Genomic DNA, 54,896 nt, shown 5'->3' with positions numbered 1-54,896 from the left:
ACGCTCGCGCGATGGCCTTTGGCGGGCTTGTCGGCTTCGCCGACCCCACGAAAGAGGCGGCCGCCGCCCTCTACAAATCGGTCCATGCGACCAGCACCTGGATCATCTGGACCGTCGCACTCGTGCTTTCCGCGTCCGGATTTTACTGGGCCTATTCACGCATCGCCCAGGCCTACCGGGCGCGCCACGTGGTCGAGCGCGTTCTTCGCGCATTCTTGATCGCCTGTTCGGTGGTCGCGATCCTGACGACGATCGGCATCGTCCTGTCGCTTATCTTCGAGTCGCTGCGGTTCTTCCAACAGGTGCCGTTCTACAAGTTCCTGTTCGGCACGCATTGGTCGCCGCAGAGCGCCTTCACCGGCGCGGGAGCCGAGGCCGGGGCGGTCAACGAGGACATTTTCGGCATGGTGCCGCTCTTTGCCGGCACGTTGCTCATCACCTTCATCGCCATGCTGGTGGCCGCGCCTATCGGGCTGATGGCTGCGATTTACCTTTCGGATTACGCCTCCAAAAGCGTCCGCGCGGTCGCAAAGCCGGTTCTGGAAATCCTCGCCGGCATTCCGACCGTCGTCTACGGCTTCTTCGCCGCGCTGACGGTTGCGCCCTACTTCCGCGGTATCGGCGAAAGCCTGGGCCTCAACGTCGCATCTGAATCCGCGCTCGCCGCAGGCGTGGTCATGGGTATCATGATCATTCCCTTCGTTTCCTCGCTTTCCGACGATGTGATCAACGCCGTTCCGCAATCCCTGAGAGACGGTTCTGCCGGCCTCGGCGCGACCAAGTCGGAAACCATCCGCAAGGTGGTCCTTCCCGCTGCCCTTCCGGGCATCGTTTCGGCGATGCTGCTTGCCGTCAGCCGCGCAATCGGCGAAACGATGATCGTGGTCATGGCGGCGGGGCTGGCGGCAAACCTCACGGCAAATCCGCTCGAAGCGGTCACCACCGTGACCGTGCAGATCGTGACGCTGCTGGTGGGCGACCAGGAGTTCGACAGCGCCAAGACGCTTGCAGCCTTCGCACTCGGCCTGGTGCTGTTCTGCATCACGCTTACCCTCAACATCGTCGCTTTGCGCGTCGTCCAGAAATACCGAGAGCAATATGACTGATGCGATCTCGTCATTCGGCGCCGTCGGACGGCCGGTCAGCATTCATACCGACGATGCCGCGAAGGCGCGGCTGAAGGGCCGCTACCGCACGGAAACGTGGTTCAAATGGCTCGGCGCCGCGGCTGTCGCGTTGGCCGGCTTGTTCCTTGTGCTGCTCCTGTCGACGATCGTCACGCAGGCGATTCCGGCGCTGCGGCAGAACTATGTGACGCTGCCGATCGATCTTTCAGCGGCCAAGGTCGACCCGGCGAAACTCGATGAAGTGAACTACGACGCCATCGCTCAGGAAGCGCTTACGGCAAAATTTCCGGATGTGAAGAGCCGCCAGGACAAGCGCCTGCTGCGCGGGCTGATTTCCACCGGCACAGGCGTGTTCCTGCGCAAGGATATTGCGGCTGATCCAGGGATGCTCGGAGGAACGGTGGACTATGCGGTTCCACTTGACGATTTTGCCGACCTCTATCTCAAGGGTTTGCTTGCCGACGTCGGTTCGGACGAAGCGATTTCGACAAGCGTCACGCCTTCGGGAACCAGCGGCGACATCGATCTGACCTTCGGCGACGATGCCATGCTGGCGCTGGCGCGCGGCCATGGTGCGACCGAGGGCGAAAACGGCATGTTTACGCTGACGAGCGGCGCGTCGTCGCTGCTGGTCGCGTTCAATGGCGGCACGGTCAAGCTGACCTCGCTGTCGCCTGCGGCCAACGGCACGGTGATCGCAAAAGGCACGGTGATCGAGGCGCTGGACAGCACGGCGCCCGCCGCGAGCGGCCAGGCATTCCTGCGCGTCATCGAGACGCCGGAAGCATCGCGAAAGATTTCGGACAAGGTGATCGTCTGGCTCGACACGCTGAAGAGCGCCGGCCTGATCGAAAGCCGGTTCAACTCGATCTTCTTCTTCACCGGCGCAAGCCGCGAGCCGGAATTGGCCGGTGTCTGGGGCGCGGTCGTCGGATCGTTCCTGACCATGATCGTAACTCTCGCAATCGCCTTCCCGATCGGCGTTTCAGCGGCGATCTATCTTGAGGAATTTGCGCCCAAGAACCGGCTGACGACGATGATCGAAGTGAATATCAACAATCTGGCGGCGGTGCCTTCGATCGTCTTCGGCCTGCTTGGACTTGCCGTATTCCTGAATTTCTTCGGCATGCCGCGCTCAGCCCCGGTGGTCGGCGGCATGGTGCTGGCGCTAATGACCCTGCCGATCATCATTATCGCCTCGCGCGCTTCGCTGCGCGCCGTGCCGCCTTCGATCCGCGAGGCGGCGCTTGGCATCGGAGCGTCCAAGGTCCAGACCGTATTCCATCACGTCCTGCCGCTGGCGATGCCGGGCATCATGACCGGCACCATCCTCGGAATGGCGCATGCGCTGGGCGAAACCGCGCCGTTGCTGATGATCGGCATGGTCGCCTTCATCGTCGACATTCCCGGCGGCTTCACCGATCCCGCGACGATCCTGCCGGTGCAGATTTTCATGTGGGCGGATTTCCCGGAAGCGGGGTTCCAGCAGAAGACTTCGGCGGCGATTTTGATTTTGCTGGTGTTTTTGGTCATCATGAATGCCATCGCGGTGATACTGCGCAGGCGCTTCGAGCGGCGCTGGTAAGGAGTAGAGGATATGAACATCATGACGGAAGCCGGCGTCGAGCAGAAACTGAGCAGCGCAACCAACGCCCCTTCGATCAAGATGAAGGGCGAAAAGGTCTCTGTTCACTACGGCGAGAAGCGAGCTCTGTTCGACGTCGATCTCGATGTCCGCGAGCATCAGGTGACGGCGTTGATCGGCCCATCGGGCTGCGGCAAGTCGACGTTCCTGCGTTGCCTGAACCGAATGAACGACACCATCGATATCGCGCGGGTGAGCGGCAAGATCACGCTCGACGGCGAGGATGTCTACGACCCCAAAATCGATGTCGTCGAGCTGCGAGCTCGCGTCGGCATGGTATTCCAGAAGCCGAACCCGTTCCCGAAGTCGATCTACGAAAACGTCGCCTACGGTCCGCGCATCCACGGCCTGGCCAGGAGCAAGGCCGAGTTGGACGGCATCGTCGAATCGAGCCTGAAGAAGGCCGGCCTGTTCAACGAGGTCAAGGATCGCCTACTCGAGTCGGGAACCGGTCTGTCCGGCGGACAGCAGCAGCGTCTGTGCATTGCGCGCGCCATCGCCGTGTCGCCGGAAGTGATCCTGATGGACGAGCCCTGTTCGGCGCTCGATCCAATCGCCACCGCCCGCGTCGAGGAACTAATCGACGAACTGCGCCAGAATTATACGATCGTCATCGTCACCCATTCGATGCAGCAGGCGGCGCGCGTGTCGCAACGTACGGCGATGTTCCATCTCGGCTATCTGGTCGAGGAGGGCGCGACCGACAAGATGTTCACCAACCCCGACGACAAGCGCACCCAGGACTATATCACCGGCCGGTTCGGCTGAGCGGTCCGGCGAATTTCGAACACGAGGACAGCACCATGGGTGAACACACCGTCGCATCTTTCGACGAGGAACTGGAGCACATCGACCGGCTGATCCGCGACATGGACGAGCTCGCCGCCGCAATGGTCGCAGCCTCGATCCGCGCGTTGCTTGCGTCGGACAATGCGATGGCGCAGCGCGTCGTCTCGGACGACGCCATCATGGATGCGCGGCAGCGCGAACTCGACGACAGCGCCATCACGCTGATCGCCAAGCGGCAGCCGATGGCGCAGGATCTGCGCGCCGTGGTTGGCGCAATCCGCATGGCGGGCGATCTCGAGCGCATCGGCGACCTTGCCAAGAACATAGCCAAGCGGGTCAGCGCAGTCGGGCAGAGCGCGACGCCGCGGAATCTGTCGCACGGTATCGATGCGATGGCGGATCTCGTTCTTGTGCAGCTGCGCGGCGTGGTCGAGCACTATGTGTCGCGCGATGCCGGCGCGTTGAAGGAACTGCGCGCCGACGACCAGAAGATCGACGTGAAATACACGGCGGTTTTTCGCGAGCTCCTGACCTACATGATGGAGGATCCGCGCAACATCACCGCCTGCACGCACCTTCTGTTCTGCGCCAAGAATCTCGAGCGTATCGGCGATCACGTCACCAACATCGCCGAAAACGCCTACTTTGTCGTGACCGGGCAGCAATTGCCGGCGGATCGCCCGAAGCTCGACGAAACGACGATGTCGGCGCCGGCGACATGACAGGAGTGACCGGCCGATGATCGCGCCGCGCATCATGGTGGTGGAGGATGAAGAGCCGCTGGGCGTCCTCCTCCGTTATAATCTGGAATCCGAAGGCTATCAGGTCGAGGTGGTGACGCGCGGCGACGAGGCCGAAATCCGGCTGCAGGAAAACGTGCCCGATCTTTTGGTGCTCGACTGGATGGTGCCGGCGGTTTCCGGCATCGAGCTTTGCCGGCGCCTTCGGGTGCGCCCCGAAACCGAGCGGCTGCCGATCATCATGCTGACCGCGCGCGGCGAGGAGAGCGACCGGGTGCGCGGCCTTTCGACCGGAGCCGACGACTATCTGGTCAAGCCGTTCTCGACACCGGAATTCATGGCCAGGGTCAAGGCGCTGCTGCGCCGCGCCAAGCCGGAAGTGCTGTCCAGCGTGCTCAAGGTCGGCGACATCATGCTCGATCGTGAATCGCACCGGGTCTATCGCAAGAAGAGCGAGATCCGGCTCGGGCCGACCGAATTCCGGCTGCTCGAATTCATGATGCGCCACCCGGGCCGGGTCTTCTCGCGCAGCCAGTTGCTCGACAATGTCTGGGGCGAGACGATCTACATCGACGAGCGCACGGTGGACGTCCATGTCGGCCGGTTGCGCAAGGCGGTCAACAATGGTCGCATGCCCGATGTCATCCGCACCATCCGCGGCGCGGGCTATGCGATCAGGGAAGACTAGGGGATGTGCTGATATTCAGGTGATGCCGGCCTGCAAACGGCGGCTTCCTGCGCTTACCTACAGCGCCGCGCGCCCTGTTGGGCACGCAAAGGACGCTGTAGAACTTTGATTTTGCGCACGACCTTTCCGAAATCGATCTCGATTTCGGGGTCATGCGCGGGCTCACGTACCCAAAAGTACGCTCCGCTCCGGTTCTCGGAACCCACCATTCTCGACTCGGCCTGACCTGAATCTCAACACACCCCAAGTCACGACCCGGGAATCCCTGCCTTCGGATTCAAGCCACGTTCTTTCCGACCGAGCCGGCTCGTGCCTGGATGCTCGGCGCGAAAATCTCCTGGTCGACGAAGCTTAGCGCCCGCATGGCGCAGCCTTCGCGGATCAGCGGCAGCTCGTTCGGCTCGGTGTCGAAGGAAATCGAACCCGAATGCTGGCCGCCGGCGGTCTGGGCGATGGCCTCGCGCAGCGCCGGTTCGATCAGGTCGAAGGCGGCAGCGCTGGCGCCGACCATGGCCACCGGCGCCGGATCGATCAGCGCGAACAGGCTGCCGAGCCCGAAGCCGAGTGCCTCGCCGGCCTTGCGGTAGGCTTCGCGCTCCGGTCCGTCCGTCTCGCGCGCCCGGGCCGCCAGTGCCCGCATCTCGGCGTCGCTGACATCGGCGACCGGCTCGGCGTTCTCGCTCAATTGCCTTGCACTGCGCCAGATGGCGTAGTTGCCGGCATAAGCCTCGACGCAGCCGCGCCGCCCGCAGCGGCAAAGCGCGCCGCCCGGCCGATGGATCATGTGGCCGAATTCGCCGCCCGAGGAGTGGGTGCCGGTGAACAGCTCGCCCTTCAGCACCAGCCCCATACCGATGCCGTGCGAGAGCAGGATGGCGATGAAATCGTCGCGGTAGCGATCCGGGTGGCGCCAGCGCAGCGCCACGGCCATCATGTTGCAGTCGTTCTCCATGATGGCCGGGATGCCGAACTCGCGTTCCAGAATGTCAGCGAAGGCGATGTTCGTCTGCGGCGTGATCGGCGACCACAACATGGCGCGCGCGTGGGAATCGGTGATGCCCTGGATCGCCAGCGCGATGCGGGCGACGCTTTGGACATCGAGGTCGGGATCTTCGAGCCGGCGCCGGACGATGGCGACACATTCGCCGATCAGCGCGTCGCGCGACATGGTCAGCGTGTCCAGCCGGCGCTGTTCCTCGGCGACCACTTGTCCGGCATAATCAATGACGGCGACCGACAGGAAATTCAGCGACAACACGACGGCCAACACCGCAGCGGCTTGCGGATTGAGGCTGAGGCCGACCTGCGGCCGGCCGCGTTTCAGCGAAACCGTCTCGCTCGCCTTGCTCTCGGCCAGGATGCCTTCCTGGATCAAGTCGGCAGAGATCGCCGATATGGTCGAATGGCTGAGGCCGGTGGTCGCGGCGATCTCGGTCCGCGACGGCTGGCCCGCCCGGCGCACGGCCGAAATCACCATCGCCCGGTTGCGCCGGCGCAGATCGTCATGACGGATTCCCACCGACATTTTTGTTTCCTCCTCATCGCCGCGGCCGCTCATGAATCGGAAGCCGTCGGTAATGTGCGACAAATACTGGCAGAAGCAGAAGGGGCTGTCATTATTTATTCCGAGCCTCGAAAAAAAGTCCGACAGGACGTCAAAATCCATCAGAATCGGTGTTGACAGTGCTTCGGCGTTGGACCAGTATTTTTTCGAGGCTCGAAAAAATAGGAGCCTTTGTGCCGGCCTTCGGGCCAGTTGGTCGCGCCCTACGCGGCGCAGGGAGGAATATCATGAAGAGATTCGCAGCCGCCATTCTGGCGGGGGTCGCCATGTCGCTGACGCTCGCGTCGGCCGCGCAGGCCAAGGACAAGGTCATTGGCGTTTCGTGGTCGAACTTCCAGGAAGAGCGTTGGAAGACCGACGAAGCCGCCATGAAGGCGGCGATCGAGGCCGCCGGCGACAAATATATCTCCGCTGACGCACAGGCCAATCCCGGCAAGCAGCTGACCGACGTCGAAAGCCTGATCTCGCAGGGCGCCAACGCGCTGATCATCCTTGCGCAGGATGCCTCGGCCATCGGTCCGGCGGTGCAGAAGGCGCTGGACGAAGGCATTCCGGTCGTCGGCTATGACCGGCTGATCGAGAACAAGGACGTCTTCTATCTGACCTTCGACAACCAGGAAGTCGGCCGCATGCAGGCCCGCGAAGTGTTCAAGGTGGCGCCGGAAGGCAATTACGTCTTCATCAAGGGCTCGGGCGCCGACCCTAATGCCGATTTCCTGTTCGCCGGCTCCATGGAAGTGCTCAAGGATGTCATCGACAGCGGCAAGATCAAGAATGTCGGCGAGGCTTATACGGACGGCTGGCTTCCCGCCAACGCCCAGAAGAACATGGAACAGTTCCTGACCGCCAACGACAACAAGGTCGATGCGGTGGTTGCCGCCAATGACGGCACCGCCGGTGGCGTCGTCGCGGCGCTGACGGCGCAAGGCCTGGCCGGATCCGTCCCGGTTTCGGGCCAGGACGGCGACCATGCCGCGCTGAACCGTATCGCGCTCGGCACACAGACCGTATCGGTGTGGAAAGACGCGCGCGAGCTCGGCAAGAACGCCGCCGAGATCGCCTCGCAGCTGGCCGACGGCAAGCCGATGACAGACATTGTCGGCGTCAAGGATTTCACCACGCCGGGCGGCAATGTCGTCAAGTCACTGTTCCTGACGCCGATTGCCATCACCAGGGACAATCTCAACGTCGTCATCGACGCCGGCTGGATCAAGCAGGAAGAGGTCTGCGCCGGCGTGGCGGCGGGCACCGTCTCGGTCTGCAACTGATCCGCCTTCGCTAAAAAACCTGAAACGCCGCGGCTTCACGCCGCGGCGTTTTTTTCAAAAGAGTTGTTTTTCCGCGTCTCGCGGGTAATTTCTAAGCTGCTTCCGGCATCCGCGGCAGACGGCAACGGTGGGAGGACATCATGACCGACACGACTTCCAACACGCCGGCTGCCGATCGGGCGCGTGAATCCGAGCTTAGCCCGTTCGGCCGCTTCCTCAAGGCAACCGAGCTCGACATACGCATGCTCGGCATGGTCGGCGCGCTGCTGATCATCTGGGTTGGAATCCACATCCTGTCGGGTGGGCTTTTCCTCACGCCGCGCAATCTCTGGAACCTGTCGGTGCAAACTTCCTCGGTCGCGATCATGGCGACCGGCATGGTGCTGGTCATCGTGATGCGCAACATCGATCTTTCGGTCGGCTCCGTCGAAGGCGTGATCGGCATGGTGATGGGCGTTGCGCAGGCAGAATTCCTCATCCGCGTCATGGGATTCCAGCTTGGAAATCCCTGGATATGGGTCATCGCACTGGCTGCCGGCGTGGCGCTCGGCCTCATGATCGGCGCGCTTCAGGGCTTCATTATCGCCTATCTCGAGGTTCCGGCCTTCATCGTGACGCTGGGCGGCCTGCTGATCTGGCGCGGCATGGCGTGGCTGATGACGAGCGGGCGCACCGTCGCGCCGCTCGATGCCACGTTCCAGCTGATGGGTGGCGGGCCGCGTGGCTCGATCGGGGCGACCGCGAGCTGGATTGTCGGCATTCTCGCCTGTGTGGCCGTCGCCTTGATGCTGCTCAACGGCCGGTCGCAGCGCAAGCGCTTCAAGTTTCCGTTGCGCCCGGTCTGGGCGGAGAGCCTGCTTGGTGTTGTCGCCTGCGCTGCCATCCTCGGCGCCGTCTGGATCGCCAATTCCTATCCCTGGCCGATCGGCATCGTGCGCCAATACGCCCAGCGGAACGGCATCACCATCCCCGAAGGCGGGCTGTTCATCGCCCATGGCATCGCCATACCGGTGCTGATCGCGGTCGCAGTCGGCATCGTCATGACCTTCATCACCCGGCGCACCCGTTTCGGCCGCTACGTCTTTGCCATCGGCGGCAACCCGGAAGCGGCGGAACTCGCCGGCATCAACACGCGCTGGGTGACCATGAAAGTGTTCATGATCATGGGCGTTCTGGCCGCGATCAGCGCGGCAATTGCTTCGGCCCGCCTCAATGCGGCGACCAATGCGCTGGGCACGCTGGACGAACTCTTGGTCATCGCAGCAGCCGTCATCGGCGGCACGTCGCTGGCCGGCGGCTCCGGCACGGTGCTCGGCGCCATGCTGGGCGCGCTTCTGATGCAGTCGCTGCAGTCCGGCATGGTGTTGCTCGGCATCGATTCGCCGCTTCAGAGCGTCGTCGTCGGCGCCGTGCTGGTCGTCGCCGTCTGGCTCGACACAGTCTACCGCAAGCGGGTCTGAGCATGATCCCGAGCCGAAGGTCCGCGTCAGCGAAAAGTGGACATCCGTTTCGGTCCAGCATCATGCTCGGCAAAACCATGGAAAGGAACGATCATGGCTGACACGACTGCTCCCACGCCACTGATCGATATGCGCAACATCTCGATTGCCTTCGGCGGCATTCGCGCCGTCGACGATGCGTCGATCGACCTTTTCCCGGGCGAGGTCGTGGCGCTGCTCGGCCACAACGGTGCGGGAAAGTCGACGCTGATCAAGATCCTGTCCGGTGCCTACAAGCGCGATTCGGGCCAGATCTTCGTCAATGGCGAGGAGGCTTCGATCGCCAATCCGCGCGACGCCAAGAAATACGGCATCGAGACGATCTACCAGACGCTGGCGCTCGCCGACAATGTCGACGCCGCCGCCAACCTGTTCCTCGGCCGCGAGCTGATGACCGGCTGGGGCACGCTCGACGATGGCGCCATGGAGGCCGAGGCGCGCAAGGTGATGGGCAGGCTCAATCCCCGCTTCCAGCGATTCAAGGAGCCGGTGGTCAAGCTTTCGGGCGGCCAGCGGCAGTCGGTGGCGATCGCGCGCGCCATCCTGTTCAACGCCCGCATCCTGATCATGGATGAGCCGACGGCGGCGCTGGGACCGCAGGAAACGGCGCAGGTCGGCGAACTGGTCATGCAGCTCAAGGCCGACGGCATCGGCATCTTCCTGATCAGCCATGACATCCACGATGTGTTCGAGCTTGCCGACCGCGTCTGCGTCATGAAGAATGGTCGGGTCGTTGGCACGGCGCGCACCGGCGACGTGACCCAGGACGAGGTGCTCGGCATGATCATTCTGGGCAAGTGTCCGCCAGGCGCCATACCGGGGCCAGGCGCGCTGAAGATCGCCGCCTGAAGCGTCAAATACCTGTCACGTGATATGCCAGCCGTCATGATGGTTTGGCCGCGCCATTGTGTTGCCACGGGGACTTGCCCATAAGATGGGGAACCATGGGTCGCAGCCGCAGCTTGAAGAAGTTCTTCCCGATCGTCGCTTTCATCGCCGTCGCGCTGATCAGCCTGACAATGGCGGGATTCGCCTATTTCGCCACGCAGGAAGCGGCGCGCATCAAATTCGAGGCGACGGCGGACGACGCCCTCAACCGGATCGATAGCCGCATCGACCTGCATCTGTCGATGCTGCGATCGACACACGCACTGTTCGAGGCTCGCAATGGTGACATTTCGCGGAGCGAGTTCAAGGCGTTCTTCGATGCGCTGGGTATCAACGACAATTTCGCCGGCCTGCGCGGCATCGGCTTTCTCCGGCTGGTGAGAGCCGGCGACGAGGCAGCGGTCGAGCGTGCCATCCAGCACGACTATGGCGTCAGCGATGCGATCTATCCGGCCACGACAACGCTGCCATGGCGTGCGCCCATCACGCTGTTCGAGCCACTGGATCCTTCCAATCAATCCGGCATCGGCTACGACATGTTCACCGAACCGGTGCGGCGCGAGGCGATCGAAAGGGCGATGGCCGACAATCAGCAGCACGCAAGCGGGCGCGTGCAGCTGGGCCAGGAAACAGGTGCTGCGCAGACCTTCACCGGCTTCCTGGTTTTCGTGCGGCTCAACATCGAAACCGCGGCGGACGGCATCGATGCGTCGAGATCGTCGACAACAGGCTTTCTCTATGCGGCGTTCCGCGCCCGCGACCTGTTCCAGACCGCGCTCAGCCGGACGCCGCTGCTGCCGGTCAACATCGAAATCTATGACGGCAAGGTGGATGCCGACCATCTTTTGTTCCAGTCGGAAACGCCACCGGCGTCGAGCTTCGGCGACAGGTTGCTGGTTTCTCGCGAACTCACCATCGCCGGGCGTCCGTGGACCGTCCTGTTCAGGCCGACAAGCGCCTTCTCGCAACCGTCCTCGCGCGCCATTCCGGTGATGCTCGGCCTGTTCGGCCTGCTGCTCGCGGGAACCATCGCGCTGGTGGCCCGCTATCAGGAGCGAGCCTATGACGCGGTCTCGCTGCTTCATGAGACGACGGAAAAAAGCCTGCTCGAAAAAGACCTGATGCTGCAGGAGATGAAGCACCGCATCAAGAACTCGATCACGCGGGTGCTGGCGATCGCGCGCCAGACGGCGTCGCACGCCACCGACGTCCACGAGTTCTCGTCTTCTTTTTCGGCCCGGCTGCAAGCGATGGCGGCGTCCCAGGACATGCTGACGCGCTCGCGCTGGCAGAAGGCCGATCTTGGCGATCTCTTGCGCATCGAGCTTGGCCAGGTGTTCGGCAAGGAGCTTCCCGACGGGATATTGTCGGGGCCAGAGGTGTTGCTCGACGAGACGACGACGCAAGCGCTCGGCCTGACCTTTCACGAACTGGCGACGAACGCGCTAAAATATGGCGAAACCGGCAATTCGGCCATTACCAGGAACGGCGACTGGTCGCTCAAGGTCGACTGGTCGGTCGAAGGCCACAGGAGCGACCGAACGCTAGTTCTCAACTGGCGCGAAGCCGGCAAGAAGAAGCTCGAACCACCGGTCAAAACCGGTTTTGGCACCAAGCTGATCGATCTGAACGTGACGCGCGAATTGCGCGGTACGATCAATCGCGATTTTCACGATAGCGGGCTGAGCGTGGAAATCAGGATCCCGCTGTCGGACTGAAAGGCTGCCGCGAACCGAGCGTTTTCGAAGACGCCCAAATGCAGCGCCCCAAATACAGCGCCCCAAATAAACCGGCCATGTAAACAGAGACCGGCTCGTCCGGTCTCCGATTCCAATGCCTCCTGCGTTTGAAACGGATCAGCAGCGCGCCGTAAACAGACGGCCACGGTTGTCGCGGTACTGGCAATAGCCATTGCGCAGGTTGCGCACCAGCAGGCCGGTACCGGCACCGATGGCTGCGCCCACCAGCGCACCCTTGCCGCCGTCAATCAGGCCGCCGGCCAGAGCGCCGAAACCGGCGCCGACGCCGACATCCTGCTCGGTGGTGCTGCAACCGCTGACCGCGATTGCGGCAACCATGGCAATAATCATCTTCCGCATAGGGTCACTCCTCGCCTTTGTCCTCACTTGTAGCTCCGCCCGTCATTTATCACGCGAAAAAGTGTTTTGCCCTGCTCGATTTCATTGTTGGCTAAGAGAATCTTTTTCGGGGCGCGCGCCGCTCGAGGCGACCTCGAGGTCGGAAATCTCCACGGAAGCGTCGAGCGTGCCGTCTCCGCGCACGTTCCAGACGATCTGGTCGTAATCATCCTCAAGTGCCGGGTCGACGGAAAGGCATTTGGCAATGATGCGCGGAGCCTGACCCTGCACATCGCCCATGGCAAACGGACGCGCCGCTGTACACTCCTGAGCGGTTTCGAAAACGCTCACCGATACGGGCAATTCGCGGCACTCGGTCATCGTGTTCGAACAGCCGATGACCAGCAGCACGGCAGCGATATGTTCCATGGCGACGGTCCTCCCGCCATAGAACGAGCCACATCCGCCAAAGTTCCGGTGATGCGGGCTGGCGCGACCATGGAGGACAGGCCGACGACAGGCAAGCCCAAGCCGCCGGCGCCTTGCGTCCGACGCTTTGCTTTAAATTGTTATCGCAAAACCACTGCACACCCCCGGTTCAAGCCTGAGGGCATGCTTTTCGCGTGACATGCATTAGACCAACTGGATCGCGGCGGCCAGGACGACCACTGCAGCCAGCCCGATTGCGGCGAGGCCGGGAATCGGCAGGGAAGCACGGGGCGACCGCATCGCCGATGCTTCGGGATCCTGGAACCCGCTCATCGAAACGCGTGCGGCCTGTTCCAGTCTGTTGATGTCGGCAACCGTCAAAGCCATTTCTCCCGTACTGCGCAGCAAACTGCGATCGAAAACGTCATGCGGAGTGATGCCTGAGAAGAACAGCATCGAACCTTATGGTGAACAGATGGTTAAGCCGGCGCGGCCGGTATCAATCCCCACCCCTCTTGGCCCTAACCCCTCGGCCAGTTCTCTTGGGCTCGGCTGTTGCCCGTTCAATCCGTCTCGAAATTGCTGCGAGGAACGACGAGATGGTATTCGAGACGATCCCCGCTGATTTCAAGTTTCGCCGTGCCGTTCAACGACGCAGGCACGACGCGCTCGAGCGCGACGCTGCCAAAGCGCTTCTCGCTGGGCTGATTGTCATTGGCTCCGATGGCTTCGGCCCATGTCAGCGACAGCGCGGTCTCGCCAGCGGCAGCCGCCGTCAGATCGGCCGTCACCTCGACGAACCCGTCGGCTCGCGACAGAGCGCCGTAGCTGACAGAATTGACGGCAAGCTCGTGCATGGCCAAGCCGATATGCAGGGCGGCATTGGGATTGAGGTATGGGTTTGCACCGCGAAAACGCAGGCTGCGCACAGGGTCGGCGCCATAGCGGCCGACCTGGCCGGACACCAGTTCGCGCAGTGCCGCTCCCCGCCAGTTGGACGAGGTCACCAGGTCCTGGGATGAGGCAAGTGACTGCAGCCGGCCGCGAAAGCGCGTCAGGAAATCGCTGAGCGTGTCCGAATAACGGCTGGTCTGGGTGGCGATGCTCTGGATGATGGCCAAAAGGTTCTTCGAACGGTGGCTGACCTCGCGCAGCAGCGTCTTCAGGGTTTGCTCGCGACGTTTCTGCTCGGTCGTTTCGACCATTGTGGTGACCACGCCCTGCACGGCGCCGCCGTCGTCATGATCCGCGTCTATCCATATTTGGAACCAACGGACGCCATCTTCGGCCGGAATGCTGAGCTCAAGATGTTCCGGATTGCCGGATGCGACGACCTTTTGTTTGGCTGCGCCGATGCGCTCCGCCTGCGCAAGCGGCAGGATGCCGTTGCCGTCGCCAGTGTCGGAAACCCCCATGTCGGAAACAACCGTGTCGGAAATCCAGGGCGGGCGCATGTTGCGGGCCCAGACGGTTTTCATCTCGCGATCCTGATAGAGAACCGAAATGCCGGCATTGTGCAGCGCATGGAGAAGGGCCCGGCCAAGCTGCATTCCACTCTCAGCGGACTGCAAAGCGATGATCTCATCGCTCCGTCCGCTGTCTCTCATGTCTCCGGCTCTGGATTGCATCGTTCACTTCACCCGCCCAATGCAGGCTGAACGGCTGACGGAAAATTGGGTTCCAAAAAGAAGTCCGCCGAGCGACGTCCGGCTAAGGACACCGCCCGGCGGTAGCTGGAAACCGCTTGAGGGGTGCGGCTCCCAGTGTTCGATCGCAGTTCACGACGCGCGTTTGAACAAGCCCGCAATAAGCGAAATGATCAGGAAAGCGAGGAAGATGAAAAACAATATCTGCGCTATACCGGCCGAGGTGCCGGCGATGCCGCCGAAGCCAAGAGCGCCTGCAATGATCGCAACGACGAGAAATACGAGGGCCCAGTAAAGCATGGTCCATCTCCTTCAAATAGTATGCCAAAAACGTCTTTCGCTGCCGTTTGTTCCAGCATTTCCCGAAAAAGACGTGCCCCGGAAAGCTTTCCCGCTCGAATTGGATCGTCATGCGCAGGTGAGTTGCAAGTGGCGTGTGCCGGCCGCAAGCGGCCAGCGTTACTCATCTGTGGAAAACGGGCGATCGGAGGAACTGTGGAAAGGGCCGCTCAGGGCCGGGCTGCCCGGCCCTATGCAGCGGCTTTCGCATGCCGGTCGAAGAAGAGCGCCTGGCTGATCAGGGCCTTGACCATCTCCGGATTGAACGGCTTGGTGACGAGGAAGGCCGGCTCCGGCCGCTCACCGGTCAGGAGGCGTTCGGGAAAAGCGGTGATGAAGATCACCGGCACCGGGGTGGTCGACAGGATCTCGTTGACCGCTTCGATGCCCGAGCTGCCGTCGGCAAGCTGGATGTCGGCCAGCACCATCTTCGGCCGCATCTTGGCGAACATCGCCACCGCCTCGGCATGGGTACGCGCCGTTCCGACAACGCGATGGCCCAGGCTCTCGACCATTTGCTCGATATCCATGGCGATCAGCGGCTCGTCCTCGATGATCAGCACATCGGTTGCCACCTGGCGGGAAATCTCGTTGCTGGCCTCGGCAAGAAGCTCGGAGAACTCCTGGTCGTCGACGTCGAGAATCTCCGCCGCCTCGTCTTCGCTGAAACCTTCGACGGCGACCAGCAGGAAGGCCTGGCGGGGACGGGGTGAGATCGCGTTAAGATTGGCGGCGGCGCGCTGTTCCCACGCCGATTGCGGGTGTTCCTGCGGAACGCGGATGGCGACCGAGGTGAACAGCCTGGCGAAGACCTTGTAGAGCGCGATGCGGTCGTTCGATGCGTTCGGAAAGATGTCGACGTCGGCGATGATGGCTTCGAGCATCGCGGCGACCAGCGCGTCGCCACTCTCCTGCGATCCGGAGACGGCCCGCGAAAAGCGGCGCAGGAACGGCAGGTGTGGAGCGATGGTTGCGGACAGGCTCATGATGGACGTCTCCCTCTGACGTAATTGCATAGATTGCAGGCCAAGCTGATGACAAGCCCCGAGAATAAACCCTGAAAACATAAACGCCGGCTTTCCCAAAAAGTTCCGAGGGCTTGGAACTAATGTACGCCGAAGGCGTTTGAGATCGGGACGGGCAACCAGACGAGGGGGCCACCTGCTTTGCGTCGCGTATTGAAGGGCGGCAGGGTACTGGGAACAAAGGGCGAAATGACGACATGAGGAAAGACAACACGGCTGGCGCTGCAACGAACAGGCGCCGGGCTGCTTCCGGCGACCCGCTCGGGCCAAACTCGGAAATCGGCCGCAAACTCAAACAATATTACGACGAGCTGGTCTCCGACAGCGTGCCGGATCGCTTCGCCCAATTGCTCAGCCAGTTGGAACAGGCCCAACCTGCACGGAAAAAGGACTGAGGCATGGCGGCCGTCTCCCAGAGCTTCAAGACGGATCTGCTCGCCTCGATTCCGAGCCTGCGGGCCTTTGCCGTGTCGTTGACGCAAAACGCCGACAAGGCCGACGATCTGGTCCAGGAAACGCTGGTCAAGGCGTGGGACAAGCATGAGAGCTTCGAGCCGGGCACCAATCTCAAGGCATGGCTGTTCACCATCCTGCGCAACGAATTCTATTCGCAGATGCGCAAGCGCGGCCGCGAGGTGCAGGATAGCGACGGCATCATGACCGCCAGACTGGCGGTCCATCCGGCCCAGCACGGCCAGCTCGACCTCAAGGACTTTCGGAGCGCGCTCGAGCAATTGCCAGAGGACCAGCGCGAAGCCATCATCCTCATCGGCGCGTCGGGGTTTTCCTACGAGGAAGCCGCCGAAATTTGCGGCTGTGCGGTCGGAACGATCAAGAGCCGCGTCAGCCGCGCCCGCACGCGGCTGCAGGAAATCCTGAAGATTTCCGGCGACGACGAGTTTGGCCCGGATGCGATCTCGGCTCAGGTGACGGGGTCGAACGCCGCCTGAATACGCACCACCGGTAATGTGGGACCCTGTAATTGATGTCGGGCCCGGTAATCGGGCTCCGGTTTGCGGACATCAAACAACAGGGCCGCGCCCACACGCCGCCGCCACTGCCTGCACGAGATCGTCTCCCGAATAAGGCTTGGTGACCAATCTGACATCCGGAAAGGACACCCTGATTTCGTCCATGTCGGAATAGCCCGAGGCGAAGACGAAAGGCACACCCGATTCGCGCAGCCGCGAAGCGAAATCGAGTGTCGAAGCGCCGCCCAGCATGAGATCGACGATGGCAGCGTCGAATTGCGAGGCAACGCTCTTCCGATCGATCTCAGCCAGATCGCGGGCGACGATCACATCCCCGGCGCCATAGTCGCGGCAAAGCTGCTCGACATCCATGGCGATCAGGAATTCATCCTCCAGAACAAGAATCCGCAATCCGTCAAGCAAGGGTGGCACGTGGCAATGTCTCCGTGGAGCGCAGGGAACAGGGAGCGCAAGGGATAGAGGAGTCATGATCTCTATTTGGCTTCCTGTCATTTAAAGTTATTTCGCATCCTGTCATTTAAAAAAGGTATGCCGCCGCAGATGGCGGGAACCTCGACGCCTGCCGGCGTTCGCTACCGCCTTCCGCAAGCGGGCCCGTTTCGAAGAGGGAATGAAATGTCTGGCCAGAACGGCCGTTCCTGGTCCGCCCGCCGGTATTCGGGTGAGAACTGCCCAGAACTCGCCCGCTGGGAAGGGTTGAGCGAAGGTCGCCGACCGCTGATCTGGGCGGCTGCCGGAGACGTGCCGGGCTGGACTCGGCTGCGTAAACACCCTTTCATGGCAGTTGTTCCGATTTCGGAACCTTGGGGTGGGTCGAACGTTTCGACCCGAGCAAACGCAAGGAGTCAAGCAATGGCGACTGCCGCAGGAAAGTCCCCGAACGAAAGTCGGCCGAATTCGGACCTTGAAGAAGACATCAGGCAGCTGAAAGTCGACATTCAGAAACTCACCGAACAGCTGGCCGAGACCGGCCAACACGGTTACGGGGCTGCTCGTCGGGTTGCCGCGGAAGGGGTCGAGCAATTGCGCTCCCAAGGCGAAGCAGCCTTTGAAAATATGCGTAACAACGCCAAGGATATCGAAGCTCAAGTGGTGGCGAGCGTGCGCGAAAAGCCGGTCACGTCGCTGGCAATCGCGGCAGGCGTCGGCTTTCTGTTTGCGCTTCTCGCACGCCGCTAGTCTCAGCCCAGATGCTGGCATCGTTGATCTCGGCTCTTGCCTCAGGTGAAGTCGTTGCAGCCGTGCGCCGCGCGCGCACGGCTGCGATCGTCTATGCGCTCGCAGCACTTGCCGCACTGTGCGGCCTCGGTTTCCTCGTCGGAGCGGCCTATGTCTGGGTGGCGGGTCGCTATGGGCCGATGGCAGCCTGCCTTGGTTTCGGGGTCGGCTTCCTGCTGATCGCAGGGCTCCTCCTGCTCATCCATCAGCTGTCGGCTGGCGCGCGCGCCCGACGCCGGGCGCGGAGGCGCAATGCCGATATGAAGGCGGTCGGCATCACGGCCGCGCTCGCCGTGCTGCCGGCGCTACTCAAGGGGAAAGGCGGCTTGGGCACGATACTCGCCCCGGCGATTGCACTCGCCGCCTACGCAATCTACCGCGAGAACACAAAGCCCGATGCCGACGATCCGGATGCCGGCGAAGCGAAATAGCTCGAAGTGATTCTTCTTCGGGTTGGCAATGATCCGAAAAACCGGGTTCCACTTTTCCCTGACATGGACCTTTGGTTCGAGATCCATGGTCGAGCCGTCACTTCGGCAGATCCTCCAGCGGCATCGATATTTCGGCGAATACGCCTTCCGGCCGGAATTCGTGGGTCACTTCACTGGAGATGACCTTGGCCAGGCTGCGGCGGATCAGGATCGAGCCGAAGCCGTGGCGTTCGGGCGAGGCAACTTCAGGCCCGCCGCTTTCGCGCCAGGTCAGGACCAGGCGCCGAGCGCCTTTCCTAACCTGTGCCTTCCAGTCGAGATCGACCTTGCCCGAGGCCGCCGACAGCGCTCCGTGTTGCAGCGCGTTGCTGGCCAGTTCATGCAGGATCAGGCCAAGCCCGACTGCCTGGTCAGGCGAAAGCAGCAGATCGGCGCCTGAGATCGTCATGCGCGGCTGATCGGCGGTGTCGAACGGCTTGACCTCGATCTGCACGAGTTCGCGGATGCCAATGCCGCGCCACTCGCGGTCGGACAGCAGGCTGTGGGCGGCGCCCAGCGCCTGAAGCCTGGAGCTGAAGGCGTCGAGGAAATCCCTCGGCTGGCGGGCATGGCGAACTGTCTGCGTCGCCAGCGCCTGGACGGTGGCCAGCGTGTTCTTGACGCGATGGTTCAGCTCGCGCAGCAACAGCCGCTGCCTCTCATCGCCGAGCTTGCGTTCGGTGATGTCGTAGTTGACGCCGAAGATCAGCGTCGGCTTGCCGTCGCCGTCACGCTCGATGACCCGGCCGCGCGTAGCGAGCCAGCGCGGCGGGCTGAGGCCCTTGACGCGGTATTCGCCAAAATAATCGTCGCCGCCGCTCAGCACGTCGCGAAAGCGCGTCTCGGTCTGGTAGGCGTCACGCGGGTCGATGGCGGCGAGGATATCGCGTGCTCTCAGCCGGGTCGAGCGCGGCAGGTCGAACAGCTCGGACAATCGGGCATCGCATTCGATCATATCGCTATGGATATCCCATGCCCAGCTCGCGAGCGATGCGGCATCGAGCGCAATGCCGCGCCGCTTTTCCTCGCGCGCCAGTGCCGCAGCGGCGCTGGCGGCGTTGCGGGTGGCGTCCTTCAATGCGAACAGGCTGGCAGCGAGGCTGGCGAGCGCCGTCAATTGTTCGAGCTGGGCGGCAGACGGCGACCCGCGCGGCCTCCGGTCGAGCACGCAGAGCGTGCCGATCCGGGCACCGGCCACCACAATCGCCGCACCCGCATAGAAACGGAAATGATGCTCGCCAGTGACCAGCGGGCTGGCGTTGAAGCGTGAATCCATGGTCGCATCCGTCACCACCATCGGCTGGTCGCCGGCAGCAATGGTGTGGGCGCAGAAGGATGTATCGGTCGCGGCCTCGGTCTCGTCCAGGCCGACACAGGACGTGAACCACTGCCGCTCGACATCGACGAGCGTCACCAGCGCGACAGGTGTTTGCATCACCGCGGCGGCGAGCCCACTGATAGTGTCGAAGTCAGGATCGGCCGCCGTGTCGATTGCATCGAGATCATGGAGCACGGCAAGCCGATCCTGCGCCGTTACCACGCTAAGGACATCGACCGGCAGATTCGGCTTTGTCACTACCCTGCTATCCACAAGTCCCCCAGATGCATCGGCTTGCAGCCATCCGCGCTGGGCCCAGTTGCCGGGCCCTGAAACCGGAACCTTCGCCCTGAGGAACCGTTACCCAACCACACTTTGCCAGCCGCGCCGCCAGCGCCAACCGACATGCCAGCGCCAACCGACATGCCAGCGCCAAACGAAATGCCAGCGCCAACCGAAATGGAGGCCGATCATGCCCAAGATCGTTCCTGAAGACAAAGCCCGGCAGGGACGCTGGGGGTGGCACACCTTCCGTATCTTGATCGCTGCGCTGCTTTTGGCGTTTATCGCCTGGGGCATCGCCGAGATCTACGGCAACATGATAGACCGGACGCCGACAACCGAACAGGGCGAGCTTCCCAGGAACGAGCAGGGCGAGATTCCCAGAGGCTGAAGCCTTCCGATCGACTGTGCCGGGATGCATCACGCTGCCCTCGCCTGGACGGCGCGCGCCGGGACGAGAACGTTCAGCGCACCAGGATGAATTTCGATCGTCGTTTCGCGGTCAAGCCTGACCAGTTCGCCATCCATGACGGCGCGAAATTTCTTCGCAGCCGAGTGGAGTTTCAAAACGGCCCGGTCAGCCTGGTGGATCTCCACATGCTCGCTGTCGCGCCATTTGCCGCGCGCCATGTCGAAGAGGACCCTGACCAGTTCGCCACGCCGCCGCGCCACCGTGACATAGATGCCGAGCACGCCGCCGGCGGGATTGTCGGCATAGGGCAGATGACCCTCACCGAACAGATTGTTGGTGATGCCGATGCCGGTGGTGCGCGTCACGATCTCGGCCTCGCCGATGGTCAGCGTCACCTTCATCGCCGAAGGGTTGTTGATCGCCGCCCAGGCAGCCTTTGCCGAGGCCCGCATCTTTCCCAACCGCGAGCCATACTCCATGGCTTGGCGAAGCTGGACCATCCTGGCATGCATGCCGATCGAGAATTGATGCACGAATGGCTTGCCGTTGGCGGTTGCCATATCGACTGCAATAACCTCACCGTCGGCAAAGGATTTCACGGCCGCGTCAAGGGTTTGTGGAATGCCGAGCCCGCGCGCGAACAGGTTCATCGTGCCAGCCGGTAAAATGGCAAGCGCTTTCTTGCTGCCCATCAACCGAGCCGCCGCGGCCGAAATGGTGCCGTCGCCGCCACCGGCCAGCACAATGTCGACACTATGCCTGGAAGCGATGCGGTCCAGCGTTGCGACAATGTCCCTGCCGGCAACGATTTCGATATCGATGCGGTGGCCTGCTGCCTCCAATGTCTGGCGCATTCGGTCGGTGAAGGCGGAGAGATCAACCGTTCGCAGGGTGCCGCCCTCCTGGTTCAGCACCGCCGCAAATCGCATTCCCCCGCTCCGATTTTTCTTGGCTACCATTGGATAATCATCGGCCGTAACAGACCGAGCCATGGGCCGAAACGGGGCGGTTGAAAAAAAGTTCCGCAGCTCTAACGAAAATACAGGAGCCAATCTCACCCGGCCAAACGCATAATTGAGCGCGATTCGGGTGGTTTTTTCACAACGCTCGCCCTGGTGTCGGAACAACGGCGCGGTCACGACGTTGTGAATGTGTAACGCCGCGACCGAGCTCCCTTGCTCGCGGCCAGAGATAACGCACGAGGAGGATTACGATGATCCGCACCCTTTTATCCACCACCGCACTGGCAGCGTTGATTGCGACCGGTGCGTATGCGCAGGAAGCCACAACACCGGCGCCCACCCAGGAGCCGGCGGTCCAGGAGACCGCTCCGGCGGCTCCCGCTGCGCGGGCCGAGGGCAGCCTGATGACCAATATCATTGGTGAATCCGTCTATAACGGCACCGGCGACGATGCCGAGAACATCGGTGAGGTCAGTGACGTCGTCTTCGATGAAAACGGTCAGGCGAAATCCGTCGTCATCGGCGTCGGCGGCTTTCTTGGCGTTGGCGCTAAGAATGTCGCTTTCGACTACAACAAGCTGCAATGGGCCGAACGGAATGGCGACCGCTGGCTGATTGCCGAAACCACAAAGGATGAGCTGACGGCTCAGCCGGACTTCGACCGCACGCCATACGATCCGGCTCCTGCGGCCACCGACACCACGGCTACGGCTCCCGCTCCATCGACCTCGACGGATACAACGGCGCAAAATGCTCCGGCGGCTCCAGCCGATAGCGCCGCAGCTCCGGCCGAACCTGTGAAGAGTGCCGACGGCAACCTTGCCACGAATATCATCGGCGAAACCGTCTATAACGGCACTGGCGACGACGCTCAAAACATCGGCGACGTGAACGACATCGTTCTGGCCAAGGATGGCAAGGCCGAGTCGCTGATCATTGGCGTCGGCGGCTTCCTCGAGGTTGGCGAAAAGAATGTCGCCTATCAGTTCGACAAGGCCAAGTGGGCGGAGAGGGATGGCGATCGCTGGCTGGTGGCCGAGACCACGAAGGAAGACCTGGAGGCGCTGCCGGAGTTCGACCGCAGGCCTTATGATCCCGCCCCGGCGACAACCGCATCGACTGACGCGGCGACGCCGGCGCCAGTAACCACCACCCCTGCTGTCACTGCGGCTCCAGCCCCTGCGGAGAAGACTGCGGAAGCTCCGGCGGCAACGCCTGAACCCGCTGCTCCGGCTCCAACGGACAAGACAGCCGAGGCTCCGGCGACGACGCCAGACACGACTGCTCCGGCACCGGCGGACAAGACGGCCGAGGCTCCGGCTGCAGCAACGCCTGACACCACTGCTCCGGCACCGGCGGACAAGACGGCCGAGGCTCCGGCTGCAACAACGCCTGACGCAACCCCCGACCAGACGAAGACCGCGGCGATCGACAAGTCGGCGCTGACCGAAATGCCGATCAACGAAATCCGCTCCGAGGATTTGGTTGGAACCACCGTCTATGGCGCCAACGATGTCAACGTCGGCGAGATTGGTGACGTCGTGCTGACCGGCGACAAGAAGGTCGACGCCGTCATCATCGACGTCGGCGGTTTCCTCGGCGTTGGCGAGAAGGAAGTGGCGATCGGCATGGACAACCTTAAATTCATGACCGACAAGGATGGCAATCGCTATCTCTACACGAACTTCACCAAGGAGCAGCTCGAGGCGCAGGCCCCCTATGACAAGGCCACATATGCGCAAAACCGCGACACCCAGCGCATGATGATGCGCTAGCTTGCGCCAACGATGAAAGAGGCCCGCGCCGGCAACGGCGCGGGCCTTTTCATGACAGGAAAAGTGGCAGGCCTGCGACGTGGCCGACCACGCCATCCTCGGTCAGTTCGGCAAGCGCCAGCGACTGATCGAGATGTTCGGCCCGCCAGGCAAGCAGCCTTTCGGCAAGCTCCAGCCGGACCGGCAGATAGGCCGGATCGGCAGCGACATTGCTCAGTTCGTCCTGATCCTTCTCCAGGTCGAACAGCAGCGGCGGCAGGCCGCCGGCGAAATGTACATATTTGAATTGTTTCGTGCGGATGACCGCCAGATTGCACTGGCGCGGACCGATGCCGAAATGGCGCTCGGCATCAGCGTCGGCAACCGAGCGGAAATCGAACTCCCAATGCGCGGCCTCGCGCCTATTGTCCGGCTCCCCGGCATCCAGGAACGGCTTCAGCGATTGTCCGTCGAGATGCGGCGGGAATACCTCGCCAAGCAGATCGAGCAATGTCGGCGCTATGTCGACTGCTTCGGTGAAGCGGTCGACGCTGGCGCCGGCCGCCTTGCGGCGACGCGGGTCGCGGATGATCAGCGGAATATGAAAACTGCCGTCGAAGAAGCCGCCCTTGCCCAGCATGAAATGGTCGCCCATCATCTCGGCATGGTCAGAGGTCAGCACGACGATGGTGTCGTCCCAGGCATCCGCCGCCTTGACCGCCTGCCAGATGCGGCCAAGCTGCGCGTCGACTTCCGAGATCATGCCGTAATAGAGCGCGCGGATGCGGCCAAAATTGTCGTCGCCCCAGTCGCGCACCTTGCCCTCGGCGCCGGGGCGGAAATTTGCCCGCTGCTGCTGGTCAAGTTCATAGGCGAGGTAGGGGTGGCTCTGCGCCTCGGCCTGCCAGTTCGCGGCGCGGCGGAAGGCTGTTCCGTCGGCTGGGCCATACATGCTGTTGTAAGGCTCCGGCACGATGAAGGGCGGATGCGGGCTGAGGAAGGAAAGATGCGCGAACCACGGTGTACCGCGCTCCTGTTCGCCGAGCCAGCGGACGAATTCGCCGGTCAGGAAGGCGGCTGGGGTCTCGTCCTTCGAGTAGACGGGCGGTGAGGTGGTCACGGCGCCGTCCGTCGTGGCAGCAACGATTTCGTCCGCTGGGCGATGGATATCGGGAAAACCGGCGCTGCTATCGATGCCGCGCGCCTTGAGCCATGACAGCCACGGTTTCTGGTGCTCCGGCAGGAGTTGGCGCACGGTGAAGCCGGGCAGCACGCCTTCATAGCTTTTCAGCCGCGGGTCGCCTGGCGCCAGCATGCGCGGATCGGGCGACACGTCGGTATAGCCGAACAGCGTCGGATCATAGCCGAGACTGCGTGCCGAGAGCGCGATGTTGCCATGGCGGGCGTCGAGCGGCGTGCCGTTGCGGCAGACGCGGTTGTTCATCTGGTAAAGGCCGGTGTAGAGGCAGGCGCGTGCCGGCGAGCAGGGCGCCGCCCCGCCAAAATGCTGTCGAAACAGCACACCCTCGGCGGCGAGCGCATCGGCATTCGGCGTTCGCACCACCTTGTGGCCTGCCGCCGACAGGCAGTCGCCGCGCCACTGGTCGCAGGTGATCAGGAGAACATTCGGGCGTCTGTCTTTTCTGACCAATGCGGGTGTCCTTCATTGAAAACCTGTCGCGAATACCTGCCGATCACGGGAGCCGAATTTTTGTTGCGACACAAGCCTCAGGTGTTCGCAAAATGGTGAACAAAAGTCGCTTTATTGTTCACTTATAGAGCACAGTCTATTCTGTGTTTGCGGCCTTTGCCGCCGGCTGGCGGCTCCTCATATTGGCGTGGACCGCGGCATGGGCCGCACAGGACAAGGAAGGAGCAGGAAAATGCTCGACCAGATCAAGGGTCTGCATCACGTCACCTCGATGGCCAGGGATGCGCGCCAGAACAACGAGTTCTTCACAAAAAAGCTCGGCCTGCGCCGGGTCAAGAAAACCGTCAATTTCGACGCGCCGGATGTCTACCATCTCTACTATGCCGACGAGCTCGGTACGCCCGGTTCGGTGATGACCTATTTTCCGTTCCCCAACATCGGCAAGGGCCGCCACGGCGTTGGCGAGGTCGGCACCACGGTCTATTCGGTGCCCGAAGGCACGCTTGCCTATTGGGAAAAGCGTTTTGCCGATGAGGGCGTCGCCGGGCTGTCGCGCGAAGAGAGCTTCGGCGACAAGCGCCTTGGCTTCGCCGGTCCCGATGGCGACGGGTTTGCGCTGGTCGAGAACAAGACCGACAGCCGTGCGCCGTGGGCGAAGGGCAATGTTCCGTCCGACGAGGCGATTCGCGGCTTTCACTCGGTGTCGCTCAGGCTGAAGGATGGCGGCGCCACGGAGGAGCTGCTGAAATTCATGGGCTATGAGGAAGTCGACACGTCCGGCACTGTAAAAAGGCTGGCGGTGAAGGACGGCAACGGCGCCAACCTCGTCGATATCGAATCGCTGCCGGGCGCCGCTTTTGCCGATCTCGGCGCCGGCTCGGTCCACCACGTCGCCTTCGCTGTCGAAAACCGCGCCAAGCAGCTCGAAGTGCGCAAGGCGCTGATGGACACCGGCTACCAGGTGACGCCGGTGATCGACCGTGATTATTTCTGGGCGATCTATTTCCGCACGCCGGGCGGCGTGCTGTTCGAAGTCGCCACCAACGAGCCGGGCTTCGACCGCGACGAGGACGCCGCCCATCTCGGCGAGGCGCTGAAGCTGCCGTCGCAGCACCAGCATCTGAGGCCCTATCTCGAGCAACATCTGCAGAAGCTGGAAGACTAAAAGCGCACCGCGTTTGACCAGGTTGGGCGACGCGCCTTTAGTTTGGTCATCGCAAAACCGCTGCGCACTTTTGCGCGACATGCATTAAGGACAAGGCCATGAGCAAGGACGCTTACACCTACAAGACACTGCCGGGTTCGCCTGATGGATCGCTGCTCTTCGTCTTCCACGGCACCGGGGCCGACGAGAACCAGCTTCTGTCGCTCGGGCGTGATCTCGCGCCGCAGGCGACTATCGTTTCGCCGCGCGGCGATGTCTCGGAAGACGGTGCTGCGCGCTTCTTTCGCCGCACCGGCGAGGGCGTCTATGACATGGACGACCTGGCGCGGGCGACGGACAAGATGGTCGGCTTCGTCAAGGCGCATATCGAGGCGGCAAAGCCCGCGTCGGTGCTTGGCCTCGGCTATTCCAACGGTGCCAACATCCTGGCCTCGGTGGTATTCGCGGCGCCCTCTCTGTTCGAGGCGGCGGTGCTGATGCATCCGCTGATCCCATTCGAGCCGGAAATCGAGGGAAGTCTCGCCGGCCGCCGCATCCTGGTCACAGCAGGCAGGCGCGATCCGATCTGTCCGCCGAACCTGACGTCGCGGTTAGAAGCCTATTTGCGCGCCAATGGCGCCGATGTCACAGTGGAGTGGCACGACGGCGGCCATGAGGTGCAGTCGAACGAGATCGAGGCGGCGCGGCGGTTCCTGTCCGCTACGCCGGCAGAAGGAGCGTAAGCAATGCCTGACCAATTGCCGGAGGTCGAACTGGAGGATCGCGGTTCCAAGGGCCGTTATCTCCTGCGCGGGCCTGACGGCGCCGAGGCGGAGATGACTTTTACCAAGGTCGGCGAGCACCAGATAATCATCGACCACACCGAAGTGCCGGATGCGTTTCGCGGCCAGGGCGCGGGACTTAGGCTCGTTACCCGCGCCGTCGAGGACGCGCGCGCGGCGGGCAAGAAGATCATTCCGCTCTGCCCGTTCGCCAACGCCCAGTTCCGGCGTCACCAGGAATGGGCCGACGTGCTGAAGCAATAGTCGGTCGTGGCTCCCCCTTCTCCCCTTGTGGGAGAAGGTGGCCGCGAAGCGGCCGGATGAGGGGTGTTCCAGCTTGGCACCAACAGCACTCCGTCCAGCACCCCTCAACCGTCTTGGCGCTACGCGCCAATCCACCTTCTCCCACAAGGGGAGAAGGCAAGACCGCGCTCGACTTGCCTAGTGGGTATTGCCTTGCCTAAGTAGGATATTGCCCGCCCGACCAATCGAACCGAAATGATCCCTTGATGACCGAAACCGATCTTGTCCCCGTCTTCGACGGCCACAACGACACGCTGCTCAGGCTCTATCAGTCGAAAGACGCGGATGTCGAAAAGCTGTTCATCGAGGGAACATCGGGTGGCCACATCGACCTGCCGCGTGCGAAACAGGGCGGCTTTGCCGGCGGCATGTTCGCAATCTTTCCGCCGCCGGTCGAGAAATCCAAGCGCAGTGCGGTTCCTCCCGCGCCAAGCGATATCGAGCCCTTGCCGCCCGAAATTCCGCGCGCCGACGCGCTTGCTTCCACAATCGCCATGGCCTCGATCCTGTTCAGGCTGGAACGAGCGTCGGCGCTCACCGTCTGCCGCAGCGCCGGCGATGTGCGAAACGCGATGGCGCAAGGGGCGATCGCAGCGGTGTTCCATATCGAAGGCGTCGAGGCGATCGACCCCGAACTGACCATGCTCGACGTGCTGCATGCGGCCGGCTTGCGCTCGCTCGGCATCGTCTGGAGCCGCCCGAACGCTTTCGGCCATGGCGTGCCGTTCCGTTTCCCGTCGACGCCCGACACCGGACCTGGCCTGACCGATGCCGGCAAGGCGCTGGTCAAGGCCTGCAACCAGCTCGGCATCATGGTGGATCTTTCGCACCTCAACGAGAAGGGGTTTCGCGACGTCGCCGAGATCAGCGACGCACCACTGGTCGCGACCCATTCCAATGTCCATGCGATCTGCGGCCATTCGCGTAACCTCACCGAATGGCAGCTCGGCGCGATCCGCGACTCGGGCGGCATGGTCGGGCTGAATTTCGCGACCGGGTTTTTGCGCGAAGACGGCAGGATGAATGCCGATACCAGTCTCGACGTCATGGTGCGCCACGTCGATTCACTGCTGCAGGCTTTGGGCGAAGACGGCGTCGGGCTCGGGTCCGACTTCGACGGCGCCATGATCCCGGCTGTGATCGGCGACGTCACCGGCCTGCCGAAGCTGCTCGACGCGTTCGCCGCGCACGGCTTCGGTCGCGCGCTGATCGAGAAGATCGCCTACCGCAACTGGATAAGCATGCTGGAAAAGACCATTGGCTAAAGCGGGTCGCCCGGCGGAGCGACCTGCAATTCGATCGAGTGGGGGTTGATGATTTCGACAGGACCGTTGTCTCCGAAGCTCAAGCCGCGGATGATTGCGGACTTCGAGACCTTCAGGGCCGGCTCTTGAAGCGCCAGACCGCACGAACCGATGTCGCCATCGTCGGCGCCGGCTTTACCGGCCTGTCAGCCGCGCATGAATTGAGCAAGGCCGGCATTAATCTTGCGCTGCTCGAGGCGCGCGGCCGCGTCGGCGGGCGGGTCGAGTCCCAGTGGAACGGGCTTGGCGAGCGGATCGACAGCGGCGGTCAGTTCCTGTGCGAGGACATGCGGGAACTGATGGCCCTGGTGCGAACGCGCGGCAAGACGTTGATCGAGACCTATGCCAAGGGCGAGTTCGTTGCCCAGCCGCTGACCGGCGCAAAGCAAGTCGAGCGAATCTACCACGCCTCGATGTCGATCCGCGACCGCATGAACGCGATCGCACCGGGCGATCCGGCTATCGCCGGCTTGACCGTCGCCGCATGGCTCGATCGCCAGAACGATCCCGGCGGGGCCAAGGCGGCTTTCCGCTCGATGATCGAGGGCCTGTGGTGCCAAGCGCTCGAAAAACTGCCGCTTTGGCACCTCATCGACAATGACCGCCGTATCACCAACGAGGTGTCGGAGCTGCAGTATTTCGTGCTCGAAACCATGCAGTCCCTGGCGGATGATCTGGCTGGCGACCTCGGCGACCGCCTGCGATTGAACGCGCCGGTCAGAACGATCGAGCGCAGACCGGGAGGCATGCGTCTCGCGTCGACGACGGGCTCGATCACGGCTCGAATAGCGCTGATCGCCATGCCGCCGATGATGGCTTCGAAGCTGGACTTCGCACCGCCGCTGCCGGCTGCCTTGCAAAAGGCTCTCGGCGTCTGGCAAAGCGGCGCGGTGATCAAAGTACAAATGCGCTATGCCACCGCGTTTTGGCGCGCCAAGGGCCTGAGCGGCATGGTGATGTGGCGCGATCCGCCGGCACTTTTTGCCTGTGACGTCAGCAAGGATTGTGGCCACCCTGCGTTGGTCGTCTTCGTCGGCGGGCCGCTTGCCCTCCGCTGGCGGGAACTGGGAGATGCCGCGTTGCGCACCGAGGTTATGGCGCGGCTGAGGCAGGCGCTCGGCACGGACGCGGACGGCTTCATCGACTTCAGCTGTCGCGACTGGACCGATGATCGCTGGAGCGGTGGCGGCTACGCCGATCTCATCATCGATACGAGCGCCACCGGGGCCGAACAAACCATCCTGGCCGGCGCGCCGCCGGTGTATTTCGCATCCTCGGAATTGTCGCCGTCGTTTCCGGGCTATGTCGAAGGCGCAATCGTGGCTGGGCGCATTGCGGCACAGAAAATCCTCAGGGAATTTAATCCGCAGTAATCACGCGCCTCATGGCCGCAGGCGAGGGCGTCTCAAGCGGCGACTGGATGCCGCTGGGCCAGAGCGGCGCGATTTGATCCCGTGAACATGCGACTGCACGAAAAGAGTTCGGCAACGAACTGCCTCGCCCCTGGGATGACCGGATGCGCCCGCCGAATTCCCGTTTCAAAGCTGTTACACGGTCCGTTTGCGTGCGTCGTTCGTCGGTTACAAGGTGCGACTAAGTTCGTTTCAATAAAAAAAGAAGATCGACGAAGGGAAACGCGATGTATACGAAAATCCGGACTGCCTGCAATGATCGCCGTCTGCAAGGGCTGAAGGGCAAGGATCGGCGGCCGAAGCTGGCGCTGCGCCAGCGCGCCAACGACCATCCGATGGCGCTGTTCGTGGTGCTAGGCGCCGCCGCGTTCGCCGGCATGGCGTTCGCGCCGACTGTTGGCCCCGCCTTTGCTTCACTGAACCCGCCGGCAAACATCGTCAAGGGCGCGCCGACCACGACCAAGACCGCGCGGCTGCCGATGCCGGAGATCGATTTTGTCTGCAAGGGGCAGGCCTGGGGCGCCGAGAGTGCGGAGTGCCTGCGCGTCATTGCCGAGCAATCCGGCATTCACAAGGCCCGCGCGGTTCGCGTGATCGCCAATGCCGCGCCGCTGACCGATACGCCGAACGTTTTTTGATGCCCGAGCGACCCCTCCAGCGCTCCAGGTAGGCTCCCGCCGCATCCTCGGCCGGGAGTCTTTTTTCTCTGGAAAGCCCTTTGTTGAGCATCGGATTTTTTCAAAAACCGATTTCCACCGGTCCGAAGTCCTAGCTGCCCAATGCGGCCTGCTCGGCGATGGCCGACAGCACCCCGCGCACGTCCAGCGTGCTGAACGGCTTTTCCAGGATCTGCGGCCGCTGCGGCGCCGGCAATGCCTCGATTTCGGCTTTCGCGCCGATCAGGTCGCCGGTGACCAGAACGAAGCGCCGCGCCAGATCAGGCTTTTCGGCGAGCAGTTCGCGATAGATCGATATGCCGCTGGTGCCGGGCATGCGCAGATCGGAAAAGACGATGTCCGGTGGCATATGGCCTGACAAGGTCGCGGCGGCCGACGCCCAGGCCGGCACGATCCGCGACTTGATGCCCATCAACTCCAGAATGTCGGACAGCGAGGCGGCGACATCCGGCTCGTCGTCGATGATCAGGGCATGGCGCAATCCGCTCGAGCGCGACGGGCTTTCGCCGGCGGCGGCCGCGCCGCCGGCGATCGCCGGCAACTGGACGACGAAACGGGCGCCTCTCGGCAGAACTTCCTCGAACCAGACATTGCCATTGTGCCGTTCGATGATCGATTTCGAGATCGACAGGCCGATGCCGGTGCCGACGCCGACCGGCTTGGTGGTGAAATACGATTCGAAGATGCGAGAGCGTATCGCTTCCGGCACGCCCGGCCCGTTGTCCTCGACCGAGAAACAGGGATTGCCGCGATCGCTGCGAAACGTGCGAACTTTGATCAGCCGGTCGCCGCCGATGCCGGCCAGAGCGTGCTGGCTGTTGATGAGGAAGTTGGCGGCCACTTGCGTCACATGGTCGGCGTCGGCCATGGCCAGCAGCGGGCCGCTGGCGAATTCGGTGTCGATAATGATGCCGGTCGACCTGGCGCCGTAGGCGGTCACTTCGAGTGCCGCGCGGACCACCTGGTTGAGGTCGGTCTCGGCCTGAGTCGCCGGATGCAGGCGCACCATCGAGAGGAAACTCTTGACGATGCGGCCGCAGCGCTCTGCGGCGGCGCGCACCTTTTCGGCGCGCACCTTGGTCTGCGGGTCAGAGGCGAACTCGTGCAACAAGGTCGATTGGGCGACGACCACGGCAAGCGGGTTGTTGAGTTCGTGTGACACGCCGGCAAGCAGCGAACCCATCGCCGCCATCTTTTCGTTCTGGTGCAGCTTTTCGCGCTGGCGGCCGATCTCCTCCTCGGCACGCAATTTGTCGCGCAGGTCGCGGATCGAGCCGAAGATCAGGCGGCGGTCGGCGACCCGCATCTCGGTTGCCGTCAATTCGATCGGAAAGACCTCGCCGGCAGCATTCTGGGTGACGGTCTCGATCCGCTGCCCGACCATCGGCGCGCCGCGGCCCGACATGTATTCGGCGCCCGACACATAGCCCTTGCGATAATAGTCCGGAACGACGGTGTCGAGCAGGTCCTTGCCAAGGATGTCGCTGCGCTGGTAGCCGAACATCTTTTCGGCGGCCGGATTGAACTCGATGATCGAACCGGTCTCGTCGATGACGATGATCGCGTCGAGCGAGGCCTGCAGCATGGTGCGGCGGATGACTTCGCTGGCGTGGGCATCGGAAAGCGATCGTTCGATGGCGTCGCCGATGGCCAGCGCCACGATGTGCAGCGTTGCCTCTTCCTCGTCGGTCCATTCGCGCTCGTTCACGCAGTCGTTGACCGCCAGCGTTCCCCACAGATGGCCATGCGCAAAGACCGATACCGACAGGAACGACTTGATGTGCTGCTTTTCGAAGTCGGTTCTCAGAAAGCCTTCGAGGTCGCGCGTGTGTCCCGCGAAAATCTTGCCTTGCCGCTCGTCCTCCGCCAACCGTTCCAGCAGTGGGTCCGAATTGACAACCGACTGCATGATCACCGTCGGCGATGCCAACTCGCCACCATATCGGGGGTCGATCCAGTAGGCCGCCACCGATTGGGCAAAGCCTTGGCCGGGCAGCTCGCGCAGCCGAAACAGGATGCCGCGCTGGCAATCCATGGCCCCGCACAGCGTTTCAAGGATGCTGCCCATGTCGCGCTGCCAGTCGCCAGCTTCGTGAAGCCGGCGAACGATGTGAACAGCGGCCATCGCCGCGCCCTGCCTGACGCCGTGCCTATCGCTGCGTGCTTCAGCCGTCATGGTCAACCGTCATGGGGTCAGCCGTCATTTCACAGTCGTGCCACCGAGAGTGGTTGGTCGCGCCGCTCAGTTGCCTTCGCCGGTCGGCAGCGAGAAGATATAGCCTTCGCCGCGGACTGTGCGCAGGAATTTCGGATTGGCCGGGTCCGCCTCGATCTTCTTCCTCAGCCGCATGATGCGGATATCGACCGCGCGTGAGGAGTCAGGATCTTCCACGAAGCCGATCGCCTCGGAGATCGCCGCACGCGTCAGCAAGCGGTTGGCACGCGTCAGGAAGACCTCCAGCACGTCGAACTCGCTCTTGGCCAGGTCGATGACCGTCCCATTGGCGCCGGTGACGAACCGACCGTCGAGATCGGCATGGAAAGGTCCGAAGCTCATGGAACGGCGGTTGGCAGTTGTTTCGGCCTTGGCGGCCTGCGGCTCGGCCGGCTGCGGCACGCGGCGCAGCACGCTGCGGACCCGAGCCAGCACCTCGCGCAATTCGTAAGGCTTGACGATGTAGTCGTCGGCGCCGAGTTCCAGTCCGACGATGCGGTCGAGCGCGGTGCCGGCGGCAGTGGCATAGATGATGCCGATCGGCGTTTTCGAGCGCATCCAGCGGCCAAGCGACAGGCCGTCCTCGCCCGGCATGGCGATGTCGAGGATGGCCAGGTGAAACGACTGCGTTTCCAGCAAGGTTCGCGCAGCGCTGGCACTCTCGGCCGTAGCGACATCGTAGCCGCTGGCGTCGAGATACTCGGCGACCGCGTCCCTCAGATCCGGCTCGTCCTCGACGACGACAATTCGTGCCCGCACGATGCTCTCGCTCCCACTTTCAGCGGAAAGTAGATTGGGTATAAACATCATGTCCAGCACTCATCTTGGGTTGCCGGGTTGCAGGGTGGAAAAAAATGGCTGCACGATCCATCATCGCGCTTGTTTCCGTCGCCGAAGTGGTCGCAACCGATCTCGCCGACCATCTCGAACGGCGCGGTCATGACGTGCGCGCAGTGCGGCAGCCGTGGGAGGCCGAATCCTTGCTTTCCGGAAACGGCATCGATGTCGTTGTCGTCGGCGACAGCCTCAGCCAGGCGGAAGGGCGTGATCTGCTCAAGCGCCATGGCGGCGAGGGCGGGCCGGATTTCATCCTGATCTGCCGGCCGGCCGATCTCGTCGACAAGGTGCTGGCGCTCGAGCTCGGCGCCGCCGACGTCGTCGAGAGCCCGCTCAACGTCAGGGAACTCGCCGCCCGTATCGGCGGCTTGCTGGCACGGCGCGGCCGGAACGCCGGGGAATTGGTCGTGCTGGAGAACGCGACGGTCGACCTCCGGTCGGCCATGGTCATGCATCGCTCCGGCACGGAAGAACAGTTGTCGCCGGGTCAGGTGGCGCTGCTCAGATTGTTCCTGGCCAGTCCGCGCAAGGTCTTGACGCGCGACGATATCATTGCCGCCGCGCCCGCCGAAAATGCCGATGCCTTCGATCGCTCGATCGATTCGCGCATCGTGCGACTGCGCCGCAAGCTCGACACCGAAACCATCACCACCATACGGGGTGCGGGCTACCGGTTCGATCCGCCGACGCAGTTCGCCGACTGAGGCCCAGCCCCTCACCAGCGAGCCCCTCACCGTGCTGTCCACAGGCCCAGGCGCTCAGCGCACCACGAGAAGCAACGGACCTGACGGCATTTCGCTGGCCGCGACGAATTCGCTCGCATGGGCACGATCCCTGAGAAGCACGGTGGCGAGGCCGGCAAAGCCGAGCAGGCCCTGTGCGTAGAGCAGTGCGGAAAGCACCGAAGCTGCAAATTTCGTGTTCATCGTTTTCGTCCCCCAAATTTGGTTTCACGTTCGCTTCAGGGAAAACCCCGAAGTGCCCGCGCCGCCATCGGAGCCCCCCGTTGCGGCGCGGGCCTTCGGTCCTCTCGGCTGCAAGTTGCCGGAGGTGCCGCGCATCTTCTTCAGCCCAAAACCGACCCGCCAGAGGGCCTTGAGCCGGTTATGCGCAGGCTGGACACGATCCAGACCGTGGCGAAAACAGTGCGGCATGCAAATCAACGCTGCTTCTATGCTTATCCTGAACCAGGAGATCACGTTCGATTGCATGTTCATCTTGGTTTGTGCCGGCTGTTTTCGTTGGGTCAACTTTGCCGGTGGCCTGTATCAACATCATGCCGCTCGAGCCGCGCTTTGTTGCCGATTGGTTTCGAGCTTTCTTTCATGTGAGGGAAGACCGCGCTTCTGCCAGGAGATGGCAGTAGCTTTTCCGGTCCGGGCTCGACCGGGAAGACCGTCCTGTTCTTGCTTTCACCCTTGCAAACGCCTCGGAATGGGCCTGCGGCCGTAACCAGAGGAAACAGATTCGAAACAGAAAAATCCGCCGTGCGAAATCAATTCGAAACGTGACCCAACGACAAGCCAGTCATCGAATTGGAGCCGGCCATGCCCGGCAGACAGGGGGATATCATGTACACTGCCATTTCCGCCAAGCTCATCAACATCGCCGCCGCCGTCACCGCGGGCACGGTTCTTCTGTTCGGCGCCGGCAACGGCGTTGCCGATGCTGCCAATCGGGCCGCCAATCAGATCGTGGCGCGGATTTCGCTTTCGCAGCAGACGATGGAAGTCCTCGTAGACGGCCGGCCGACCTTCGCGTGGAAAGTCTCGACCGGCGGTAGGGGGCATCTCACCCCGACCGGGTCGTTCAAGCCGACCCGCATGCACCAGATGTGGTATTCGAGGAAATATGACAACGCGCCGATGCCGCATTCGGTCTTCTTCAAGGGTGGCTACGCCGTGCATGCGACCAATTTCGTCAGGCGCCTCGGCCAGCCGGCCTCGCATGGCTGCGTGCGGCTGCATCCGGACAACGCCGCCGACTTCTACCAGCTTGTCGAGATGTTCGGTCCGACCAACACCAGGATCGTCATCGTCAAATGATAAGCAAGACGATCCGCCTTTATAAATACGTTGCGGTCGGACATCACTACCCAGAAAAAAGGCCGGAAATTTCCGGCCTTTTTCTCATCAATCGACAGGCACCGGCATCAGCTTCGGGTCCGGCTTCTCGGCGTGATGCGGCAGGTCCTTGCTGGCGATGAAGGTGTAGAACATCGGCACCACGAACAGGGTGAACATGGTTCCCACCAGAATGCCGGTGAAGATCACCAGGCCCATCGAATAGCGCGCTGCGGCGCCTGCGCCGCTGGAGACGATCAGCGGCACCACGCCGAGCGCCATCGCCGCCGTCGTCATCAGGATCGGTCTTAGCCGCACCCTGGCCGAGGCGACGATCGCATCGCGCCGCCGCATCCCGTGCAGCTCGCGCTGCTGGTTGGCGAATTCGACCAGAAGAATGCCGTGCTTGGTGATCAGGCCGATCAGCGTGATCAGCCCGACCTGCGTGTAGATGTTGAGCGTCCCCAGCCCCAGATTGAGCGGCACGATTGCGCCGAAGATCGACAGCGGCACCGACATCATGATGATCAACGGATCGCGGAAGCTTTCGAACTGCGCCGCCAGCACCAGATAGATCACAAGAACAGCTGCCGCGAAGGCGATGATGATCGTGTAGCCCTGCTCCTTCTCCTGACGCGACTGGCCGGTATAGTCGATGAAGAACGTGTCGGGCAGGCTTTCCCGGGCAATGTCCTCGATGGTCCTCAGCCCGTCACCGGTGGTGAGAGTGGGCAATGGCAGAGCGGAAATCGTGGCGGAGTTCAATTGGTTGAACTGCTCGATCACGGCCGGCGAGGCGTTCGTCGAGATCTTCACCACTGCCGAGAGCGGCACCATCTCGCCCGACGCGCTGCGGACGAAATACTCGGCCAGCTTTTCAGGGTTGTCGCGGAAGTTCTGCGGCACCTGAGGGATGATGTCGTAGCTGTTGGATTCGCGGTCGAACTGCGCCACTTCGGCACCGCCGACCAAAAGGGTCAGCGTCCGGCCGATGTCGGCGATCGGCAGGTTGAGCGCCGCGGCGCGGTCGCGGTCGATCGTCACCGTCACTTGCGGTGCGTCAAAGGACATCGAATTCTGCACTGCGAGGAATCGACCGGAGGCCTGCGCCTTGTTCTTGATGTCCTCGGCCGCCTCGAACACCTGCGAGGCATCGCCGGTCGAACGCACCACCATCGTGACCGGCAGGCCCCCGCCGGAGCCGGGCAGCGTCGGTGGGGCGAAGACGAAAGCCTCGACGCCCGCCACCTTGGTAAGGCGACCCGTGATGTCTTCCTGAAGCTCCTTCGAGCTGCGCTCGCGCTCGGCCCAGTCCTTGAATGCGAAGCCGACGAAGGCGCTGTTCGTCGGGCCCCCGAAGGCGACGGCGGAGAACCGCGCCCTGGTTTCGGGGATATCGTTCATCAGCCCGAGAATCTGGTTCACATAGGTCTCGGTATAGTCCGACGTCGCGTAGCGCGGCGCGTTCACAAGAGACAGCAAGAAGCCCTGGTCTTCCTCCGGCGCCAGTTCGCTGGCGGTCTTGGTGAACATGAAGCCGGTCGTGGCGACCAGTGCGATGACGATCATCAGCGTCACCGGACGATATTTTAGCGAGCCGCTGACCAGCCGCTCATAGACGTTTTCGACGCGCCTGAACGTGTTGTCGACAATACGCTGGAAGCGGCTGTGCGAGCCGGCCCTCAGGATGCGTGCTGACATCATCGGCGTGACGGTGAGGGCAACGACACCCGAAAGCACCACCGAGCCGGCAAGCGTTACCGCGAATTCGCGAAACAGTGCGCCGGTCAGGCCGCCGGTGAAGGCCAGCGGCGCGAACACGGCGGCCAGCGTTATCGTCATGGCGATGACGGCGGACGAGATCTCCCGCATGCCGTTGAAGGCCGCCTGCATCGGCGACAAGCCGTCTTCCTCCATATGGCGGTGAATGTTTTCCACCACCACGATGGCATCGTCGACGACGAGGCCGATCGCCAGCACCATGGCCAGCAACGACAAGAGGTTGATCGAATAGCCCAGCGAAAACAGCAGGAAACAGACGCCGATCAGCGACAGCGGAATGGTCACGATCGGCATCAGCACCGAGCGGAACGAGCCGAGGAAGAGCAGGATGACAACGATGACGATAGCGACCGCTTCGCCGATGGTCTTGAACACTTCCTCGATCGAGGCGCTGATCTGCTCGGTCGAATCGTAGACGATCTCGATCGTCATGCCTTGCGGCAGCGTCTCCTGGATCGTCGGCACGATTTCGTGGATGGCCTCCGCTGTCGTCAGCGGATTGGCGGCCGGCGTCGGGAAGATGGCGAGAAAGATGCCGGGCTTGCCGTTGAAAGTAACCCTGGTGTCGGTGTTCGCCGCGGCGAGCTCGACGCGCGCCACGTCGCGCAGCCTCACCACATTGCCGTCTGTGGAACGAAGCGGAAGAGCGGCGAAAGCCTCCGGCGTCTGCAGCGTCGAGCGGACGGTGATCGAGGAGGCGACGTACTCGTTTTCGGTATTTCCGGGTGCCGACAGGAAATTCGATGCGTTGATGGCGGTCAGCACGTCCGACGCCGTCACGCCGCGCGCCGCCAGTTTGATCGGGTCGATCCAGACGCGCATCGAATATTCGGCGGCCCCGAAAATCTGCACGTCGGCGACACCCTCGACCGTCGACATGCGCGGCCGCACGACGCGCTCGATATATTCGGTGAGTTGTTCCGGCGTCATGTTCGGATTCTGCATCGAGATATACATCATCGCGAACTGCTCGCCGGTGCCTTTGACGATCACCGGGTCTTCGGACTCGTCCGGCAGGTCGCCGCGCACGCTTTGTACCTTCGACAGGACTTCGTTCAGCGCGACGTCGGGATTGGAGCCGAGTTTCATCTGCACCGTCACGGTGCTGGAGGACGGCCGGCTTGCCGACGTGACATAGTCGATGTTTTCGGTCGAAGCGACGGCACGGGCGATCGGCGCGGAAATGAACCCCTGGATCAGGTCGGCGCTGGCGCCGGGATAGGCTGTGGTGATCGTGATGGCCGTTTCTTCGACCTCCGGATACTGCCGGATCGAGAGGCTGAAGATGCCTTGGAAACCCAGAAGCAGGATCATCAAGGCGAGCACGGTCGAAAGGACCGGACGGCGAATGAAGATGTCGGAGAAGCTCATTTCTGGGCTGCCTGCTGGTTTGCCGGCTTGGTCGGATCGACGGTGTTGTCGACGGCAACGGACATGCCGTTGGAAAGGCGGTTCTGGCCGGCGGTAACGACTTCGTCGCCGGGGGCGATGCCTTCCAGGATCTCAACCAGGCCGGCATTACGGCGGCCTGGCTTGACGAACACCTGGGCAAGCACGAGCTGCGGCTTCTGTTCTTCCGCTGTCGGCTCGGCCGGCGCAGCAGCTGGCTTTTCCTCGGGGTTTGCCGCGGGCGCTTCAGCCGCGGGGTTTGCCGTATCTGGGGCCGGCTTTTCTTCCGGCTTCGCCGCAGCAGCAGGGGCGGCGCCACCGTCGGCGGCGGGCTTTGCCGGACGCACCACGAAGACGAAATCACCGTAGAGGCTGGAGGTCAGCGCAGTCTGCGGCACCGTTAGCACGTTGTTTTCCTCGGGCAGTTCGACGCGCACCTGCACGAACTGGCCAGGCGTCAGCTTGCCTTCGGGGTTGGCGACCTCGGCCCTGACCGTCACCATCCGGCTGGTCGGATTGATCTTCGGGTCGATACCGCGGATGGTGCCGGCGAACGGAAGCTCGCCGTCGCCAATGCCCAGCCGCAGCGTCTGGCCGATCTTCAGCAGCGGAAGCTGCTGTTCGGGAACCGAGAAATCGGCTCGCATCGTCTCCAGATCCTGCAGGGTCGCTACGGAAGTGCCGGGTGAGAGATACTGGCCGAGATCGATCCTGGGGATACCAATGGTGCCGCTGAAGGGCGCTGTCAGCAGCTTCTGCTCGAGCACCGCCTGCAGCCTGTTGACCCGCGAAGCGGAAGCCAATGCGGCTGCCCGCGCTGAATCGAGCGTCGATTCCGAGCCGACATCGCGTTTCTGCAATTCAAGGGCGCGTGTCAACGCCGTCTGGTCGAGCGCTGCTTGCGCCTTCGTCGCATCGAGATCGGCGCGCTCTGCGGCATCGTCGAGCTGAAGCAGACCCGCGTTGGCTTCAACCTTCTGATTGGCGTGAAACAGGATGTCCTTGACGATGCCGGCGGTCTCGACGGTCAGGTCGACGCCGCGGACCGCCCTGACAGTGCCGATCGCCTCGACGCCCGGCGTCCACCCCTTCGGCTTGACGATCATCGTCGACACGGTCGCGGCAGGGGGCTTCATCGTGGCGAAGAATTCCTGCATTGCATTGTCGCGGAACAAGTTGAAGCCGACGATGCCGCCGCAGACCACCACGAGCAGAATGAAGGCGATGATGAAACGCTTGATCACGAACAGTCCCCTTGGCCATGGCCCGGCACAACAGTCGGATGACCCAAACACATAGCTGTGACTGGTCCCGATATCAAATGACGGCGACCTTACTGTACCGTCTGGACGGTCTTGTCAATTCCGCGTAGGCTAATGTATGGGGGAGCGATTGATGAAAGCCCGCAGAGCAAATTCGCGTGATAAAATTCTCGCTGCCGCCGCCGATGTGGCACGCGAGACAGGGCCCGGCAGCCTGTCGCTGGACGCCGTCGCCAGCCGGGCCGGGGTGTCGAAAGGCGGCTTGCTGTACAATTTCCCGACCAAGGCGAAGCTGATGCAGGCGCTGGTTGAGGATTATCTTCGCGCCTTCGAGCAGGCGCTGGACGCCGCCCGCACTGCCGGCGTCGCGGGCGAGAGCCCGCTTGCGACCTATATCAAGCTTTCGGCCGAACATGCCGCGGAATCGAAACCGTCGGCGTCCTGGATATTTTCGGCGATCGCCGAGGATCCCGATTTCCTGACGCCGATAAAAGCGTTCAGGCGGCAGGTTTTCGAACGGCTCAAGGGAGAAACGCCGGACCTCAAGGCGCTGCTGGTCTGCTACCTCGCCATCGAAGGACTTCGCAGCATGAATCTCTTCGATTCGGATGTTCTTTCGGTCGACGAACGCCGGTTGCTGATATCGTCCTTGTTGGAGATTGCGGGATAGATTGCCGCGCAGGAGTGCCGTTCAGGGAACCTTTGTCCGCCTCGCGATTTTGGATGTATGGTGAGAAGCCGAACGGCCAGAAAGGCATTCCCCGATGACAACAAAACGTTTTGCGATCCGCGCTCTCGTTTTCGCAATGGGGTGCAGCATGTCTGCCGCGGCCTTGGCTGGAGATCGCGATGATCGGCCTGACCGTGATCGCTACGTCCCCGCCGAAGGCAACATCATCGACATTCTGTTCGGCGGCCCGCGCTACTATGACCAGCAGTTGTTCACGACAGCCGCAGGAGCCTGCTCCTACCACAGGGTCGGGCCCGACGCGAACGCCTTGAACAAGATCAACGATCACCATTGCGGGAAGTAGACGGCAGGCCGCGGCGGTCGCCAGTCTTCTTCATCTGTTCGATAATCTCGGCCATCAGCGCCAGGTCGCGGCGGGAGTCCGCTAGGTCGGTCAGCGGCTTCGTCCTGGCGGTGATGTGGCGGTGGAAGGTTTCCAGTTCGTTGGAGAAGGCGTCGCCATACAGCGGCCCGAATGTCCGCGTCACCGGGCCGGCTGCCCCGGCTTCCGTCACTTCGAGTCGCGTCGGCAGGCTGCGGATGTAGGGGGTATCGTAAATGATGCGGACCCGTTTGGTGTTCGAGCGCACCTCGATCATCGCGTCGAACAGGCCGAGATCGTCGACCACTGCGTCGTAGCAGCAGGCGAAATGGCCGTAGTCGAAGGTCACGCTGGTGTTGGCTCCGCCATTGGTGCGGTGCGCCGCCAGCACACGGGCCGGTTCGCCGAGGAGCCCGCGCATCGCCGAAATATGGTGCGAGCTCAGCGCCGTCAGGCCGCGATAGGCGCGTACGAGATCGGCGGGCGCATCGCTGCCCACCACTTCGCGAATCAGCGCCTCGCGCTCCCCGGCGCCGCGTGCTAAAAGGGCCGGATCTATGTCGGTGGGATAGAGGACGTTCTGGCTCTTCTTCAGGAAATGCCGGCCCTCGGAGATCAGGTCGAAGATGCGGACATGGGTTATGTCGGCGAAGTCAGGCAGTTCCTCCATCGCTGCAAGATAGGCCGGGGCGTAGCGGCGCATGTAGCCGACGAAGATCGTCTTGGCGTAGTTTGGCGTCAGTGCCAGAAGCTCGTCGATCTCGCGCACCGTCAGGCAGGCGGGCTTTTCCAAGAGGACATGCTTGTTCGCCTGGACGGCGGCACGGACGAAACGGCTGTGGGTCTCGTCTGACGAGAGGATAAAAACCGCGTCGATATCCGGCGAGTCGATTAGCGCCTCTGCCGTTTCGAAGGCTTTGGCGGTCGGGTATTCGGATGTGCACAGCGCCATCAGGCTCGGCGACACATCATAGATGCCTGATACCAGCCAGCTGTCGCGCTGATCGCTCAGCACCGGCAGATGGATTGATTGCGCGACCTCTCCAAGACCCACTAGCCCGACACGGATCACCGCCACGGCACACTCCCTTCGCAAACCAATTGTTTCAGCCAACAGCTCGTTATAGCTACAGGTGCGGCTCGACCCGGCCGTCCGTCATGCAGCGCCGGTGACGAGCGCGACGAGTTCGTTGCCGGTCGTCTCGGATGAACGGACGGTCGCCACCATCCGTCCCGCTCGCATCACCCAGATCTGGTCGGACAGGCGCCGCACCTGATCGAAATTGTGGCTGACCAGGATGACGCTGACGGCCTGTTCGCGCAGCCGCCGGATCAGGGCTTCGACATTGGCCGTCTCCTGCACGCCGAGCGCTGCGGTTGGCTCGTCCATCACCACCAGCTTGGCGCCGGAACCTGCGGCGCGGCAGATCGAGATCGCCTGTCGCTGTCCGCCCGACAGGCGCCGCACGCGCTGGCTGACCGAAGGCATGTTGATCGACAGGCGTGACAGCATGGCGCGCGCCTGCTGCTTCATCGCCTTGCGGTCGAGCAGCGCGAAGGGGCCGATCCGGCGCACGATCTCACGGTTGAGGAACAGGTTCTGGGCGACGGTCAATTCATCGATCAGCGCGAGGTTCTGGTGCACCGTCTCGATGCCGGCCTTGCGCGCCTCGTCGGGATTGGCGAAGGGGTGCAGCCGGCCGTCGAAGAAAATGTCTCCAGCGTCCGGCACATGCACGCCGACCAGGCAGCGTATCAGCGTCGACTTGCCGGCGCCATTGTCGCCGATCACCGCGGTGACCTCGCCACGGCGGGCCTGGAAGGCGACATCGGTGAAGGCGCGGATGCCGCCGAAATGCTTGCTCAGTCCTTCGCAGGCGAGGATTGCGTCGGCCGACGGGGAGTGATTGACGGCGCTCATTTCTGATACCGCATGATCAGTGCCGCCAGCACCACGATGGCGCCAACGGCCAAGGGCTGGTAGAAGGCCGAAACGCTGAGCAGCGTCAGCCCGTTGACGAGAGCGGTTAGCATCAGCGCTCCGATCGCCGGGCCGAGAATGCTGGCGCGTCCACCAAACAGGCTGACACCTCCCAAGACGACTGCCGCCACCGAATTGAGCAGAAGGCTGGTATTGATCTGCGGTTCGGCCGAGCCGATGCGCGCCACCAGAAGCAGTGCGGCGATGCCGGCGCAGAAGCCTGAAATCGTATAAGCGACGATCTTGACCCGGTTGGTGTGGATGCCGAGCGCGCTGGCGCTTTCGACCTGGCCGCCGGTCGCCAGCAGATGCACGCCGAAGCGGGTGTGGAAGAGCGCGATATGCGCCACCAGAACGGCTGATATCGCCACCCAGACGGGATAGCCGAACGGTCCAAGGGAGCCCGAGGCCAGCCGCAGCAGGAAGGTCGAGCCGACCATTATCGGCTCGCCGCCCGACAGGATCAGGCCGAGCCCGGTAACGCCCGAAAGCGTGCCGAGCGTTACCACGAAGTCGGGTATTCGCCCGGCTGTGATGAGCGCGCCGTTCAGGAAACCGACCGCGCTGGTGGCGGCTACGGCGAGCACGCAGGCGAGAAAGATGCCATAGCCCGCGGCATCGACGAGCCCGAGGACGATGGCGCCCAGCATGACGGCTGCCGCCAAGGAGAGATCGATGCCGGCGGTCGCGACGACGAAGGTCTGGCCGATCGACAGCACGACCAGGATCGCCGCGGCCAGCAGCAGGGCCTGCAAGTTGGCGATGCTGAGGAAGACCGGCTGACTAATGCCGAAGACGATGACGAGGCCGACAAGACCGACGACCGATGCCCAGTCGGCCCAGAAGGAAGGATCCAGGAGGAGAGCCGACAGGGAGGGGCGGCTCTCCTCCGCCGCGCCCGCAGTATGCACGGGCGCGTTTTGTTCAGGAATGCTCACTTCAACATCTCGCGGAAGGGATCGGGATAGTCGTCGCCTGGACGCGGGAAGTTCTTCAGCGAGGCTTCGGCATTGTCCTTGTTGATCAATAGAACCGGCGCCGGCACGTTGGCGGGCAGTTCCTTGCCCATGGCCGCTGCCTTGCAGGCTTCCACGCCCATGGCACCGACGACATAGGGATATTGCGCGACGGTCGCGGCGAGTTCGCCGGCCGCCACCGATTTCAACGCGTCGACGATGCCGTCGAGGCCGATCACCTTGACGTCCTTGCCCGAGGTCTGGACGGCGCGCTGAACGCCGAGCGCCATGATGTCGTTGGCGGCGAAGAAGCCGGCGAGATCGGGATGCGCGGCCAGGATGTCGGTGGCCGCGGTAAGCGCCTTCTCGCGATCCCAGTCGGCGCTGACCATCACCACGACTTCGAGCTTGCCTTCGACAGCCTGCTTGAAGCCCTTGATGCGGGCGTTGCTGCCGACATCGCCGACAATGCCGGCCACCAGCGCGACCTTGGAGCCTGCAGGAACCAGCTTCAGCATCTCCTCGCCCGCCAGAACGCCGGCGGCAACGTTGTCTGTGCCGATGTAGGTTGAGATGGTGAAGCCGGCGGCCTTGGCCTGCTCGGCGTCGATGGTGCTGTCGATGTTGACGATCGGCTTGTTCTTCTGGGCGACAGGGACAAGTGCCTGGACGAGGTTGCTGACGCTGATCGGATTGACCAGATAGCAGTCGAAATCCTGCATGGCCATGGCTGTCAATCGATCGGCCTGCCCGGTAGCGTCGCCCATATTGGCGGCTGCCTGGATAGTGACGGCCACGCCGTCGGCCTTAGCCTGCTCTTCGATGCCTTGGTGCATGTACTGGAAGAAGGGATTGTCGAGACCCTTGACGATCGCCGCGACGCGGGCCGCGTCCTCGGCATGGACCGGCACTGAAATCATGATTGCAAACAGGCCTGCGCCAAGCGTCAGGCAATTGAACATACGCATGCTTTCTCCTCCTAATTTGTTGGTGGTGTCGCAATCGACCCGTTGCCCGGCGAACGGAATGGCTGTGCCGGCAAAGGCCAGCCCGGCGCTTGCGATGACAGGCGACCGACCGACCGGCGATCGCCGCACGGCGGTTTCCGAGCGCTCGGTCATGGCCATTTTCGTGTCTGGCATTTCTCCTCCCGGAGCGCTGACCGATGCCTTGTCAGCATTTCCGCATGTTTTAGAAAAAATTAACATGCGTCAACATTTAAAATGGTATCCAGAGGTTTTTGATGTGCTGCGGTGCAGCAGAAATTGACGCTGCGGGGGCGAAGCAGCTTGATGCCGGCGTCGTCAGTTATGTGGCTTCAGCCTATGAATCCACCGCGAACGCCGAATGCAGCGGCACCAGCGCCCGGGCCACAGGTGACCGGCGCCAGCAGCTTGAGCTCAGCGATGGATTGCCTCCCTGCCGGCGACACGTTCGGTCCGGCCGCCTTTGCTGTCCTTGTCCTGCGCCATCGCCAACGGCGCGCCCGGTTCGCCTTCCCACAGGATCAGGCTGGCCGCGCCGATCAGTCCTGCGCGGTCGCCAAGCTGCGCCGGCACGATCGGTACATCCCTGTAGGCTGGCATCGCCCGCTGCTCGACGGTTGCCCTGATGGCCGGAGCCAACAAGTCGAAACCGTTGGCGAGGCCGCCGCCCATGACGATCAGATCCGGCGAATAGAGGTGAAGCAGATTGGTGAAGCCGATGCCGAGCCACTTCGCCTCAGCCTCGATCAATTCGAGCGCGCTGATATCGCCGGCACGTGCGGCTTCGACGACCTGCCTGGCCGAAACGTCGCCGTCAGCCGAAAGGCGCCTAAGCAGGGAGCCGTCGCCCGGCGTCGTCAGCGCCGTGGCACGCCGCCCGAGCGCCGTACCGGAGGCGACCGCCTCGAAACAGCCGACGGCGCCGCAGAAGCAGCGGTCGCCCTCGCCGGTGATGGTCATGTGGCCGATCTCGGCGGCAAGCCCGCGCCGGCCGTGATAGATGTGGCCGTCGGCGACGACGCCGCCACCAATGCCGGTCGACACGGTGACGAACACCAGGGAGTCGCTGCCTCGGCCGGCGCCGAAGCGCCATTCGCCAAGGGCGGCCGCGTTAGCGTCGTTTTCCAGCCGCACCGGCAGGCCGAAATGCTTGCCAAGAATGTCGATCAACGGCACGTCGTGCCAGCCGGCCAGCGTCGGCGGCGCGATCACAATACCGGCCTTGGGATCGAGCGGTCCCGGCGCGCCGATGCCGATCCCGACGACATCCGCCTGTGGGTGCTGTGTCAGAAGAGCCCCGGCCAGTGCGATGATCTGGCCGATCACCGCATCCGATCCCGCAATCGCCATCGTCGGCGCCGAGACCTGCGCGACAACGCCGCCGTCGCTCTCGACCAGCGCGCCGCGCAGCTCCGTTCCGCCGAGATCGAAGGCGAGGGCCAGTCTTGTCATCAGGCGGCGACCTTCAGCCCATGCAGCCAGCGAATGCGCTGCGCGAGGTCGGGGTCGCCGAACGCCAGCGATCCGAGCACCACCGTCTCGGCGCCGGAGGCGCGCAGGCGCGGCACCGTCTCGTGGCGGATGCCGCCGTCGGCAGCCAGGATGATGTCGGTCTCGCGACCGGCTTTTCTCATCAGTGCGCGCGCTTCGATCAAACGTGGGCAGGCCTGCTCGGAAAGGCTCTGGCCCTTGACGCCGATGGATGTGCCGAGAAGCGTCAAAAACGCGACTTGCGACAGGAACGGCGTGACCGCGGCCACTGGCGTTTCCAGCCTGAGCACCACGCCGGCCTCGGCGCCGAGCGCATGCGCCAGCCGCACGGCGCGCAGGCCGGCTTCGCCGTTTTCGGCGTGGACACTGACCAGATCGGCGCCGGCCTCGATGAACTGACGCGTCTGCTCCTCGACGATCTCGGCTTCGACCATCAGGTGCACATGGATAGGCCTTGCCGTCAGCCGGGCGATCCGCGCTACCAGGTCCGGGAAGAACAGGAAGCCCGGAGTGAAGCGGGCGTCCGCGACATCGATGTGGTGGAGGTCGACATGAGGTTCTATGCGCTTCAGGTCGCGCTCCATATTGGCAAGATCGGCCGACCACAGCGAAAACTCGCCGAGCAGCCGGCTGCGCGGCAGGGCGGCGATGGCGGCGGGACCGGACAGGATTTTGGTCGTCATGACGGAATGAGGCTCCGATAATTCGAGTAGGTGTGAAGGAAGGTCGTAATCTCGGCCTGCAACTCGGCGAAATGCCTGACGCTGTCGAGCGCCTTGGGATGGATTTCTGCAAAGGTCGCGCCGGGAATGGCTGCGGCGAGCGTTAGGGCCGCCGAGAGCGGATGCACCGCATCCATGGCATTGCCGATGACCAGCGTGGCAATGCCAAGCACGGCGGCGTCGCTCGTCGAAACGCCCGGGCCGTCGGCGGCAATGTCGGCGAGGACCTGCGCGAATTGCGCGGCGTCCGGCCGGTCGAAATAGCCGATCAGCGAGGCAAAATTGTCGGGTGCTTCACGCTGCAGGCGCGCGGCGGTTTCCGATTGCGCGAAGATCGACCTCGCCTTGTCGGGCCCGTGGTCCAGGATAAGCCTGGCAACCTCGGCGATCGGCAGCAGGTTCACCGGCGCGTCGTCGAAAATCCAGGCCGGCCGCACCAGGAGAAGACCCGCGACGCGATCCGGATGACGGCAGGCGAGGCGCATGGCGATCGCCGCGCCCATCGAAATGCCGCCGGCGACGAAACGATCGAGACCGGCCTGATCGGCGGCGGCAACAACATCGTCCGCGAACATCTCCAGGGAAAACGGCCGGCGGCTGCCCAGTCCGGAGGCGCCGTGCCCGCGGCATTCCAGCGTGATGCGCCGCAAGCCCGGCCCGGAAGGGAAGGCCTGGGCGACCTGCGCGTCGCCACCGCCCAGCCCATGCTGAAAGATGACCGCAATGCCGTCGCCACTATCGGAAATCCGAAGCGTGGCGTCATCGCGAAGCAGCGTGGCCAGGCGCGCCATCACACCAGCCCTTTGAGGAAGCGGGCAACGCCGGGTGCCTCTTCGGCCGAGAGGCCATGCGTGACCAGCGGCCCGTCAAAACCCGATGCTTTCAGCTTGGCGACGAAATCCGCAAAGTCGACGACACCCCGGCCGGCCGTCGTGAAGCGGCCGTCAGCGAAACGGTCCTTGGCATGGGCCATGGCGACGTGGCCCGCTGTGCGTTCGACGGCGGCGGCGACGATGGCGCGTGCTTCGGCCGAGCTCGCCTGCTCGAACAGGTTGGCCGGATCGAGCACGATGCGCAGCCGTGTCGAGCCCATCTCGGCGATCAGGCGCATCGCCTCCGAGGCCGAGGTGACGATGTTGGCCTGTTCGGGTTCGATGCCAAGATCGACGCCGTGACGCTCCGCGAGCTGAAGCGCCTTTTCCATCTCGCCCGCCATGTCTTCCCATGCCGAGGGCTCGCTATTGTCGGGATGGTATGCCCACTGATCGTCGGCGTTGCGGGTTCCCGTGCACAAGGTGACCAGCGGGACGGACAGCTCTGCCGCGGTCTTGATGACCACGCCAAGCCGGCGCAGGCCGTCGTCGCGCACGGTCCTGTCGGGATGGGCCATGTTGTAGGTGCCCGAGAGCGCTGCAAGGACGACACCGCAAGCATTCGATGCGTCCGCGATGGCATCAATGGCGTCCTTTTGCACCGCCTCCGGCATCGACGGCAGCCCGGCGCAGGCAAGGTTGAACTGGGTGACGGCAAATCCCGAGTCGCGGACCGCTGCCAGCACGCCAACCGGCTCGCTGCCCGGGAAGGTCTTGGCGAACACCCCGATCTGCATCAGACCGCTCCCGTTGCGGAAGCGATCTCGACGCGATCGCCGGTTTCGACCGAACGGGCGATCGCCACCATGGCGCGGATCGAGGCAAGTCCGTCCTCGACGTTGGCGCCGCGCATCGGCTTGCCGTCAAGGATTGTCTCGGCGAGGCCTTCGAGCTGGCGCCTGAAGAAATGCCCGTCGGCGCCGAGCGGCTTTCGCGACGTTGCATCCTTCTCGTGAAAGATATCGACCTCACTCGCCCGGAAATACCAGGGATTGAAGGTCTTCGCGATCACAGAGCCGTGTTCGCCATAGAGCTGAAAACCCTCGTGCCAGTCCATGCGGACAGCCACGGTGAGGTCAAGATGGCCAAGCGCGCCATTGGCGAATTCGGTTTCGACGAACCAGCAATAGGCGCCGAAACGTTGGTTGAGGCGGGCGCGCACGGCAACGATCTCGCCGCACAGGAAGCGCGCGGTGTCGACGAGGTGCGAGCCGTGCGCGAGCATGAAATACTGCCTGAGATCGGACTTCGGATTGCCACCCGGCTTGCGTGCCAGCTTGCTGGTGACCGGCAGCGGCTGGACCGCGTCGGTGTTGGTGTAGCGGTGCGTGGAATCGCAATACCAGGCTTTTAGCGCCAGGATCTCGCCGATCTCATCGTGGACGAAATCGCGCGCCGCTTCCAGTGCCGGGTCGAAGCGCTTCATATGGCCGACCTGCAGCAGCTTGCCGGAGCGCCGGACCGCATCGGCGAGCATCTCGCCTTCCTCGACCGAGACGCCGATCGGCTTCTCACACAGCACGTGCTTGCCGGCCTCGAGCGCCTTGATCGACATCGGCACGTGATAGGCGTCGGAGGTCGCCACGATCACCGCTTCCAGTTGCGGGTCGGCGAGCATCTCATCGTAATCGCCATAGGTTTTTTCGGGTTCATAGGTCGCGGCCATGCGCGCCAGAAGATCGGGGGCGGCATCGCAGATCGCATAGAGATCGGCGTTGCCGGCCTTCACGCAGGATTCGAGATGCGCGAATTGGGCGATCGGCCCGCAGCCGAGCACGCCGACACGAAGGCGACGGTCTTGCTTCCGGATCATGGTCTCTTCCTCACGCGCCGTAGCCGCGCATCGTCTGGCGGTTGGTCTTGACCGCGGCGGCCGGATCGCCGGCGGCGGTCTCGGATTCCTCTTCCAGCACCAGCCAGCCGTTGAAACGAGGTGCGGCGCTGGCGATATCGATCACCGCTTGGGTGTCGCAGACGCCCTTGCCGAGCATAGCCCAGGTGCCGCTGGCGTCGACGTCTTTCAGATGCACGTAGCGGATGCGGTCGCGGTAAGTGGTGAGCGTATCTGCCATGTCCTGATGGCTGCGCAATATGTGGCCGGTATCGGGCACCCAGCCGACAAGCGAGGGGTCGATCAGCCTGAAAATCCGATCGTAGTCGGCACGGTCGAACAGCAGCGTGTTGTGGTGGGAACTGGGATGGACGGCGATGTCGACGCCGGCCTTGCGTCCGAGTTCGCCGGCGTTGTTGTAGACCTCGGCCGCGATGGCAAACTTGTCGTCACGCGGGCCGTCGGACACGACGGTGGCCGAGCCCATCGAAATCAGCGCGCCTGGAAAGGCAGCGGCAAAATCGATCCAGCGTTTCGCTGTCTCCAGGTCGGGGCCGATGCTCTCCATCAGCGTAAAGCCGCTCTTCGAGCCGAAGGCGAAAGAAACAAGGATGAGGCCGGCCGATCTCAGCGCCGCGGCGAATTCCGCCGGCCTGTCGGCATAGCGGCCGATCATCGTGTCGGTGATCTCGATGCCGGCATAACCGCCATCGGCGATCGCCTTGAGCAGATCGTCGGGACCACCGGCAAACCGGTCTCCGAGCATTTCCCAGGTGAAGGTCTGGCAACCGACTTTCAGGTCTTTCATGCTTTCATTCCTTGATGCCGCCCTGCGTCAGCCCTTTGTTGATGTGGCGCTGGATGAACAGCACCAGCTCGATTCAGCGGCGCTATGAAGACGCCCGAGGCCGCGGCGATATCGCCTGCCAGCAGAGAAGGTCCAATCCATCGATTTCGACGCGCGGCCTTCCCCATCGGTTCTCCGTGGGAGGGACATCCTACTTGACCGAGCCCGCGGTCATGCCGGCGAGGAAGAACCTCTGGGCAACGAGGTAGATGAGCAAGAGCGGTAGCGAGCCCAGCACGCTCATCGCCATCATCTGGTTCCATTCGAAGGCGTGCTGCCCCATCAAAAGTTGGATGCCGATCGGGACGGTGCGCATGGACGTTGACTTCGTCAGCGTCAGCGCAAAGAGAAATTCGTTCCAGCACAACAGGAAGGTGTAGACCGACGTCGCCACGATTCCAGGCAGTGAAATCGGGACGATCACCCGCCAGAGTGCGGTCCAGCTGGTGCCGCCGTCGACAGCCACCGCTTCATCGAGATCGCGGGGCAAGGTGTTCAGATATCCCGTCATCAGCAGGATCGCGTAGGGCAGCGTAAACACCAGGTAAGTCAGGATCAGTGCGACGTAGGTGTCGAAGATGCCATACGAGACGACAAGCCCAAAGAAGGGGATCAAAAGCGTGATCGGCGGAATCGTCTGCGTGCTGATGATGAGTGTGTTGAGGCTGCCCTTTCCGCGGAAATTGAAACGGCTGAACCCATAAGCCGCCAGCAAGGCGATCAGAACCGTCAGCACGGTCACCGCTCCGGCCACGAAGTAGCTGTTGAAGAAGAAGCGCAGCTTTACCGGGTCGCCAAGGATGGCCGCATACGCTTCCAGCGTGAAGGCCTTCGGCAGGACGGTTGGTGGCAGGGCAAAGATTTCGGTATTCGACTTGAACGAGCTGCTCAGCATCCAGTAGATCGGGAAGGCCGCGAAAAAGAGCCCTGCGGCAAGCGCGACATGGAGCGCGACGGTGATCAGTCTGTCTTTCGGTGTGTGCCTTTTCCTCATGGTGACTACCGAGCCTTTTGATAGCGGATGTAGAACAGCGTCAGGCCGAGAGAGATCAGCAGGATGACCACGGCGCTCGCCGACGCCTGCGACAGGTTGTAGCTCGAAAATGCCAGCTTGTACGTGTAGGTGCTGAGGACCTCGGTCGAGTAGATCGGACCGCCGCCCGTCGTTATCCAGATCAATGGAAAGACCTGCATGGTCCAGATGAAGTCGAGCAGCGAGATGCTGATGATGATCGGCATCAGCTGCGGGATGGTGATGAAGATCAGCTTCTGGTAGGCCTTCGCCCCGTCGATATCGGCGGCCTCGTAGAAATCCTTGGGAATGCCCTGCAAGCCTGCGAGCAAGCTGACCATGAAAAGCGGGTAGCCCGCCCAGATATTGGCGAAGGTGACGGCGTGCAGCGCGGTCGCCGTCGAGGAAAACCACTCGACCTTGGAACCGATGATGCCCATCTGCATGAGAACGCTGTTCACGACACCGTTCGGCTCAAGCAGGAGGCGCCAGATCACGGCGATAATCACCGCGGTGAACAGCCAAGGCAGTATGTAGAGCACGCGCAGAATGTTGCGCAGCGTCGGATTGATGCGGTCGCTGTTCAGCATGAGTGCGAAGACCATGCCGATGGTCATATGGAAGATGACACTCATGCAGGTGAAGTAGAGCGTGTGCCACAGCGAGGCCCAGAACACCGGATCGGCAAAGATCGCGTGGTAGTGTTTCAGTCCGGCAAAGGATGGGTCGCGACGCAGCACCGCGCTGTTCTGGAACGAATAGCCAATCACCGTCACCATCGGCAGTAGCATCAGAAGGCCGATGATGAGGAGCGAGGGTGACAGATAGAGATAGGGTGCGACCGCTCGTTTCAGTCGATGGTGGGAGCGCTTCTGCCGAGTCATGTGCCACCCTTGGGATGTGCCTTCAAGAGGAAGGTGCGCTTCGGAAAGAGGTCCATCTCAAATTGCCGATCCGTTGTTGACGGGTGGCCTGCCCTAAGTCAGGCTACCCGGTGGAAGATAGCAACGGGGAACAGGTCGCTCAGAATTTCGCCATCCAGCCCTTTTGAGCGTTGGCTGCGGCTTCTTCCGGAGACTGCTCGCCGGCGAGCATCTTCTGGGCTTCCACATCGAACTGGGTCATCAGGTCTTCAGCCACCGGCAGACCCGTGAACTCGTTGGCGAGATAGCCGGTCTTGAAGATTTCGAAAGCCTTGGCGAAAGCCTTGTCCGAGGTCACGAAATCGGGCTTGGCATTGACGTTGCCCGGGAAGGCGTTTGCAAGCGTCACGAGCTTGGTGTTCACCTTTTCACTCATCAGATATTGGACGAGCTTCCAGGCTTCCTCCTGATGTTTTGAGGCCGCAGAGATGCCGATGCCCCAGGAGGCGTAGGGAAGGCCGCGCTTGCCGTTGTAATTCTCCACGACCGGGACGGGGATGAGGTCGAAGTTCAGCTTGGGATTGCGTTTGCGAATGAGGTTCACATGCGCGAGCGAGTCGATCATCATTCCGACCCGATCGTTCACGAATTCCTCGACCTTTTCCTGCTCGGTCTTGGTGGCAATGCCGGGCGAAACGACGCCGGCGTCGTTCAGCGATTTGACGAAGGTGAGCATATCGACGACCGGCTTGCCCTCGAGAGCCGGCTTGCCGTCAGCCATCATCGATTGACCCGAGGCCCAGACCCACGACATCAGGTCGTTCTGGACACCGGACGGCGTTTGCAGCGACAAGGGCAGCACCCAGCCATACTGGTTCTTGTCGGCATGGGTCATCTTCTTTGCGGCTTCGAGAAACTCCGCGCGGGTCGACGGCAGCTTGGTCACGCCTGCCTGGGCGGCGAGATCCATGTTCACGAAGACCGGATAGACGAACGAAGCCACGGGAAACATCACCGCCTTGCCGTCCACCTTGATGATATCCGCGACCTGGGTCTTGTCGAACTCGCTCGCATCCATCATCGGGTTCATGTCGGCCAGCGCATTCTGCGCGTTCAGATTGTTCACCCAGGCGCCGTCGAGACCGACGACGTCGCTAAGCGTTCCAGTTGCAGCACCAACCGAGATCTGGTCTCGCGTGGTCGCATAGGGGCCGCTGACCAGCGTCACCTTGATTCCGGGGTTTGCAGCCTCGAAGTCATCCATGATTGCCCTGAGCGAGCCGGCCGGTAATTCGGGCTCCCACCATTGGGTGAATTCCAGCGTCGTGTCCGCCATGGCGCCGGTTGCGCCAAGCAACCATGCGGCCGCGGCTATTTTCAGCATCGCGGGTTGTATCCGAAACATGATTTTCTCCTCCTTCTTTAAGATCGACCGCACAATGCGGACGATCGTCTGCTCTACTCAGAAGCCTTCTTGCGTTTCGCAGGCGCCTCGCTCTCGCCTGCGGTCTGCCGCAGATCTTCAGATCGCCAGATGCGTCTCGGGATCGAAGAAATGGAACTTGGCATCATCCACGGCCAACCGGATTTCCGAGCCGGAGTGGACGGCGCTGATCGGCTCGAATCTCGCCACCGCGTTCGATGCCAGGCCAAAATCGTCCACCGCGTCCGGATCGCCGGAGTCCACCCGGACCGCGTCGATGTTCAGATGGACAATATGTTCGGATCCGAGTTCTTCGATCGAGGTCACCTTGGCCGGTATCGTCGGATACTTGCGACCGGATTCGAGGCTGCTGTCATAAAGATCCTCCGGTCGTATGCCGAACACGACCTTGCGCCCCGCAAACGACCTCAAGCCCGGCCTGCGCACGAAGGCTGCCTCCTGCAACCGGATGGCGAAGGTGCCGGACATCAGTTCGTCGCCCGTCAGGGTCGCCTCGAAAAGGTTCATCGAAGGAGAGCCGATGAAGCCGGCAACGAAGGCGTTCACCGGCGATTCATAGAGCCTCTTGGGTGTATCGACCTGCTGCAGCACGCCGCCTTTCAACACCGCGACCCTGTCTCCCATCGTCATCGCTTCGATTTGATCGTGGGTCACGTATATGGTCGTTACGCCGAGCTGCTTTTGCAGACTGGTGATTTCGGCGCGCATTTGCACGCGCAGTTTCGCGTCCAGATTGGAAAGGGGTTCGTCCATGAGAAAGGCGGCCGGCTCGCGCACCATGGCGCGGCCCATGGCAACCCGTTGACGCTGTCCGCCTGAAAGGTTCGCGGGTTTGCTGTCCAGCAAAGACGTCAGCTGAAGGGTTTTGGCGATCTCGTCCACGCG

Annotated in this window: 57 protein-coding genes (2 of these 57 running past the window's edge); 26 read left to right on the top strand and 31 right to left on the bottom strand. The window is 62.8% G+C overall.

Annotated elements, in window-relative coordinates; genetic code table 11:
- The 5 genes in view from pstC to phoB are tightly spaced (at most 35 nt apart) and all read left to right on the top strand, a layout consistent with a single transcriptional unit that may run on beyond the window.
- A protein-coding gene (gene pstC / locus AC0L2B_RS23985; protein ID WP_473512191.1) for a phosphate ABC transporter permease subunit PstC crosses the window boundary here: on the top strand, nt 1-1,106 show its 3' portion. 283 nt of this gene lie to the left of the window's left edge; 1,106 of the gene's 1,389 nt are visible here — the last part of the coding sequence; the start codon falls outside the window, past its left edge; it ends in the stop codon at nt 1,104-1,106.
- Nucleotides 1,099-2,712, top strand: a complete 1,614-nt coding sequence (pstA, locus tag AC0L2B_RS23980; RefSeq protein WP_473747080.1) for a phosphate ABC transporter permease PstA — start codon at nt 1,099-1,101, stop codon at nt 2,710-2,712. The genes pstC and pstA overlap by 8 nt, the downstream gene beginning before the upstream one ends.
- A 12-nt stretch (nt 2,713-2,724) precedes the next feature.
- A complete protein-coding gene (gene pstB, locus AC0L2B_RS23975) occupies nt 2,725-3,540 on the top strand; it encodes a phosphate ABC transporter ATP-binding protein PstB (RefSeq protein WP_023797094.1) in 816 nt (271 codons plus the stop codon).
- A 35-nt stretch (nt 3,541-3,575) separates the two neighbouring features.
- A complete protein-coding gene (phoU, locus tag AC0L2B_RS23970) occupies nt 3,576-4,283 on the top strand; it encodes a phosphate signaling complex protein PhoU (protein ID WP_023797095.1) in 708 nt (235 codons plus the stop codon).
- Nucleotides 4,284-4,299: 16 nt separating this feature from the next.
- Nucleotides 4,300-4,989, top strand: coding sequence for a phosphate regulon transcriptional regulator PhoB (gene phoB / locus AC0L2B_RS23965; RefSeq protein ID WP_031254097.1), 690 nt, complete (start codon nt 4,300-4,302; stop codon nt 4,987-4,989).
- Nucleotides 4,990-5,266: 277 nt separating this feature from the next.
- On the opposite strand, the gene AC0L2B_RS23960 is transcribed toward phoB, so the two are convergent.
- Complete coding sequence (locus AC0L2B_RS23960) at nt 5,267-6,514, bottom strand: ROK family protein (RefSeq protein WP_473747078.1); 1,248 nt, start codon at nt 6,512-6,514, stop codon at nt 5,267-5,269.
- A 266-nt stretch (nt 6,515-6,780) separates the two neighbouring features.
- Here AC0L2B_RS23960 and xylF point away from each other — a divergent pair, with 266 nt between their 5' ends.
- The 4 genes from xylF (at nt 6,781) to AC0L2B_RS23940 (ending at nt 11,926) form a co-directional block, all read left to right on the top strand.
- Entirely contained in the window at nt 6,781-7,821 is a 1,041-nt protein-coding gene (xylF, locus tag AC0L2B_RS23955; RefSeq protein WP_473747077.1) for a D-xylose ABC transporter substrate-binding protein, read from the top strand.
- Nucleotides 7,822-7,961: 140 nt separating this feature from the next.
- A complete protein-coding gene (locus AC0L2B_RS23950) occupies nt 7,962-9,281 on the top strand; it encodes a sugar ABC transporter permease (protein ID WP_236368828.1) in 1,320 nt (439 codons plus the stop codon).
- A 93-nt stretch (nt 9,282-9,374) separates the two neighbouring features.
- Nucleotides 9,375-10,169, top strand: coding sequence for an ATP-binding cassette domain-containing protein (locus AC0L2B_RS23945; protein ID WP_236368827.1), 795 nt, complete (start codon nt 9,375-9,377; stop codon nt 10,167-10,169).
- Nucleotides 10,170-10,282: 113 nt separating this feature from the next.
- Nucleotides 10,283-11,926, top strand: a complete 1,644-nt coding sequence (locus AC0L2B_RS23940; protein ID WP_473747076.1) for a CHASE domain-containing protein — start codon at nt 10,283-10,285, stop codon at nt 11,924-11,926.
- 138 nt (nt 11,927-12,064) lie between these two features.
- Here the strand turns inward: AC0L2B_RS23940 and AC0L2B_RS23935 are convergent, their stop codons facing one another.
- The 6 genes from AC0L2B_RS23935 to AC0L2B_RS23910 form a co-directional block, all read right to left on the bottom strand.
- Nucleotides 12,065-12,307 (bottom strand): YMGG-like glycine zipper-containing protein, encoded by a 243-nt coding sequence (locus AC0L2B_RS23935; RefSeq protein ID WP_091593242.1) that lies wholly within the window; start codon nt 12,305-12,307, stop codon nt 12,065-12,067.
- 81 nt (nt 12,308-12,388) lie between these two features.
- Nucleotides 12,389-12,715: a hypothetical protein gene (locus AC0L2B_RS23930; protein ID WP_473747075.1), complete on the bottom strand. Its 327-nt coding sequence runs from the start codon at nt 12,713-12,715 to the stop codon at nt 12,389-12,391.
- Nucleotides 12,716-12,919: 204 nt separating this feature from the next.
- Nucleotides 12,920-13,102, bottom strand: a complete 183-nt coding sequence (locus tag AC0L2B_RS23925; RefSeq protein WP_473747074.1) for a hypothetical protein — start codon at nt 13,100-13,102, stop codon at nt 12,920-12,922.
- Nucleotides 13,103-13,278: 176 nt separating this feature from the next.
- On the bottom strand, nt 13,279-14,343 hold the full coding sequence (locus AC0L2B_RS23920) for a sensor histidine kinase (RefSeq protein ID WP_473747073.1): 1,065 nt from the start codon (nt 14,341-14,343) through the stop codon (nt 13,279-13,281).
- Nucleotides 14,344-14,493: 150 nt separating this feature from the next.
- Nucleotides 14,494-14,661 (bottom strand): DUF1328 domain-containing protein, encoded by a 168-nt coding sequence (locus AC0L2B_RS23915; RefSeq protein WP_023797107.1) that lies wholly within the window; start codon nt 14,659-14,661, stop codon nt 14,494-14,496.
- A 230-nt stretch (nt 14,662-14,891) separates the two neighbouring features.
- Nucleotides 14,892-15,686, bottom strand: a complete 795-nt coding sequence (locus AC0L2B_RS23910; RefSeq protein WP_473747072.1) for a response regulator — start codon at nt 15,684-15,686, stop codon at nt 14,892-14,894.
- A 236-nt stretch (nt 15,687-15,922) separates the two neighbouring features.
- Between AC0L2B_RS23910 and AC0L2B_RS23905 the strand changes: the two genes are divergently transcribed.
- Complete coding sequence (locus tag AC0L2B_RS23905) at nt 15,923-16,120, top strand: NepR family anti-sigma factor (protein WP_027153467.1); 198 nt, start codon at nt 15,923-15,925, stop codon at nt 16,118-16,120.
- A 3-nt stretch (nt 16,121-16,123) separates the two neighbouring features.
- Complete coding sequence (locus tag AC0L2B_RS23900) at nt 16,124-16,675, top strand: RNA polymerase sigma factor (RefSeq protein WP_023797110.1); 552 nt, start codon at nt 16,124-16,126, stop codon at nt 16,673-16,675.
- 72 nt (nt 16,676-16,747) lie between these two features.
- Here AC0L2B_RS23900 and AC0L2B_RS23895 read toward each other — a convergent pair whose 3' ends face one another.
- The gene (locus AC0L2B_RS23895) at nt 16,748-17,068 is read right to left on the bottom strand and encodes a response regulator (RefSeq protein WP_473611003.1); all 321 of its coding nucleotides are present in this window, start codon (nt 17,066-17,068) and stop codon (nt 16,748-16,750) included.
- Nucleotides 17,069-17,569: 501 nt separating this feature from the next.
- Between AC0L2B_RS23895 and AC0L2B_RS23890 the strand changes: the two genes are divergently transcribed.
- A complete protein-coding gene (locus AC0L2B_RS23890) occupies nt 17,570-17,896 on the top strand; it encodes an ElaB/YgaM/YqjD family protein (protein WP_473747071.1) in 327 nt (108 codons plus the stop codon).
- Between the two features lie 11 nt (nt 17,897-17,907).
- The gene (locus tag AC0L2B_RS23885; RefSeq protein WP_473747070.1) at nt 17,908-18,366 is read left to right on the top strand and encodes a hypothetical protein; all 459 of its coding nucleotides are present in this window, start codon (nt 17,908-17,910) and stop codon (nt 18,364-18,366) included.
- A gap of 97 nt (nt 18,367-18,463) precedes the next feature.
- Here AC0L2B_RS23885 and AC0L2B_RS23880 read toward each other — a convergent pair whose 3' ends face one another.
- Nucleotides 18,464-19,981 carry a sensor histidine kinase gene (locus AC0L2B_RS23880; protein ID WP_473747069.1) on the bottom strand — a complete coding sequence of 506 codons (1,518 nt, stop codon included), beginning with the start codon at nt 19,979-19,981 and terminating at the stop codon, nt 18,464-18,466.
- A gap of 214 nt (nt 19,982-20,195) precedes the next feature.
- Between AC0L2B_RS23880 and AC0L2B_RS23875 the strand changes: the two genes are divergently transcribed.
- Nucleotides 20,196-20,396, top strand: coding sequence for a hypothetical protein (locus AC0L2B_RS23875; protein WP_023797117.1), 201 nt, complete (start codon nt 20,196-20,198; stop codon nt 20,394-20,396).
- A 29-nt stretch (nt 20,397-20,425) separates the two neighbouring features.
- Here AC0L2B_RS23875 and AC0L2B_RS23870 read toward each other — a convergent pair whose 3' ends face one another.
- Nucleotides 20,426-21,346, bottom strand: a complete 921-nt coding sequence (locus AC0L2B_RS23870) for a diacylglycerol/lipid kinase family protein (protein WP_091593221.1) — start codon at nt 21,344-21,346, stop codon at nt 20,426-20,428.
- Nucleotides 21,347-21,630: 284 nt separating this feature from the next.
- Here AC0L2B_RS23870 and AC0L2B_RS23865 point away from each other — a divergent pair, with 284 nt between their 5' ends.
- The gene (locus tag AC0L2B_RS23865; RefSeq protein WP_473747068.1) at nt 21,631-23,154 is read left to right on the top strand and encodes a PRC-barrel domain-containing protein; all 1,524 of its coding nucleotides are present in this window, start codon (nt 21,631-21,633) and stop codon (nt 23,152-23,154) included.
- 49 nt (nt 23,155-23,203) lie between these two features.
- Here AC0L2B_RS23865 and AC0L2B_RS23860 read toward each other — a convergent pair whose 3' ends face one another.
- Entirely contained in the window at nt 23,204-24,784 is a 1,581-nt protein-coding gene (locus tag AC0L2B_RS23860) for an alkaline phosphatase family protein (RefSeq protein WP_473747067.1), read from the bottom strand.
- Nucleotides 24,785-25,016: 232 nt separating this feature from the next.
- Here AC0L2B_RS23860 and AC0L2B_RS23855 point away from each other — a divergent pair, with 232 nt between their 5' ends.
- From AC0L2B_RS23855 to AC0L2B_RS23830, 6 genes are all read left to right on the top strand, one after another.
- On the top strand, nt 25,017-25,949 hold the full coding sequence (locus AC0L2B_RS23855; RefSeq protein WP_473747066.1) for a VOC family protein: 933 nt from the start codon (nt 25,017-25,019) through the stop codon (nt 25,947-25,949).
- Between the two features lie 98 nt (nt 25,950-26,047).
- Nucleotides 26,048-26,671, top strand: coding sequence for an alpha/beta hydrolase (locus AC0L2B_RS23850; protein WP_473747065.1), 624 nt, complete (start codon nt 26,048-26,050; stop codon nt 26,669-26,671).
- A gap of 3 nt (nt 26,672-26,674) precedes the next feature.
- On the top strand, nt 26,675-26,974 hold the full coding sequence (locus tag AC0L2B_RS23845; RefSeq protein ID WP_023797123.1) for a GNAT family N-acetyltransferase: 300 nt from the start codon (nt 26,675-26,677) through the stop codon (nt 26,972-26,974).
- Between the two features lie 245 nt (nt 26,975-27,219).
- On the top strand, nt 27,220-28,278 hold the full coding sequence (locus tag AC0L2B_RS23840; protein WP_473747064.1) for a dipeptidase: 1,059 nt from the start codon (nt 27,220-27,222) through the stop codon (nt 28,276-28,278).
- A gap of 125 nt (nt 28,279-28,403) precedes the next feature.
- Nucleotides 28,404-29,690 carry a flavin monoamine oxidase family protein gene (locus AC0L2B_RS23835; protein ID WP_473747063.1) on the top strand — a complete coding sequence of 429 codons (1,287 nt, stop codon included), beginning with the start codon at nt 28,404-28,406 and terminating at the stop codon, nt 29,688-29,690.
- Between the two features lie 266 nt (nt 29,691-29,956).
- On the top strand, nt 29,957-30,367 hold the full coding sequence (locus tag AC0L2B_RS23830) for a hypothetical protein (RefSeq protein WP_473747062.1): 411 nt from the start codon (nt 29,957-29,959) through the stop codon (nt 30,365-30,367).
- Nucleotides 30,368-30,497: 130 nt separating this feature from the next.
- Here AC0L2B_RS23830 and AC0L2B_RS23825 read toward each other — a convergent pair whose 3' ends face one another.
- Nucleotides 30,498-32,582 (bottom strand): GAF domain-containing sensor histidine kinase, encoded by a 2,085-nt coding sequence (locus AC0L2B_RS23825; RefSeq protein ID WP_473747060.1) that lies wholly within the window; start codon nt 32,580-32,582, stop codon nt 30,498-30,500.
- A gap of 66 nt (nt 32,583-32,648) precedes the next feature.
- Nucleotides 32,649-33,428 (bottom strand): response regulator, encoded by a 780-nt coding sequence (locus AC0L2B_RS23820; RefSeq protein WP_473747239.1) that lies wholly within the window; start codon nt 33,426-33,428, stop codon nt 32,649-32,651.
- Between the two features lie 47 nt (nt 33,429-33,475).
- Between AC0L2B_RS23820 and AC0L2B_RS23815 the strand changes: the two genes are divergently transcribed.
- On the top strand, nt 33,476-34,162 hold the full coding sequence (locus AC0L2B_RS23815; RefSeq protein ID WP_023797129.1) for a response regulator transcription factor: 687 nt from the start codon (nt 33,476-33,478) through the stop codon (nt 34,160-34,162).
- A gap of 54 nt (nt 34,163-34,216) precedes the next feature.
- Here AC0L2B_RS23815 and AC0L2B_RS23810 read toward each other — a convergent pair whose 3' ends face one another.
- On the bottom strand, nt 34,217-34,384 hold the full coding sequence (locus AC0L2B_RS23810) for a hypothetical protein (RefSeq protein ID WP_473747059.1): 168 nt from the start codon (nt 34,382-34,384) through the stop codon (nt 34,217-34,219).
- 24 nt (nt 34,385-34,408) lie between these two features.
- Nucleotides 34,409-34,675, bottom strand: coding sequence for a hypothetical protein (locus AC0L2B_RS23805; protein WP_473585356.1), 267 nt, complete (start codon nt 34,673-34,675; stop codon nt 34,409-34,411).
- Between the two features lie 354 nt (nt 34,676-35,029).
- On the opposite strand from AC0L2B_RS23805, the gene AC0L2B_RS23800 reads away from it, so the two are divergent.
- Nucleotides 35,030-35,503 carry a L,D-transpeptidase gene (locus AC0L2B_RS23800; protein ID WP_027153453.1) on the top strand — a complete coding sequence of 158 codons (474 nt, stop codon included), beginning with the start codon at nt 35,030-35,032 and terminating at the stop codon, nt 35,501-35,503.
- 87 nt (nt 35,504-35,590) lie between these two features.
- Here AC0L2B_RS23800 and AC0L2B_RS23795 read toward each other — a convergent pair whose 3' ends face one another.
- Both AC0L2B_RS23795 and AC0L2B_RS23790 read right to left on the bottom strand, forming a co-directional pair.
- Complete coding sequence (locus AC0L2B_RS23795; protein ID WP_473747058.1) at nt 35,591-38,674, bottom strand: efflux RND transporter permease subunit; 3,084 nt, start codon at nt 38,672-38,674, stop codon at nt 35,591-35,593.
- Nucleotides 38,671-39,936 (bottom strand): efflux RND transporter periplasmic adaptor subunit, encoded by a 1,266-nt coding sequence (locus tag AC0L2B_RS23790; RefSeq protein ID WP_473747057.1) that lies wholly within the window; start codon nt 39,934-39,936, stop codon nt 38,671-38,673. Before AC0L2B_RS23790 ends, AC0L2B_RS23795 begins: the two co-directional genes overlap by 4 nt.
- 151 nt (nt 39,937-40,087) lie before the next feature.
- Between AC0L2B_RS23790 and AC0L2B_RS23785 the strand changes: the two genes are divergently transcribed.
- Nucleotides 40,088-40,624 carry a TetR/AcrR family transcriptional regulator gene (locus AC0L2B_RS23785; protein WP_091593200.1) on the top strand — a complete coding sequence of 179 codons (537 nt, stop codon included), beginning with the start codon at nt 40,088-40,090 and terminating at the stop codon, nt 40,622-40,624.
- 148 nt (nt 40,625-40,772) lie between these two features.
- The gene (locus tag AC0L2B_RS23780; RefSeq protein WP_473747056.1) at nt 40,773-40,988 is read left to right on the top strand and encodes a hypothetical protein; all 216 of its coding nucleotides are present in this window, start codon (nt 40,773-40,775) and stop codon (nt 40,986-40,988) included.
- Here the strand turns inward: AC0L2B_RS23780 and AC0L2B_RS23775 are convergent.
- From AC0L2B_RS23775 to AC0L2B_RS23760, 4 genes are all read right to left on the bottom strand, one after another.
- The gene (locus tag AC0L2B_RS23775; RefSeq protein WP_473747055.1) at nt 40,963-42,084 is read right to left on the bottom strand and encodes a Gfo/Idh/MocA family protein; all 1,122 of its coding nucleotides are present in this window, start codon (nt 42,082-42,084) and stop codon (nt 40,963-40,965) included. The two genes, AC0L2B_RS23780 and AC0L2B_RS23775, sit on opposite strands and share 26 nt — an antisense overlap.
- Before the next feature lie 78 nt (nt 42,085-42,162).
- Entirely contained in the window at nt 42,163-42,927 is a 765-nt protein-coding gene (locus tag AC0L2B_RS23770; RefSeq protein WP_473493789.1) for an ATP-binding cassette domain-containing protein, read from the bottom strand.
- Nucleotides 42,924-43,925, bottom strand: coding sequence for an ABC transporter permease (locus AC0L2B_RS23765; protein ID WP_473747054.1), 1,002 nt, complete (start codon nt 43,923-43,925; stop codon nt 42,924-42,926). Before AC0L2B_RS23765 ends, AC0L2B_RS23770 begins: the two co-directional genes overlap by 4 nt.
- Entirely contained in the window at nt 43,922-44,911 is a 990-nt protein-coding gene (locus AC0L2B_RS23760) for a sugar ABC transporter substrate-binding protein (protein WP_473747053.1), read from the bottom strand. Before AC0L2B_RS23760 ends, AC0L2B_RS23765 begins: the two co-directional genes overlap by 4 nt.
- Before the next feature lie 58 nt (nt 44,912-44,969).
- On the opposite strand from AC0L2B_RS23760, the gene AC0L2B_RS23755 reads away from it, so the two are divergent.
- Nucleotides 44,970-45,212: a hypothetical protein gene (locus tag AC0L2B_RS23755; RefSeq protein ID WP_473747052.1), complete on the top strand. Its 243-nt coding sequence runs from the start codon at nt 44,970-44,972 to the stop codon at nt 45,210-45,212.
- Between the two features lie 131 nt (nt 45,213-45,343).
- Here AC0L2B_RS23755 and AC0L2B_RS23750 read toward each other — a convergent pair whose 3' ends face one another.
- The 10 genes from AC0L2B_RS23750 to AC0L2B_RS23705 form a co-directional block, all read right to left on the bottom strand.
- Nucleotides 45,344-46,381, bottom strand: coding sequence for an ROK family protein (locus AC0L2B_RS23750; protein WP_473747051.1), 1,038 nt, complete (start codon nt 46,379-46,381; stop codon nt 45,344-45,346).
- Nucleotides 46,381-47,103 carry a ribulose-phosphate 3-epimerase gene (locus AC0L2B_RS23745; RefSeq protein WP_473747050.1) on the bottom strand — a complete coding sequence of 241 codons (723 nt, stop codon included), beginning with the start codon at nt 47,101-47,103 and terminating at the stop codon, nt 46,381-46,383. The genes AC0L2B_RS23750 and AC0L2B_RS23745 overlap by 1 nt, the downstream gene beginning before the upstream one ends.
- The gene (locus AC0L2B_RS23740) at nt 47,100-47,933 is read right to left on the bottom strand and encodes an alpha/beta fold hydrolase (protein WP_473747049.1); all 834 of its coding nucleotides are present in this window, start codon (nt 47,931-47,933) and stop codon (nt 47,100-47,102) included. The genes AC0L2B_RS23745 and AC0L2B_RS23740 overlap by 4 nt, the downstream gene beginning before the upstream one ends.
- Entirely contained in the window at nt 47,933-48,751 is an 819-nt protein-coding gene (locus AC0L2B_RS23735) for a sugar phosphate isomerase/epimerase family protein (RefSeq protein ID WP_473747048.1), read from the bottom strand. The genes AC0L2B_RS23740 and AC0L2B_RS23735 overlap by 1 nt, the downstream gene beginning before the upstream one ends.
- A complete protein-coding gene (locus AC0L2B_RS23730) occupies nt 48,751-49,827 on the bottom strand; it encodes a Gfo/Idh/MocA family protein (protein ID WP_473747047.1) in 1,077 nt (358 codons plus the stop codon). The genes AC0L2B_RS23735 and AC0L2B_RS23730 overlap by 1 nt, the downstream gene beginning before the upstream one ends.
- Nucleotides 49,828-49,837: 10 nt before the next feature.
- Nucleotides 49,838-50,653, bottom strand: coding sequence for a sugar phosphate isomerase/epimerase family protein (locus tag AC0L2B_RS23725; RefSeq protein ID WP_473747046.1), 816 nt, complete (start codon nt 50,651-50,653; stop codon nt 49,838-49,840).
- Between the two features lie 190 nt (nt 50,654-50,843).
- Complete coding sequence (locus tag AC0L2B_RS23720) at nt 50,844-51,686, bottom strand: carbohydrate ABC transporter permease (protein WP_023797144.1); 843 nt, start codon at nt 51,684-51,686, stop codon at nt 50,844-50,846.
- A gap of 5 nt (nt 51,687-51,691) precedes the next feature.
- Nucleotides 51,692-52,588: a carbohydrate ABC transporter permease gene (locus tag AC0L2B_RS23715; RefSeq protein WP_027153440.1), complete on the bottom strand. Its 897-nt coding sequence runs from the start codon at nt 52,586-52,588 to the stop codon at nt 51,692-51,694.
- Nucleotides 52,589-52,727: 139 nt separating this feature from the next.
- Nucleotides 52,728-53,972 carry an ABC transporter substrate-binding protein gene (locus AC0L2B_RS23710; RefSeq protein ID WP_473747045.1) on the bottom strand — a complete coding sequence of 415 codons (1,245 nt, stop codon included), beginning with the start codon at nt 53,970-53,972 and terminating at the stop codon, nt 52,728-52,730.
- 117 nt (nt 53,973-54,089) lie between these two features.
- Nucleotides 54,090-54,896, bottom strand: the 3' portion of a protein-coding gene (locus AC0L2B_RS23705; protein ID WP_473747044.1) for an ABC transporter ATP-binding protein. Its footprint extends 339 nt past the window's final position; 807 of the gene's 1,146 nt are visible here — the last part of the coding sequence; the start codon falls outside the window, past its right edge; it ends in the stop codon at nt 54,090-54,092.

The organism is Mesorhizobium sp. WSM4815 (assembly GCF_055811575.1).
Note: the sequence above shows the minus strand (reverse complement) of the source record. Positions and strands in the feature narration are given on the sequence as shown.

What these genes read in the sequence shown, in the direction of transcription:
- AC0L2B_RS23875 (WP_023797117.1), top strand. Translation starts at nt 20,196, where the DNA reads ATGCCCAAGATCGTTCCTGAAGACAAAGCCCGGCAGGGACGCTGGGGG.
- AC0L2B_RS23865 (WP_473747068.1), top strand. Translation starts at nt 21,631, where the DNA reads ATGATCCGCACCCTTTTATCCACCACCGCACTGGCAGCGTTGATTGCG.
- AC0L2B_RS23795 (WP_473747058.1), bottom strand. Translation starts at nt 38,674, where the DNA reads ATGAGCTTCTCCGACATCTTCATTCGCCGTCCGGTCCTTTCGACCGTG.
- AC0L2B_RS23895 (WP_473611003.1), bottom strand. Translation starts at nt 17,068, where the DNA reads ATGGATGTCGAGCAGCTTTGCCGCGACTATGGCGCCGGGGATGTGATC.
- AC0L2B_RS23800 (WP_027153453.1), top strand. Translation starts at nt 35,030, where the DNA reads ATGTACACTGCCATTTCCGCCAAGCTCATCAACATCGCCGCCGCCGTC.
- AC0L2B_RS23730 (WP_473747047.1), bottom strand. Translation starts at nt 49,827, where the DNA reads ATGATCCGGAAGCAAGACCGTCGCCTTCGTGTCGGCGTGCTCGGCTGC.
- AC0L2B_RS23725 (WP_473747046.1), bottom strand. Translation starts at nt 50,653, where the DNA reads ATGAAAGACCTGAAAGTCGGTTGCCAGACCTTCACCTGGGAAATGCTC.
- AC0L2B_RS23760 (WP_473747053.1), bottom strand. Translation starts at nt 44,911, where the DNA reads ATGCGTATGTTCAATTGCCTGACGCTTGGCGCAGGCCTGTTTGCAATC.
- AC0L2B_RS23720 (WP_023797144.1), bottom strand. Translation starts at nt 51,686, where the DNA reads ATGAGGAAAAGGCACACACCGAAAGACAGACTGATCACCGTCGCGCTC.
- AC0L2B_RS23750 (WP_473747051.1), bottom strand. Translation starts at nt 46,381, where the DNA reads ATGACAAGACTGGCCCTCGCCTTCGATCTCGGCGGAACGGAGCTGCGC.
- xylF (WP_473747077.1), top strand. Translation starts at nt 6,781, where the DNA reads ATGAAGAGATTCGCAGCCGCCATTCTGGCGGGGGTCGCCATGTCGCTG.
- AC0L2B_RS23805 (WP_473585356.1), bottom strand. Translation starts at nt 34,675, where the DNA reads ATGAACATGCAATCGAACGTGATCTCCTGGTTCAGGATAAGCATAGAA.
- AC0L2B_RS23915 (WP_023797107.1), bottom strand. Translation starts at nt 14,661, where the DNA reads ATGCTTTACTGGGCCCTCGTATTTCTCGTCGTTGCGATCATTGCAGGC.
- AC0L2B_RS23735 (WP_473747048.1), bottom strand. Translation starts at nt 48,751, where the DNA reads ATGCAGATCGGGGTGTTCGCCAAGACCTTCCCGGGCAGCGAGCCGGTT.
- AC0L2B_RS23755 (WP_473747052.1), top strand. Translation starts at nt 44,970, where the DNA reads ATGGCTGTGCCGGCAAAGGCCAGCCCGGCGCTTGCGATGACAGGCGAC.
- AC0L2B_RS23830 (WP_473747062.1), top strand. Translation starts at nt 29,957, where the DNA reads ATGTATACGAAAATCCGGACTGCCTGCAATGATCGCCGTCTGCAAGGG.
- AC0L2B_RS23810 (WP_473747059.1), bottom strand. Translation starts at nt 34,384, where the DNA reads ATGAACACGAAATTTGCAGCTTCGGTGCTTTCCGCACTGCTCTACGCA.
- AC0L2B_RS23770 (WP_473493789.1), bottom strand. Translation starts at nt 42,927, where the DNA reads ATGAGCGCCGTCAATCACTCCCCGTCGGCCGACGCAATCCTCGCCTGC.
- AC0L2B_RS23930 (WP_473747075.1), bottom strand. Translation starts at nt 12,715, where the DNA reads ATGGAACATATCGCTGCCGTGCTGCTGGTCATCGGCTGTTCGAACACG.
- AC0L2B_RS23945 (WP_236368827.1), top strand. Translation starts at nt 9,375, where the DNA reads ATGGCTGACACGACTGCTCCCACGCCACTGATCGATATGCGCAACATC.
- AC0L2B_RS23845 (WP_023797123.1), top strand. Translation starts at nt 26,675, where the DNA reads ATGCCTGACCAATTGCCGGAGGTCGAACTGGAGGATCGCGGTTCCAAG.
- pstA (WP_473747080.1), top strand. Translation starts at nt 1,099, where the DNA reads ATGACTGATGCGATCTCGTCATTCGGCGCCGTCGGACGGCCGGTCAGC.
- AC0L2B_RS23745 (WP_473747050.1), bottom strand. Translation starts at nt 47,103, where the DNA reads ATGACGACCAAAATCCTGTCCGGTCCCGCCGCCATCGCCGCCCTGCCG.
- AC0L2B_RS23890 (WP_473747071.1), top strand. Translation starts at nt 17,570, where the DNA reads ATGGCGACTGCCGCAGGAAAGTCCCCGAACGAAAGTCGGCCGAATTCG.
- AC0L2B_RS23870 (WP_091593221.1), bottom strand. Translation starts at nt 21,346, where the DNA reads ATGCGATTTGCGGCGGTGCTGAACCAGGAGGGCGGCACCCTGCGAACG.
- phoU (WP_023797095.1), top strand. Translation starts at nt 3,576, where the DNA reads ATGGGTGAACACACCGTCGCATCTTTCGACGAGGAACTGGAGCACATC.
- AC0L2B_RS23960 (WP_473747078.1), bottom strand. Translation starts at nt 6,514, where the DNA reads ATGTCGGTGGGAATCCGTCATGACGATCTGCGCCGGCGCAACCGGGCG.
- AC0L2B_RS23850 (WP_473747065.1), top strand. Translation starts at nt 26,048, where the DNA reads ATGAGCAAGGACGCTTACACCTACAAGACACTGCCGGGTTCGCCTGAT.
- AC0L2B_RS23820 (WP_473747239.1), bottom strand. Translation starts at nt 33,428, where the DNA reads ATGTTTATACCCAATCTACTTTCCGCTGAAAGTGGGAGCGAGAGCATC.
- AC0L2B_RS23815 (WP_023797129.1), top strand. Translation starts at nt 33,476, where the DNA reads ATGGCTGCACGATCCATCATCGCGCTTGTTTCCGTCGCCGAAGTGGTC.
- AC0L2B_RS23905 (WP_027153467.1), top strand. Translation starts at nt 15,923, where the DNA reads ATGAGGAAAGACAACACGGCTGGCGCTGCAACGAACAGGCGCCGGGCT.
- AC0L2B_RS23950 (WP_236368828.1), top strand. Translation starts at nt 7,962, where the DNA reads ATGACCGACACGACTTCCAACACGCCGGCTGCCGATCGGGCGCGTGAA.
- AC0L2B_RS23920 (WP_473747073.1), bottom strand. Translation starts at nt 14,343, where the DNA reads ATGCAATCCAGAGCCGGAGACATGAGAGACAGCGGACGGAGCGATGAG.
- AC0L2B_RS23910 (WP_473747072.1), bottom strand. Translation starts at nt 15,686, where the DNA reads ATGAGCCTGTCCGCAACCATCGCTCCACACCTGCCGTTCCTGCGCCGC.
- AC0L2B_RS23900 (WP_023797110.1), top strand. Translation starts at nt 16,124, where the DNA reads ATGGCGGCCGTCTCCCAGAGCTTCAAGACGGATCTGCTCGCCTCGATT.
- AC0L2B_RS23740 (WP_473747049.1), bottom strand. Translation starts at nt 47,933, where the DNA reads ATGGCGCGCCTGGCCACGCTGCTTCGCGATGACGCCACGCTTCGGATT.
- phoB (WP_031254097.1), top strand. Translation starts at nt 4,300, where the DNA reads ATGATCGCGCCGCGCATCATGGTGGTGGAGGATGAAGAGCCGCTGGGC.
- AC0L2B_RS23855 (WP_473747066.1), top strand. Translation starts at nt 25,017, where the DNA reads ATGCTCGACCAGATCAAGGGTCTGCATCACGTCACCTCGATGGCCAGG.
- AC0L2B_RS23780 (WP_473747056.1), top strand. Translation starts at nt 40,773, where the DNA reads ATGTCTGCCGCGGCCTTGGCTGGAGATCGCGATGATCGGCCTGACCGT.
- AC0L2B_RS23715 (WP_027153440.1), bottom strand. Translation starts at nt 52,588, where the DNA reads ATGACTCGGCAGAAGCGCTCCCACCATCGACTGAAACGAGCGGTCGCA.
- AC0L2B_RS23825 (WP_473747060.1), bottom strand. Translation starts at nt 32,582, where the DNA reads ATGACGGCTGAAGCACGCAGCGATAGGCACGGCGTCAGGCAGGGCGCG.
- AC0L2B_RS23935 (WP_091593242.1), bottom strand. Translation starts at nt 12,307, where the DNA reads ATGCGGAAGATGATTATTGCCATGGTTGCCGCAATCGCGGTCAGCGGT.
- AC0L2B_RS23885 (WP_473747070.1), top strand. Translation starts at nt 17,908, where the DNA reads ATGCTGGCATCGTTGATCTCGGCTCTTGCCTCAGGTGAAGTCGTTGCA.
- AC0L2B_RS23785 (WP_091593200.1), top strand. Translation starts at nt 40,088, where the DNA reads ATGAAAGCCCGCAGAGCAAATTCGCGTGATAAAATTCTCGCTGCCGCC.
- AC0L2B_RS23710 (WP_473747045.1), bottom strand. Translation starts at nt 53,972, where the DNA reads ATGTTTCGGATACAACCCGCGATGCTGAAAATAGCCGCGGCCGCATGG.
- AC0L2B_RS23840 (WP_473747064.1), top strand. Translation starts at nt 27,220, where the DNA reads ATGACCGAAACCGATCTTGTCCCCGTCTTCGACGGCCACAACGACACG.
- pstB (WP_023797094.1), top strand. Translation starts at nt 2,725, where the DNA reads ATGAACATCATGACGGAAGCCGGCGTCGAGCAGAAACTGAGCAGCGCA.
- AC0L2B_RS23925 (WP_473747074.1), bottom strand. Translation starts at nt 13,102, where the DNA reads ATGGCTTTGACGGTTGCCGACATCAACAGACTGGAACAGGCCGCACGC.